This window comes from Aminobacter sp. SR38 (assembly GCF_014843375.1).
In the GTDB taxonomy this organism is placed as follows: Bacteria; Pseudomonadota; Alphaproteobacteria; order Rhizobiales; family Rhizobiaceae; genus Aminobacter; species Aminobacter ciceronei.
In genome coordinates, this window is the sequence record NZ_CP062116.1 from 1 (window position 1) to 55827 (window position 55827).

A 55827-nucleotide genomic window follows, 5' to 3' on the forward strand; every position below is an offset into this window, starting at 1 on the left:
TCGGCCGGCGAGATCGCAAGAAGCGTATCTAGGATCTGATAGGGGTAGCCTTTGATGCCAAGGCGACCCGCGCATTTCTTCAGCGCGCTCGCGACCTGTGCCTTGGTCGCGGGCTTGCTGTCTTCCCTCATGGCAAGGGCAGCACTGGCAAGAATGCCAGGTGTCACCCTTCTGAAACTGGCGATGGTTTGCATCGGATTCCTTTCTGAAATCCGGGCAAAGCTCACCCGTTCGCAAAAGCTGCGCTCGATATTGACAGTGAGGGAAAGGAGCCTTAGATTGAGACTTGAGTTTTTGAGGTCTCTCGGAGCGACGCCAATCGCTTCTAAGATCGTTTCCTTTCCCCCCGATGTAGCTTGCTGCGTCGGGGTTTACTTTTTCCGGGTTGGGGTTTCTCCTCGTTTCAAATCACACACGACTCGCAATCGCGTTAGCCGCAAACGCTAACCGATTTGCTTGATAAAGCAAAATGATTCGGGAAATTTTCCGAGTTACAGCTTCAAGCGAACCGGTCACGACAAGACAAGCGCTTGCTTCGTAAGGTTTTTTTAAACCCGTGGCCTGTGGGATCGCATTGTCGCACAAGCGCAATCGCATCATCGAGGCCGGCATACGCACATTTCCGGCACTCATCATCAATGACTGATTCTCTTGATGCTGGCGAATCCGCGGGCATCGTTTCCCACCGTCCAGGGAGAGGTGGAAGGGTTTGGGAAGGAGGAGGAGGGAACCGTCCCTCCTTCCCATGGGAGGGTGTTTGAGGGAGGGGCGAACCGCCCTGCCCTCATGGGGTGAGATTGAGAGGGGGGCTATGCCCCTTCTTTCATAAGCTGTGGCGATCGGTCGATCCGATCGGCGCAGCACTCCGCGTTTCGACGGAAGGCAGCCAGCGGCTATCTCCGCCTTCTCCGGTTCTTTTTCTGCTTCCTTTTCGCTTTCAGACGGGAGGTTTCCAACTGCAATTCTTCATCGGTTTCTGCCGCTTCGCGAATGTATGTGTTTCCATCAACCGCAAGCTTCGCTGCTCTCTTTATCACCTCGCCAAGATGGCGTCACGACACGAAAGTGTTGGACCTGTCCGACTTTTGAGAACGTATGGTGATCACGCTGCGAGGATAGATGTTTCGCGCCGCAATGGCCTGAGATCAACGCCGTCTGTTGGGGTCCAGATGTAATCGCCGGTGAGACTGATGTGCTGCCAGCCGAGTGGGGTAATGTGTTTGATGATGTCAAGCGGCGTGGGAATGCCATCTCGGTTGAGCTCGGCGAACGCCGGTTCGAGATAGAGTGTGTTCCAGTAGACGATGGCGTTGATTAGCAGGTTCAGTCCAGATGCTCGGTAGAACTGGCTCTCGAAAGTCCGGTCGCGCAATTCTCCGAGGCGATTGAAGAACAGTGCGCGGGCCAAGGTGTTCTGGGATTCGCTCTTGTTGAGGCCGACCGTCGCGTTCCTGCGCATTTCGGGGTTCTGCCACCACTGGGGCAGAAAGATGGACCGATTGATGCGACCGAGATCGCGTAGCGCCAACGCCAGTCCGTTCTGGCGTGGGAATGCGGACAGCTTTGCCAACACCGTCGAAGGCCGAACCTGCCCGGAACGGATCGTCGTGACCAGCCGCAGGATGTCGTTCCAGTTTGCCTTGATCCGCTCGACGTTGATGTGCTCGCCAACGAGCGGCGCCAGGTTTTCGGGAGGCGCGTCGCCCGGGAAGAGATAGAGCTTGCGATCCTTGAGACCGCGCAGCCGAGGCACAATCTGGAAACCAACGAGATGGCAAAGGGCGAAGCTCATATCGCTTACCCCGCCGGTATCGACATAGTGGGTTTCGATGGCGAGATCGCTGCCATGATAGAGCAGTCCATCGAGGACATAGATGGCTTCGCTCGCATTGGCATTCATGGCGATGATGTAGAAAGCGCCGTACTGGTCAGAGGTGAACCGGTAGAATTTGGCGCCGGGGTTGGGACCATAGCGGCCGTTGAGGTCGCCGATCGCCTCGGCGTGTCCGCCCGCCGGAAAATACTGGCCATCGGAGGATGACGTTGTTCCATCGCCCCACAAGCTTGCCAGAGGCAATTGCCTCTGGGCGTTGACGAGAATGGCGTGCGCGGCCGTGTAACCTTCCTCGCGAATATGCCAGTCGTGCGCCCAGGCGAGTTGGCGCATCGTAATGCCGGGGGAAACGTCCGCCATTCTCGTGAGACCGAGATTGATGCCGTCCGCCAGGATGGCGGTGAGGAGCGCAAGCTTGTTGTCGGCCGTCCGACCGCTGCGCAAATGGGTAAAGGCGTTCGAAAATTCCGTTCGGGCGTCAACCTCGAGCAAAAGGTCAGTGATGCGGATCGCAGGCAGACGGCTTTCCACCTTTAGCTTCAGCGACTTGGCGATGTCCGGAAACATAGCCTTGTGCGGCGTGACGCTAAACCCCGCCCCGGTCAGTTCTACATCGTCGAGCTCGCCGGCTGCGGCCAGACGCGAGAGGTCAGCCAGTCCATCGTTCAGCAGCTGGCGCTGTTGGCGAAGATACGTCTCGACATCGGTATCAACGGCGATTGGAAGCGGTCCTTCCTCACGCATCAGCTCGAATGTCGGCGTGGGAATGAGAAAGCTTTCGAAAGACTGGAAGCGTTTGGCTCCTTCCACCCAGACATCGCCCGCATCGAGCCGGCGCTTCAATTCGCTGAACAGGCAAAGCTCATAAGCCCTGCGATCAATCTTTCCATCTTTGAGTATGAGAGGCATCCAGCCCTTCGGCGCAAAGGAGATCGGTGCCTTGTCGGGTATGGTCCTTTTGCCCGTACGATATAGACCCGCGACCACGGATAGCGCCCGCAAGAGGTTCGCCGCCACTGCGTGACCGCGAAACACGAGAGTGGAGAGAAACTGTGGCGCCAGTTTCCTGATCGTCGGATAGCGCTGGAGCATTTCGATTTTACCGTCGATAACATCCGGCGCGATCAGCGTATCAACCGCCTGGACACTGGTTGTAAAAGCTGGCCATTGGATGACCAGATCAAGCGCTTTGGCCATGTCCTCACCCTTCTCTCTAGCCTTGATGATCGCATGGCAGACTTTTGAAACGTCCTTCAACGGCGTCTGCACTTCCCGAACGGATCGGGTGACGCGAGCAGCCGCCTGGTTATTGGCTCGCCGCGTCAGGATGCCCATGAGTTTCTTGAACATGTCGATCGCGCAATCGGTGAGATGGCGGGAAAGGTGGAGCACTGTTGCAGCCAGGACAGCATGTCGGCGTTCGGTGTTAAGGTCGCGCAGATGCTGCGCGCTCATTCGCGTCCCCTCTGCAGCAAATTCGTCAAAGACCTTGGCCGGAATTCGATCCATCAACGTCGTCGGCAGGTTCAGAGACCGGAGAAAGCGAATGCGCTCGGCAATTCTGTCGAGGTTGACGGCGGCTGGCGACAATGCCGGCGTTCTCGCCCAGGCAAGAATGGTCACGCTTGTCCCCTCACGCGGATCGAGAAGCTTGTCCAGATGGCGCAGTCGGCCCGAAGCTGCGATTTTGGCCAACTCAAAGAACAGGTAGAGAACTCGTGATCAGATAGAGACTGACGGTGAACCTTGGCCCTCCAAGGCGCGGTAGACAGTCATTCTGGAAATGCTCAGTTGACGAGCAACGGCGGCTTTCGTTGCGCCAGCCGCAATCCGCCTGCGGATTTCTGCGTCATCGACATTCTTCTTCCTGCCCGTGTAGATGCCTTCAGCTTTTGCCGCTTCGATGCCCGCCCGTTGCCTGTCTTTGATGAACTTGAGTTCCATGTCGGCGACCATGCCGAGGATGGTGATGACCATTCGCCCCATGCTTCCGGCTGTCGTGACTTCGGGCTCAAGAATGCGGAGTGACGCGCCCTTTTCGTCAAGCTCATGAACGAGATTGAGAACGTCGCGGGTGGAACGGCCGAGCCGATCAAGCCGCAGAACCACAAGTTCGTCGCCCGCGTGCAAAAACTGCATTATGGTTTCCAGCTCCGACCGCCCCTTTCGGGACGCTCCTGATCCGGTTTCCGAGCGAATGATTTCGCAACCAGCAGCCTTCAGACGCTCGTTCTGAATATCGAGGTCCTGATCTGTAGTGCTGACGCGAGCGTATCCGATGCGGGCCATGGCGATTCTGTAACATTAGGGTAGTTTCGATTGTGTAACGTCACTTTGATCGAAAATCCACCCTTTTGTTACATATACCGCACGTCACATTTGACTGTCACTCCAGGGTGTACCCAAAAGTGATGCGGGGGCAGAACGCTGTCGCAAAAGTCACCCGCTTCAGGCGGACTTTTACGACCGACATTTGCGAGTGCGCCGGGAGACCGGCAAGGAGTATATGGTGAAAGTCCATTTTGGTGAAGGATTAGCGACCCACACCGGCCCCGAGCCGTGCGTCGGCGTCCGTGAGGACGTCGGCGAAGCGTCGGCAGGGGAATGCATAGGCCAGCCATCGAGCCGCGAAATAGTCATGGTTCCGGGTGCCGACGTTGTTCGCAAGACGGAAGGCAATACGCACGAGCACGCTATCGCAAGTGCTCGGACGACCCGGCGTGGTCGCAGACCCTGGCATGTGCAGACGCTCCTTGCATGGGAACCGGGAGATCTCATGCCCGACCGAACATGGCTGATGCCACGTGCGGTCCGCATCGGGAAGGCGAGGAGCCGTAGCCGATGATGAACGGACATGAGAAGTCAGACTCGGCCATAGTAGCTGTGAACCCGACGAACAACACCGGAGAGCCGGTGGCGGAGCCGGGGGAGCCAAGGGCCGGGACCAAGGGGAACGCGAACGAGCAAAGCACGCGCCGGGCTCAGGACCGGGAAAGTGTGTCACAGGCGCTCGAACGCGTACGGAATGCCGCAAGGCAAAGGAAGACGGAGCGGTTCACCGCCCTGTATCACCACATCACCCCAGAATTGCTTCGGATGTCCTTCTACGCCTTAAGGCGCGGCGCGGCGGCCGGTGCGGATGGAGTGACGTGGCAAGACTACGAGGCAGACCTTGATACCAACATCAAGGCACTGCACGAACGGGTCCATAGGGGCACGTACCGGGCTCAGCCGTCTCGGCGGCGGTTCATACCCAAGGCAGATGGGCGACTACGCCCGCTTGCGATTGCTGCCATCGAGGACAAGATCGTCCAAAGGGCAACAATTGCGGTGCTCAACGGGATTTACGAGGAAGACTTCCTTGGCTTCTCGTATGGGTTCCGCCCTGAGCGCGGCCAGCACGATGCGCTGGACGCTCTCATGGTTGGGCTGAACGACCGGAAGGTGAACTACATACTGGACGCCGATATCCAAGCGTTCTTCGATGCGGTCGACCAAAACTGGCTGGTCCGCTTCCTGAACCATCGGATTGGCGACCAGCGTATCATCCGCCTGATCCAGAAATGGCTGAAGGCGGGAATTCTGGAAGATGGGGTGGTAACGGTTAGTGAGACGGGGACTGGACAGGGCTCGGTGGCATCGCCGCTCCTGGCCAACATCTACCTGCACTACGTGTTCGACCTGTGGGCTGCCCGCTGGAGACGGCAGAAGGCCAAGGGCGACATGATCATCATACGGTACGCCGACGACATTGTGGTCGGATTCCAGTATGAGAACGATGCCTGCCGCTTCCAGGATGAGATGCGAAAGCGACTGCAAGAGTTTGCGCTGTCGTTGCATCCGGAAAAGACCCGTCTCATCGAGTTTGGCCGCTTCGCGGCGGCCCAGCGAGGTAAAGTCGGGCTCGGCAAACCGGCAACCTTCAACTTTCTCGGCTTCACCTTCATCTGCAGCAAATCCCGCCGGGGTAAATTCGTCGTCAAGCGACGAACCAGACGGGACCGCATGCAGGCAAGACTGAAGGAGATAAAAGAGGAGTTGAGACGGCGACTGCACCAGCCTATTCCTGAACAAGGGAAATGGCTGAGGCAGGTCGTTACCGGTTTCTTCAACTATCACGCCGTGCCGGACAATGGCGCGGCGCTGGCGGCATTCCGGCACTATGTCACTGATCTGTGGAGGCGGTCGCTCCGACGACGCAGCCAAAAAGATAAGATGACATGGGTGCGGATGAAGAAGCTGGCTGACGACTGGCTCCCAAAACCGCTCATCCGTCATCCTCGGCCCGGCGATCGCTTCGCCGTCAAACACCGGAGGTAGGAGCCGTATGCGGGAATTCCGCACGTACGGATCTGTGCGGGGGGCGCTCAGCAATGGGCGTCCCTACCGCGTTTACGAATTTGAGCGCGATTTCAGCTCGCAATTTTTCCAGTGAAAAGTCAGGACTTATGCGACACTACCTGGTCGTGATCACGTCGGCTATCTCGCTGAAACGCCGATAGCAGTCGCCATGGCTGTTGTGTCACATATCCTTGATATCGTCTCTCAAACTGGTTCTGGATAGCCACCGGGGATGGAATGAGCGCGACATTTAGAGAGCTGAGCGACCGAGTTGGTCAGGTTGGAGAACTCTATGCCCGAATGCATAATATTGAGCGGAACGCCGACTGGTATCTTTTGAAGCTAGCCGAAGAACTCGGCGAACTGACGGCGGAGCATCTTCTTCTCGCTGGCAGAGCTAAGCCCAACTCGGACGGTTCCGGCGGTACTCGTGAGGCATTGGAGAGCGAGGCCGCCGATTTGTTTGGGCAGTTCGTTCTATATTTGCGGGCTAACGAAATCGACATTGAAGCCGCTATCGAGCGGAAATGGCTCCGGCACCTTGATAAGTATGTCGGCCTCGATGCTGAAGAGACGGCAAGCGGCATATGATTGCCTTGCTAACCCCAGTCTAAAGGCCCCATTTCGGTCCATCGGCTGTCAGAACAATTTCAACCGGATCGCCGCACACTTCGACCGAAGGGGGCTCCGTGGGCATTTCTACATTAATACACGCTAAGGGAATTTGAAGTTGTTTGGATTGAAGCGGTTAGCCCGGATTGGCCTGAAGCGTTCGAGGGGTCGGTCAATTTCGTTCCAGAGGTAGTCGCCTGTGAGCGCGATATGCGCCCATGGTAGTGGTGCGACCTGGGAGAGCAGCTCGTCCGGAATGATAATACCCTGACTGCTGATATAATCGACAGCACGGCTGAGATAGACAGTGTTCCACAGGATGATGGCGTTGACGACGAGGTTAAGACCGGACGCGCGGTAAGCCATGGTTTCGGCGACGCGGTTGCGCAATTCGCCGAGCTGGTGGAGGAAGATGGCGCGTGCGAGAGCATGACGGCTTTCACCCTTGTTGAGGATCGCATGCGATCTGCGGCGCAGTTTCGTATCGAGCAGCCAGTCGCAGATGAAGATCGAGCGTTCTATCCGGCCCATTTCGCGCAGGGCCTGGTTCAGCCGGTTTTGTCGCGGCGACGCTGCCAGCTTCTTGAGGATGACGGAAGGCGGCACCAAACCTGCAGCGATCGAAGCCTTCAGCCGCAAGACCTCATCCCAGTGGTGCTCGACGACATCCATGTTGACGGTTCCAGCGATCAGCGCGTCGAGCGGTTCGTAAGCCGGATCGCGATCAATGACAAAGAGCCTGCGATTGCCGAGATTGCGGATACGGGGAATGAGCCTGTAGCCAAAGGCGTGGAACATGGAGAACGTCGTTTCGGTGGCGCCAGCGGTATCGGTTGCGTGCTCATAGATTTCGACGGAGCTTTCGTTGTGAAGGAGGCCGTCGAGAACGTAGGGGGCTTCGCCCTCGGATGCCTGGATCATGCGGGAGAAGAAGGAAGCAAAACGGTTGGACAGGAAGCCATAGATCGACGCCCCCGGTCGCTTGCCGTATTTTGCATTGTAGTCGAGGCTGGCTTCGCCACGCCCGCCAGCCGGAAAGAACTGTCCGTCCGAGGAGGAGATATGGCCGTCACCCCAGATCGCGGCAAAGGGATGGGCCTGCTGCGCATCGACCAGCACGGCGGTCGCCGTGGCGTAGGTTTCCGATCGCATATGCCTGTCCACCATCAGCATCATCTGGTGGATCGTGACGCCGCGTGAGCTTTCCGCCATACGTTCGGCTCCGGCATTGGTGGCGTCGGCAAGGATCGCTGCCATCAGCGCTGCCTCGTCGTTTGCCGTCTCACCGGTACGATAATGCGTGAAGCTGTCGAGGAATTTGGTCCAGCTTTGCACCTCGGCAAGCAGGCTGGTGATCCTGATCCGTGGCACCAGAACATATAGTCGGCGGCTGAGCGCGACGATGCTGTCGCGCTCCTCCTCGCGGATCGGCGAGATCGACAGGCCCTTGTCGGAAATCGCTGCATCCGGAATAGCATTGGCAGCCGCCGCCTTTGCCAGCTCTTTCAGCTTCGCATCGAGCGTGGCGGTCCGTTCTGCTCGCCATTCGGCAAAGCTGTCGGGGAGTGCGAGCCCGAGCCGCCCCTCGGCGCGCATCAGCTCGAAGATCGGCCGAGGCAGAAGATAATCCTCGAAACTGCGCCATGCCCGGCTGCCTTCGACCCAGATGTCACCGGCCCTCAGACGCTCTCGCAGGTGAACGAGGACCGCCACTTCCCAGGCGCGCAGGTCGATATCGGCACTGTTCGGGCGCACGCAGCGTCGCCATTTGCGGGTCAGAAAGGCGAGCGGCACCTGCGCCGGCAATTTCCGGCCGCCATAGAGCGCGCGCAGATGGTCCACTGCTACAAGGATCGGATCATCAGCACGAAACGACCGGAACGAGAACGTGCGGAACATCAGTCTGCCCAGCTTGCGCAACGATTTGTGCCGCTTGATGAGCTCGTCGAATTCGTTACTGCGATCAGGGTGGACGACAGATCTGGCTGCCGCCATGCTGGCGACCAATCCGTCCCAGCCGAGGGAGGCTGCGATCGCCGATGCAAGATCGGTTTTGCTCGCACGAGCGGCCAGAAGCGCCTCGCCGAGCTTGAGATGCTCAAGCGCCACCCCATCAAGAACCTCGGCCTCTTTTAGCCGGCGTTCCGTGCGGCTGATCTCGGCCTTGCGGCGGTTGCTCCCAATCATTTTGCAGAACATGTCGATCGTCAGGTCGGTGATCGACGCCTGTCTCTCGATGACGAAGGCGGCCAGCGTGGCGTAGCGACGTTCGGATGTCAGGCGTCGTATCTCCCGGGCATGCAGAATGCGTGCATCCCTGGCGATGATGCCGTAGCGATTGGCATGGATCGTCTTGCGACGGTCGTCGGGAATGGCGGCTGAGCGCAATACCTCGAGGCGGGCGATCAAGCCTTTGAGGTTCTTCAGCTTCGCCCCTTCAGGTGCTTCCGCAATCCAGCCAAGGTGGCTCCGATCGCCGGCCCGCTCAGCGAGGAGCTGATCAAGCGCCTCGATCGAAGGCTGCTCCAGATCCCGGATCAATTCGCGATAGGCTTGTCGACGCGCCGCCGCCCGGCCGGCCAGTGCCAGACGGATCAGCAGCTCCGGCATAGGAACGAGCAACTTTCGTTCCTTCAAGGCTTCGATCACGGCCTTGGCGATCGGCGCACCTTGTTCAGTGGCCGCCGCCTCGCGTGCCGCCGCCGTTATCAACTCGCGATAGTCACTCGTCCGGACAGGCTGAAGCTCCAGTGCAGAGACGATCTCGCGCGCGTGTTCCCGGCGCGTTTCGTCGCGCTGGGCGTAGAACTCGAACACTGCAGGGTCGATGCCCAGCTGGTCGGCGACAACAGAGACAACCGCCTGAGGTGGAACTTCGCCTATTCGCAGCAGACGGCCCAGATCACGCACCAGTGCGAGTTGGATCGCAAAGCCAAGCCGATTATGCGACCGGCGATGTTCCTTGACGAAGACAATATCCTCGGAAGTCAGTGCATAGCGCGCTTGCGCATCTTCATAAGCTTCGGGTGGTTCGAATAAAACGGCACGCGATTGCTCATCGAGAAACGCCATCAGCCACGGTCACTCGTCAAACTACGGTTTCGGGCGTGCCGGTCTTGCCGGGGCCTGTCCATCCAGTCCGCTTCAACGTGTCGATCAAGGTCGAGCGCGCCACCTTGAACGTCCGGCACACGGACGCCTTGCTGGCGCCAGCTTCCAAAGCAGCTAGAACCTGCTCGACCTTTTCCGCATCGATCGTTGGAGGTCTCCCGCCCTTACGGCCACGTCGGCGAGCCGCCGCCAGGCCGGCATTGACCCGCTCGGTGATCAGCACTCTCTCGTATTCTGCAAGCGAGCCGAACAGGTTGAACAGAAACGCGCCGTGCGAATTCGTGGTGTCGATCGCCTCCGTGAGAGATCGGAAGGCGACACCACGTTCCTTCAAATCCTCGACGATACGGATCAAGTGGGAGAGTGACCGGCCTAACCGATCTATCTTCCAGACGACCAGGACATCGCCTTCGCGCAATTCGCCGAGGCATGCCTTCAGACCCGGCCGGTCATCACGCGCTCCGGAAGCGCGATCCTGATGGAGATGGCGCTCATCGACCCCGGCCGCGAGCAGGGCATCGCGCTGCAAGGCAACCGACTGGCGCTCGTCACTACTCGATACCCGCATGTAACCGATCAACATGTGCGACAAACCTCAAATCAGGTGTTGCCGCACAGCCTAACATTCCGACAGGGTTTGTCGCGCAAAAAATGGCCCTATTGCGTGGCCAGTTTGCCCCGCGATCACGGTGAGCGGAAATCATGTGTTTCCCGTCACCTGCAAAATGCCCTTAGCGTGTATTAATGTAGAAATGACCACAGAGCCCCGAGATGGCGGGCACTGTCATAGTTGAGCCTTCCCGGCATGAACTTTTTCTTGTCCAGGACGGCGGCAAGGCGCTCGCCTACCCCGTTGGCGTCGGTAAAGCAGGCCATAGTTTCAGCGGTCGGGCCACGGTCGGCCGCAAAGAAGAATGGCCGAAGTGGACACCGACGGCGAACATGATTGCCGCCGATCCTGACGGTAAGGGCCGACTGGCGGGCGGTGTTCAAGGGGGAGCAGCGAATCCGCTTGGCGCTCGCGCGCTCTATCTATTCCAGGGCGGCCGGGACACGCTCTATCGCATCCACGGCACGAATGATCCAAGCTCGATCGGCAAATCCGTTTCGAGTGGATGCATTCGCATGTTTGACCGTGATGTGATCGACCTGTATGAGCGCGTGCCGATCGGAGCGCCGGTGATCGTCAGGGCGTGATTTCATGCCCTGACGGGGCCATTGCCATTGGATCAGAGGCGCGGCTTGGCAACCTTGTCCATATCGACGCCCTGCTTCAGCTTCGCCTCGATCGCAGCATCAAGGGCAGTCTGATGGCCGTAGGCCCGCTTGACATCTACAAGCATGATCTCCGCCGAATTCAGTTCCGTCTGAAGGTTCTGCATACTGACCCGCATGATACCGTCGCACCGATCGTCTTTGACGATCGTCAAGCGTTCCTGTGGGGTGTAGGTTCCCATATATTGCCATTGGCTGCGAAGATAGGCCGCGCATGGCCGTTGAGCAGTCTCGACCGCAAGGCTTTGCGATGTCGGTGATGTCATTTTCGAGTCGTCGCAAACATCGTTTTGGCACCGATTTCCACGACGCGGAGCATCTTTAGGAGAAATCAGCCTGCCATCAGCATATAGATAGAACAGTTGCAAACTATTTGCGTCGTTATCGTCTACGATTGAAGGCGTGCCGTATTTTTCTTCAATCTGCTTACGGAAGACATCGCGCGTGGTGAAGGTATCAAAGCCCAAGATGCGGCGGATAGAGAGCGCTCTGTTGTCGTAGACCTGCGAGGAGATACCCACATAGATTTGGTTTCGGCCGTCGGTAGACGACAACGAAATCTCGTTGACGAAATCGAGATCGACTTGAGCACCGTCGGGCGTCGCGATCTTCCCCTTCAGCCGTTGCTCCCTCGGCTCGCCGGCGTCAGGGAATTCGGCTTTCAGCTTCGATTTCACGTCTTCGATGGTATCGCCAGGGCGAAATCCGAGTGTGTCGAAATTGGCCGATTTCTCGAACCGATCTCCGGCCGGGCTCTTATCGACGGTCTCGAAGGTCTGCGCGATCGCCGTCGGGGCGGTCAGCGCCGTGATGGTGGCTGCGATGATAAGGCAGGTTTTCATGTCCCCTCTCCCCTCCTTAGCGCCAAACGAGATTAGGCTTGGGATAGACCATCGACGTGTCGGGCTTGCTGCATGTTTTGCCCTTGTAGGTCGTTCCCTCGGAAACCGCCTTACCCGTATCGGTCAGGCAAACGGCCGCCAGATCATGAGCGGCATTGCTGGATTGAACGGCACTGGTCGTCGTGGTGTCGGACGTGGTGCAGCCCGACACGACAAGGAGGGCGGCGGCCGCAATAGCGAAAATTTTCATGCGCAGAGACCTCGTTATAGCTGACTGGAATGATCGATACTTAGCAAACTGCCGCATAAAGCATCAACCGTGTCTGCTACATCTCGAAGGTCTTGCCTCTTTCATGGCCCTGCTGGTGGCCTTGTGCCACCTGCAGGGTGTTCGCCTGGGCGAAGGATTCGGCGCGTGAATTGATGAACTGCGCACGCGAAAAGCCCGCCGTGAACGCCTCAAGGCGTTCCGGCGAGGCATTCGGGATAGCCTGCGTCAGACGGTTCCGGTCAAGCTCAAGCGAACCGGGAACGCCGAAGCGCTCACGAACATTGGCGATGAAGCCGCGCAATTCGCTCAAGGCCTGCCCGTGGTTGCCAGATCCAAGCACTGCACCCAACTCATGAGCGGGCGTTTTCTCGATCCGGCCCACCAGCTCGCGGGCGGCCGGCGACAGATCGTTGACCGGCTCCCGCATAAGAGTGCGAAAGCGCTCTTCGTCGCGGGTAAGGTCGGCGGTCAGGGAGCCGCGCACCTGTCCGTAATCGTGGAGCGCAGCGACCGCGAGCGGAACGGCGGCAAGCGCCTTTTCTCGGGCCGCGTCGTCGCGGCCGAAAAGGCTGCGGTTGCCGTGGAGCGAGCCGAAAGCCTCCGGGTTGGCGCGCAAGTCCTGCGCAAATTCGGATACGGGCCGACGTTCGACATCGATACGGTTGCGCAGCTCGGCAAGGACCGCTTGCGGGTCCTGCCATACCGCATGAACAGCCGCCTCCAGGCGGCTGTTTGCGGCCTGCAACGTGGGTCGGGTCGAGATTCGGGCCTCAACCGCTTCCTGTACGCTCTGCGGCCACTCCTTTACGGCGGCAATGAGTGGCGCTTGCGCCTGCTCATGCGCCGGTTGGAGTTGGCGCGGATCGGAAGAGGTGAAGGAGATCCGCGCACCGGATTCCGGACGCGGCTCCGGCAGATCGATGACATTGCCGATAATGATCGCGCCGTCATCCCTCTGCATCATGAAATTGGGACCGGCTGCGCCGCTGAAAACGCCGCTATAGTCCTGCCCCGGTTCGGTCGTCGCCATATAGATACCATCCCATGCCGTGACGTGCGGGGCCTGCACAGGGCGGAAGCGCTCAATGGCCTGCTGCGCGACCTCGAGCGCGTTCACGCGCTCGGGGTCGGTGATTTCCGCGAACATGCGACGCATGGGCGCCAGGTCGCCGCGCTCATGGGCGGCGACTGAGACGAACGTCATGCGTTCGTCGGAAATCACGCCGAATTCGAGCGGATGCCCTGCCCTTTCGGCAAGGGCCGCGAAGAATTCACGCTGAGTCCGGCCGTTGCCTTCGCGAAAAGGATGGATGGAATTCATCCGGGCGAAGGCGTCGGCCGCTTCCGTTGCGAAGGTTTCACGATCGAGGCCGCGCAAGAAGTTGCGGGATTCGAGATCCGACATGAGGCTATTCAAGCCTCTGTCGATCTCGTTGCCGATTGCGAAGTCCTTACCGCCAATCTTGTGCATGGCCGGCATGGAAGCCTGCGAGCCGTCAGCGAACGTGAACGTTTCGTGCCTGAGATGACCGGCCCATTCGAAAACATCCTGAAACAGGTGCTTGTGAAGCGCCTGAAGATGGGCCGTGTCGAAAGTGGGTTCGGGGCCGAGACCGCTTCGCAGTTCGAGCAGCCGGATCGCAAGAACCGGGTGCTCGGCCGCTTCTAGCGCCTCGTGTGTCTCGGCCCCTATCTTGTTTCGAAGGGTCTCGCCATCGGCGAGCGTAAACGACATGCCTACTGGATGCCGAGAATGGACTTAACGCGCGGCATCATCTCGTCCAGCTCGATCTCGCCGGCAATGAATGCGTCAAATACCGGCTGGCAAGCCGCGTTCGGGCGAAGACCTTCCATAGCGTTCGACCGGAAGGCGCTGCGAACCATCTTGCGACGGCGCTCCATTTCATCGGCGGTGATGGCCGGGGCCTTCTGCTTGAGGGCTAGTGCCATGGCTTTTCTCCTCTCGTATTTGCTTCGGTGCTACCGGCTTACCTGCCAGTCAGGCTGCGGAAAGCGCCCGCTCTACTGCTTCCGGTTCCTTCTCGATGATGGTGAGAAGGATACGGGACGGCGCATCGATATTGGAACGGCCCTGCTCCCAATCGCGGACACGGCCAAAGGAAAATCCGTACCGGGCCGCGAACGCCTTTTGGGACAATCCTGTTTTCTGACGAATGGCGCGGACGTCCACCTGTGGCGGGATATGGATGCCATATTCCGCCTGATCGGCCTCGCCCTTGGCAAAAGCAAGAGCTTCCCGTGCGCCCTGCAAAATTCGCGATCCTGCCTTGCTCATTTTCGCCTCCTGAGTTTCTTCACCTGTTCACTGACGCTTTCCCTCCATATTTGCGGAAGGACTGTCAGAATTTTGCGCAGCTCGTTTTGATCTGCCTTCGATAGGTTTGCCTGCGTGTCCTTGCTGTAGATATCGAGCAAGAACACCGGAATATCCTCGTCGGCATAGAAGGTGATGATCCGATAGCCGCCGCTCTTTCCTTTGCCGCGACCGCCAAAACGCACCTTTCGCGCTCCACCTGTGCCGGCCATGATATCGCCCGCGTCCGGATTCGACGCGAGGAAGGACACAATCGCGTTGCGCTCCTCCTCACTCACATTTTCATCCTTGGCGGATGACAGATAGGCGGGTGTTTCAATGACCGTGTGCATGGGGATTAAGTACAGAATTTCCGCACATTTGTCAAGCAATATGTGCGGAATTTCCGCACTTATATTTTCACCACATATTGGCGAGCTGGCGGCGGGATATCCCCCTGTGCATTGACCCAGCAAGGCGAGACGGGAATCCTCCGTCCATCGGCGAGGGTACGAATGGTCGGCCTGCGCCAGTGGGGCTTAACCTTCCACCCGCCGCCTCCGCCTGATCCGGATCTCATCATTTCGCTCTGGCGGACATCGATGACGATCCGCGATGCAATCGGCGGCCTTCCCTTCTTCTCCCGATGTTTGTTGAGCTTGACCGGTTCGGCTTCTACACGCCTCACGGCTTGCGGGGTGGCAAGCGCTCCCAGGAGCGCGGCAACCACGCCGAAGCCGTTATCTGTCATGAGAGCGGCAGAATCGGAATCTGCTCCGCTGATCAGGACGCGCTTATGATCGCCAGTGATCTTATAGCCTGTCTGGTTGACGAAACCCATGCCGGTACGGGGCTTGTTCTCAAACATCACATTGACGGCAAGAGCATTGAAATTGCCGTCTATCTCGCTGTTCACCCGCTCACAGAAGGCGGCGAACTGGATCACCTCGCCCAATATCTTCTGTGTCCACGATACCCAAAAAAAATCATGGGGTATCGGCGCGATATTCTCGTCCCAAAGCATGTTGGAAAAGTCGATGAATACCTGAAGGGTCTCGTCCGATTTGTCTGGATCAAGGAAGCTGAAGGAAAATTCGGCGGTCTGCGGCGAGTGATGGTCGATGAACCGCGCAAGCTTATCGACTTCGCCCTCTGCCCACTTCTCCAATGAATGAAACTTCCCGGCCCTGATATATTCCAATGCTGTATGCAACCGCATTTACAAACTGCTTCTCGTCATCTGGCCGGCTATCGCTCGCCGGCTACCTCACCCTCGGTTTCCATGACTTTTCCATCGTTGCCCGAAAGCCGCTTATAAGCCTCATAGGCGGCGCTCTGATTGGGGCTGATCGTCACTGCATGCCCGGTCGATGCCGCGCGTATAACCGGCCCTCGCTCCGGCTTATGATCAGGCTTTCCCATGAAATTCACCTCCGTTTCAAAATTTGCTGTTCCGCCGCAAATCCTGCTGCCGCTGCTCCAACAGGCCGCGAGCGGCTTCCAGCTCGTCCCGACGGCCCATTTCATAAGCTTTCTGGCAAAGCCGCTGCATCTCGTCTGCCAGAACAAGCGGGTCTTTCTCGAACCCTTTCGGAAGGGTCATGAGGGCGATTTCGCCCCCACCAATCTGCTCGATCCTGATTTCGTAAGCCATTGCCCAACTCCTATGCTGCGATGGCTGGTCTATCTGATCAGGCCCAAGCGTTCGCCTACGCTCGGATCGGATTTCTGCCCTGCTTCTTCGAGCATTGACACGATGGCCGAATGCTTCAGGCCGCGAATCTCGCAACCCTGCCTGCGGGCTTCCTCGACAAGCGATTCCAGCGTCGGGAATTCCTCAAGGAAGGCTCCAAGCCAGATTTCCGGCTCCTCAAGGTCCGAATCCTCGGGAATGAACCCGTGCAGGAAGAATGTCCGCAAGGGCTTGTCGTAGCCGATAACGGCTTCCTTGTCGGTGCGCCCTTTATTATCCAGCTCAATACAATAACGGCTCATGCTGTTTCCTCAACTCCTGATTTTAGTCCGATAGTAAGTCTAATTGCTCTGGTGGTTGATCTTCCTCCGGCCCCTGCCAGATGATGCGATTACCTTGCCAGATCGTGACGAAAGCACCGCCGCGCTTTGGCGCTTCCCGTTGTTTCACCTCGAAATTCCCACATCGATAATCGCCGCTCGTCGCCGAAAATGAAACCTTGCCGCTGATCAACACGCGGTCGCATGTCCCGCTCGGCCGCTTCACACGCCGGCCTTTGCCGGTCATCTTGAAGAGCCGATATTCCCTCTCCCAGGACTCGGACGGCGCGCACCAATGCCGACACATACGGCATTTCCCGTCGATTGCGGGCCGCTTGCTATCGAGCAGCGGCCCGCCATTGTGCCCCATACCGCTCATATCTGAGCCCTCAGAACCGAAACGCGATGCAAAGGGCCTGATTGGCTCGATGGCACGCAAGCGCATAGGCGACGATCTGTGCGATTAAATCGGGATCGGCTGCGCCTGCCCCTTCTGCCCTGCTCCGAAACTCGGCGGAAAGCTCGTTATCATCGGTTCCAACATGGCGATTTCCGACAAGCCAACGAATTTGACCGGTAGGGACTTCGGCGCGGGCGGTAACGGGCAACGCTGACACGCGGCCCTTGCGCCCACTGGCGGCGGCTCCCGCCTCCTGAGCCTCGGCCTCGGTCGGGAAATAGGCTTTGACCAACTCGCGGCGCTGCGCCTCGTGGCTGGCGACAAAGGTAAGTCCGCCGTCTTCTTGATGGTACAGGCACCAATCGGCGGCGTTCCCGCCGAAGAATGGATCGCCGGTCCCGAAAAACTCCATCGCCTGAAAAATCGTGATGCTGCTCATTGTGGGTTCCTCGCTCAAGGCTTGCGCAAGCGCATGACGCGCTGATTGGTGAGAAGATCGCGGCGGGTCTGGAACGTGTATCCGTCCCAATCCTTCCAAGGCTCCCAACCGCTCGGCGTTGCGCGCCCATACCAGACGCGCACCTCGACCGTTTCCGCGTCGGTCTCGCTCGTAATCGAGACGGTGAAACTTCCCCCTAGATTTGAGGGGGTATCGAAAACCGTAACGCTGTCGCCCTTACGCATGGCCCTGCCCTCCCCCGATCCGTATCATGACTTTGCTGCGCCGGATTTCGAGGCGTCCGAAGTCGTTCCATTCCTTTCGCTCGATGACGATGCGGGCGGTATCTCCTTCCCTTTCGGTTATGGAATAACGACGGTGACGGGTGACGCCTTCGCTCCATCCGCGCCGGAGGATTTCCGCGATATGGCGCTTGTCGGTCGCTGTGATGTGATAGCCTTCCAGAAGGCTGATACGGATTTTCGACATTGCCCGCCCTCCCCTACAGCAAGGCCAGTTGCTCGGCCTGCCGCATCATGGGCGGCATGGGGCGGGCGGCGATCCGGTCTCGTTCTGCCTCCATGCGTTCGCGGCATTCGGCAAATTCAACGCAAACGATCTCGCAAATCGGGGCAACGTCCTTCCAGCTATCGCGGTAAAAAGCCGTATCGATCCCGACGCCGCCCACCATTTCAAGGCCGGTCTGGCGCTCAAAATCGACACCGCGCCCCTTCTCAAGACGTTGGTAGAGCTGCGTACCGGAATAGCGGAAGCTGGCGGACTGCTGCGGCACGATGAAAGCGCCATAGTCGGCAAGCTCGGCGGCAATGTCGATGACGTGAAGTTCAAAATCCTGACCGCGATAACGCGGGCCGGTCCCCTGCCGCTTCACACGCCCGAAAGGCGGATTGCCAATGGCGCAATCATACCGGCCTAGATCAAGCTCGCGCCAATCGAAAACATCGGCATTGATCCAACGGGCTTCCGGCAACAGCTTGCGGCCTATCTCCACATAGCGCGGGTTAATTTCAACGCATGTGATATCGGCTCCCTTCCCGCCGCCCCAAAGGCTGCGGTGATGAACGAAATAGCTCAACATGCCGATGCCAGCGCAAAGGTCGATAACGCGCCCGCTGCGGGTATCGATCTGGAAATCTGCGGCCAAGTCCCACGGCGTGAAGAATGCCCCGGCTGCACCTGTTTCGAAGTTCGCGCCCTCGTGCCAGTTCTGGAAAACAAAGTCCCTTTCATCCTCGGTGAGGCGGTCCTTTGTCAGGATAGCCTCTGCCTCGGCATGGGCCTTGCGCTGTGCTTTGCTGAGTTTTGCCATGGTGTTTATCTCTCCTGATCCGCGAAGCGGTCTACCTGTCCCGGTGAGGGGCAGGAGCCCGGCTCCTGCTCCCGAGCAGTCGGCGATCCGACCGGAGAGAGGGGGGCAACAGGCAAAACCGGAGGGGGATCACCCGCCCGGAGGGACAGGTTGCGAGGATCCGCGCGGGACGCGCAAAATCCGCGCACCTGGTCCTGCACAAGGGGGAGTTCGCCGGCGGCGCCGGCGAGCTCGCCCGCGGAAGGACGGGGAGACCGGTTTTGCCTGTTGCGGGGGAGAGACCGGCGGCCGATCTCTCCCCCTCGAGACAAACAATGAGGAGCCGCAACGCGGCTCTCCGTTTCTGATTATTTGGGCGATCTTGGCGGGGCTGGCGGCGGCAGAACAGGCGATTGTTCTGTCGATTCCTCGGGGTAGGACTGCCGGGAGTCCGAAATATCGGTCTCTCGTTCCTGTTGTGGGCGTCCGGTCCGGTCCGGCTCTTCAGCGAAAGCGAACGAGCCAAGGACCAAGACGCCGGATATCGCCAGTTGAACAAGCCTTCTCATATGCATGATGAGCATCCTTTTTCGCGTTGACGCGAATAGGACGGCCTACGGCCGGCTTTTATTCTGCGATGGCATGAGCGAAGCGACGGCATCGCCGCGTCAGTCCGGTCGTCACCCGCATGGGCCGAAACGGACGTGCCGGGAGCCTTGACGAAGCAGGCAAGAGACGGGCTTGCGGAGCAAAAGACCGGAAACGCCGTTGCTGAGGCTGGCGAGCGGTGCGGATGGTTCGGTGAGCCGGTGAAACCGGCGAATAGGGCGGCGGTGCCATTGGCAGACGCACAAAAGCCCATACCAAGTAAGTCAAGCGAACTGGCTATTCACTTCACAATCGCGAAAAGATCATAGAATTTTCAAGGCTCTAAGAGCCCTGCGCGAAGCGTCTCAAGCAGCAAAGAATTCCAGCCAAAGGCCCTCACCAAGCATCGTAGCAAGTGCGCTCACCAAGACGATACTGGACGCATCCTGAAATCTCAACCGATCGACCAGATGAGGCGCGCGGACCAACAAGGCCGCGACGATCGCCACACCCATAAGAGCAAACCAGCTCAAAAATGGCTTTGAATATCCAAGCGAAGCTGCGCCCAGGAAGGCTGAAGCGGTCGCATACCCACCGATTTGTAGCAACTGACGATCCAATATCAGCATTTGGCACTCTGTATTGAAATTAGATATCGCTGTTCGTAGATGCATGATCTAATTCCCACTCGACGAGGTCAACACCTAGTTCATTCAAACGAGAAATTCGTTCATCGAAAGTGACGTATTGCCGATGTTCTATTCCTAGCAGGAGGCCAAGCGCATCTGCTCCTGTAGTTTCGTCGTAATACTCAAACCCGTGACAAAAGAATGATTGCAATTGATGATCATAGCCGATTATCGCATTTCGATCGGTTCTTTTTCCAATAGCTGTATCAACAGACAGAGTTGCCCACCACCTTGCATCGCTAGCGGGAATTGGGACGCTCATGCTAACTCTCCTTCGACTTTCCGTCGGCTCTACGGCGGATCAGGACGACGATTTAAGGAATTGTACTGTCGAAACAACGAGCATGATCGGCGCCAGGACGGGAGAGATAGCAAAGGTCAGCGGAAAGACGATCCAATGACCGCTTCTGGACGTGTAGAACCTATTTCGCGACCATATGGCGATTATCTCCGCCAAAGGACCGGTAAACAGGGCTGCAAAGCACAGGCCTATGATAATGACCGGAATTGTCATGGCTGTCCCGATATGTCCCTGCAGGAGGAGTAAGAACAGCGTCGCGGCGATCAGGAGCCCGGCGAGCGCAGAGCGCCGGGCATAGATCCGCCGCGAAAGCATGGGGCTGCTTACAGCGTTCGCAAACGCCTGCCAGCCCTCCCCTACACGGCCTCGGGACATCAGCCCTTGGCGGCCGCCTGCTCGGCCGCGCGAGTACGAGGGTCAATGCCCTCGTCAATTTCCTTTTGGAGCGCGCCAAGGGCAAGCTCCAGCACCTCGGCAATCGCATTGCATTCGAGGCGGTCGGCAAACTCATAAATTTGGTTGTTCGTCTCGACCTTCAGTTTGACGGCGAACGGGGTATTGCGGTTGGTCGTGCGCTTTCGGCCGCGACGACGCGCCTCGCCCTCACCTTCTGGTGCGGATGGCGGGATCGGCGCGGTTATAGCGGGTTGGACGGCCTTAACTGGCTCTCTCTTCGGAGATTCCGGAGCATGGCGCGTGTTGAAGCCACTCTCTACGGCAATCTTTTCGACAGATGCCTTTGCAGCGGGATCAGCTTTCTTTGCCTCCGGTTTGAATTCGTCCAGATCGAGGCGAATGTTGTGTGTGCTCATTTGCGTATCTCCTTCAGCAAGGAAATGATCTCGCTTGTGAACGAGGCTGCATTCGCACGAGCCTTATCGAGCGATGGCACCTGATCATTGGTCAGGTTCTCAAGCGTTCTGCCGTAATTGAAGATGCCTGTGTAAGCATCTCTATGGATCAAACTGGTTTCAAGGAAATTGATTCCGGCTTCTTCGAACTGACTACCGATGTCGCGCGCGCTACGGGTAACGTAAGCCGCTGGAACGCGGGCCCAAAAGACGCGCGCCGGTATGCTCTTTCCAACACTTTTTCCCTGTCTGAGTATGAATTTCAGGGTCTTGGCAGCTTCGTTGGCATCCAGTTTTGACGGCTGCAACGGGATCAGTATTAGATCGCTTTGGGTCAGCGCGTAGCCGGTCGATAGGTTTGCCGATCCTTCGAGATCGACAACCACAAACTGGTTTTTCTCTGATTGTTCCTCGATCGTTTCGATGATGTTGTCTTCATTGACGTCACCGATAACCGTCAACGTCTCTGGACAAACGGCATCTGCGGACCATGCAACAAGGGGCTGATTAGGATCGGCGTCGATCATGCAGACAGAAGCCCCCTGCTCTGCGAGCACACTGGCGAAGAGCGTCGCGCTTGTGGTTTTGCCACCGCCGCCTTTGGTGGTCATGAAGGAAACGACAGCCATACGATCATCTTCCGTATCTGGTTACTATTCGGATAGTGGACGCATCCAAAATAATGCGGATGCTATCACCATCCGTTTTATCATCGGATTGTGAACGGATGGTAAATGACACTCCTACGTTTCGCAAACGTTTAATTATGGTATACCTATTTAAAACTTATCGGAAACGTTTCTCATATTTATACCAGTCGAATGCGATAAGGAAATTGCGGGCAAAAAAATAGCCGCTTATTCAGCGGCTAGGGGCAGTCTGCCCGTCTGTCCGTCATCGACAGGTTCGTGCTCCGGAACGGGGGGAGCCTTCTTCACGGGTATCGGGGGAGGGGAGGGGGAGCGCCGATACTCGAACCCATAGTCAACGGCTTCTCGGTATCGACGCTGATAGAACGCCGGTCGGCGCTGTCCTGCAAATGTGGCCCGGATTGTGCGAAGCGCACTTGGAAACCGGTATCCGGCCCTTTCCACTAGCCAGAAGACCAGCATAGCAGCAAGAAGGAGAATGGCTGTCCATAGCGCTAGATGGACCGCAAGAAGCAGAAAGAAGAAAACGAGACGGGCGTCAAAGATCATAAGGCGCGGTTCACGCATGGAATCGCGCCAATGGACCTTCTTCTTGAAGCGGTTGCCGTCCTCGTTTTCGTGATCGCTCATCGCCGGGCTACCGAGTTCAGCGTGGCTTGCACATTGGGAACGCCCTGCATGAACAGGACGCCAATAGTGTAACCGCTCCCAAGTTTCACAAGAGGACCGCTTGGGGCCATGTCCTCAATCTCACTGGCGAGTTGATCGCCAACGCGGCCAGCGCCAGCATAAAGCGCATCCTTTAGCTCGGTTTCGCGATCAACGACAGTTGTCGAGTTGTTGCCGATTATGACTTCCTGGCTCGGGCGAGACATGGTTTCGCCTAGCCCTGATATGAAGGCACCGGCAAGGCGCGGCCCATATCGAGCAAGCCAGCGATGATCGACATCGGATTTGACGGCAATGGAGCCTTTGGCACCATCAACGGCATAAGCAGAAATCGGCACCTCTGTCCCGTCAGCCATCACAAGCCGGCTGAATTCGACAATCAAAGCATTCGTATTCCGGTTTTGCTGAAATGATCCGAGCATGCGCGCATGATATAGCGGCCCTTTTTGAAAGATTTCAGCGACGACGGGGCCGGGGGTGTCGGAATCCGATGCATTGACCGTGCGGGCGAAAAGGATCTGGCCGGCCTTGATCAACATGTTTGTGCCATCAACCACACCGCCCGTTCCGGAAAGAGCCGCTTGTCGTGCCGCCTCAGCCTCGGCCTGTCGCTGTTCCGGCGACTTATAGAGCGTCTGATTAAGAACGATCGTATTGACCGAGCCTTTCGGCGACCACTGTGACGCGAGGCTCGCAGCCTGCGCCGCCATGGCTCCGGCCAGCGTGTTGATATCGCTATAGTCGTCGGGCGTCATCGCTCGCTGACGATCAGGAGTGAAGTTATCGACCCTCTGTGTCGGCTGCTCATTGGCAGGTGCAACGGGCCTCTGGCGAGGGTAGGGCTCTTTGGTGACATCGCGAACATCGTCCACGTTGCGCAAGGGCTCGTCAGGTGTGGCGAGGAAGCTGCCGCCGCTCTGATCGGCCGTCTGCGCTCCCTGCTGGTTAACCGAATCGAGATTCTGCTGATAGCGCTCAGAATCGGCCTGCTGCTGACCGGCCGGCGTTGAATCGACGTTCGGCCCGCGTGAAATTCGAGACGGCGCTAGATCGTTCTGCTTGAGCATGGAATAGCCGACATATCCAACGGCGGATGCCAGCAAGCCTACAACGACGTAGGTCTGAATGCGTGATCCGCGTTTGCGGCTCGATCGGTTGACGGTCGCTGCGCCGGCCAGTTCCGGGGCTGCATCTTCCCGCTCTGTCGAAGGATTTTTGGCGTTTTCGTCGTTTGCGTCGCTCATTGGGAAATCCTCACTCTGGAAATCGTGCCGTTGCGAGAGATCAGCACGACAGGGGAGGGCTTGATCTTCACGGCATGAACGCCTCCCGGCCCTGTCAGCATTTCTTGCGGGGAAGGGGAGGTGTAGGTATCGGTAGTCCGAAGATAATATGCACCTTCAAGCGACCAGGCTTCGACGTTATTGTCGGAAGTCCGCAACTTGACGGCCGCCGATGGAAGATCCGCGCCTTGCGCGAAAGCCATCATCGTCCCGTTCGAAGGAGGCACCTTGACGGAAACCTCTGTCGGCGAGATCGCGGCGTTCGGGCCATAGCCTTCGACCGTGATGTCACGGCGGAAATGCGTCTTGCTATCGCTTGTCTCGAGGTTGATGACGATAGGGCGATCTTCTTCGACAAGCGAGATAATCAGATTTGAATAGCCGTGCGTTACAAGCGGTGTGACGGCGATTTGGTTCGATCCTTCCTGAAGGGCATATACTTGGAAGGAATCGGCCCGACCGACAACAAAGCTGGCAATCGGCCATGCTTTGCCGGTGCGGTCATAAAATGCCATGACCGACACGGTGTTTGGCGTCGTAAACAGGGTTTGGAGCTTCTGATTGGACTTGAGTGACATGCGAACGGAATCCGATATCGGCTTGGCTCTGAAGCCGCTAGGCGGCATGGCGGCCGCCTTCTGGCTTTCATCGACGCGCCGGCGATAATCTCGAATGATCTCGGGAGACATGGGCATCAACGACTGAACGGTGGCGCCGTAGGCGGTCACTTCTTCTGGCGTCAAAGGGCGGTCCAGCTCGGATAGGGACTGCATGAGGCGGCGTGCACCGATGATTGGCACATTGGGGGCCTGTCGCGGCTGACGCTGCGCGGCCTGGCCGGGAACAGCTTCGCCATATTTTGAGTATGCGGGCTGTCCCTGTCCTTGAACTTCCTGTTCATCGGCGGGCTGCGCCACCTGCTCTTGTGGCTGAGGTTGTTGAGCGGGGAGTTCGGCGGAAGTCTCCGGCTGCGGTGGCGTATAAGCTGGTGCAGGCTGTGCAGCCTGTTGAGCGAGGGCAGACCCGCTCAAGGCAAGGAGAAAAGCGATATTGCCGGCGAACAATCTCATCAAGCACCTCCGGGGGCCGCGAGGAAGCGGGAGATAGCCGCACCGCGCGGGTGTTCATAGCTTTGCAAGCGCTGCAGGGTGATCGTAACCATCAGATTTTGGCCGGTCACTTCCGATGCAGACTGATAGGTCACGCGCACCGGCATCTGGACAATCCACTCGTAGACACCGTTGGCACTGACGCCTTCTCGCACGATAACTGCGCGCTGCGCGATCGCAGTTGTATTGAGACGGCGGTTTTTCACAAGATCGAGCGTTCCTGATTTCTGGACCGCATCAACGAATGAATTCCAGCCTTGCGGCTTGGTGAAATATTGCTGCGCGTCCTGAAAATCCTGCTGGTACGTCGCGAATGAATAGGTGAAGGACCGCGTGACGGCCTCGGCCGCATATGTCGCGATCTCGGCAGCGCTGAGATGCGGCTGATCAAGCGGTATGAGCGGCTGGATACGCCCATCGGCCGTTGTCGCGAAATATCGCGGCTCCGGCCTTGTCAAAGCGAGGCTCACCGCCGCCAGCACGGCTATGACCGCGACGACGAGCAAGGCAAGCGCAATGATGCTCATGCGACGATAGGCGGTCCGATAAACGTCCGCCCGCATGAGAATGGTTTCGATCTGGCCGTAATCGGCGTTCTGGCTCATTGGGCGGCGGCTCCGGCGTTATTAGCGGTCGCCGCTGGCTGCGCATCCGGAAGGGCGGTCCCTAGCTGAGCGTCGTTGAGGGCTCCGAAAGCGAACTGAGCGCCTTCCTTGGTACGATAGAGATAGAAGGGGGTTCCAGGCACGCCATTCAGGCGCATCCAATCGACATTGCGCTGCATCGCCGCGACAACCGCTTTGTCGAAGTTTTTCGGATCGACCTTCGGAGCAGGCTTGCCGGACCCGATCACCGATGCGAGCTGGTCACGCAAGGTTGTCGGAATGTCCTCCTGATGCATGATCGAAGCGGCGATTTGTGCTGCCTCGGCCGAAAGGATCGGGGCCATGATGATACGGAGATCGATGGTGCTGTCATCGATCCGCGGCTTCAAATGCTCAAAGGACCATGCGCAATGAGGGCAGGTCGGATCGACAAAGACATAAACGAGGGGAGAGCCGGGTTTTGGCTTATTCGCCGGAAACCACATGGCGAAGTCCTGAGCCTGCTGCATAAGCTGGTCGATGCTAGCGGCCTTTGGAACATCTGGCACGGTTTGCGACCCGATAGACGCCATCTGTTGCGGCGGATTGGCTGCTTGCGCCTGCTGCTGCGGCTGAGCACCAACTAGCGGCGGTGTCGAACCTGCGGCAGGGGCGGGTTGAGTGGGCTGTATTACGGGTGCCTGAGCCTGTTTCGATTCAGTCGCGCTATCGGCTGCTTGCGTATCTGCGGGCTTTTTAACCGGAGCGGCCTGTTCTTGAGCCGGGGCAGGGGAGGGCTGCGCCGTTGGCGGTGCTGCCTGAACTGTCGGAGAGGCGGCGATCTGTGCAGCGGCTCCATCGCCGGGAACGGTTCGGGTTATATTGGCGGGAGCCTGAGTGCTCGTCGTTGACGTGGTGACGGGAGATTGCGGATCAAACGGGGATGGCTCTGGTGTGACGGTCGGTCTGGTTGCCAGCAGTGCAGCGGAAATGTCTTCGCCCTGCGGTCCGACGATCCGGCCATAAATCGTAAGACCGTCTGGCGTAGTGAGTGCGATTTGCTGGCCTCCGTCGGCCGTTGGGACCGCCCATGCGTTCATGCCGGAGATCTGCATGAGCGGGCGAACCTTCGCGGCGTCCTTGAACAGGACCTGCGTCGTATAGGGCGATGAAGAGACCGAGCAGCCCACAAAATTTTGCTGCCAGAGATTCAATTCTGCCTGTGCCGGCAGAGCTGTAGCGAAAATGGCACATGACGCGAGGAGGATTTTGTAGGCATTCATTCCCGCATTTTCCTTTTGCTTTATATTGCAATATCGTCTGAATATGCCATAAAGAGTCTCATTGTCACCCCCAAAAGGCCACAATCGAAAATTGTTCGATTCGTGTTGTCGAAAGCACACGCAGAGCAAACATATGAGTATAGCCAGGCATGATGACAATCTATCTCGACTACCTACGGAAGATAGCAACAGAGGGATGCTATTCCGGGTAATTTTGATAGTCGCTGTTTGTGCAATTGCTGGTGGTGGCTTTTATGTTGCTGCCGGAAGTGCCCATAGCGAAAAAGCCGATCCGGTCAAAGTGGAAAAAACATCTACGCCAACCCCAATAGAGCGTGAAATCATTGCGTTGAAGCGTCAGGTCGCTTCTTTGCGTGCGGACAACGATTCGTTGCGTGCAGAAGTTACGGCGCTCACATCACAAAACGGTGTTGTAGACACGATCATCGCGCACCTGAGGGAACTGAAGGCACAGGATCAGGCAATCATCGGCCTGATCCAGCCGGGCGGAAACGGTGATTCCGGGCAGGCTGGTGTTGAGGGGGAGGCTCCTGCGGATGAGGCCGTTGTTGGAAACGCCAGACTTCAGATCGTAACCCCCAAAGCGAAAGCTCCGCCTGTTCCGTCTCCGAAGCCTGAGAAGGTTGCGGAGGCGAGCGCCACCGAGGTTGAACCGAAGAAGGAAGCTGCGGCAACGCAGTGATGAGAGGTGAAGCATGGGCGGAAACGGTGAAGCACTGAATGGCTTGGTGGGACTGGTCCAGCGTCTCGCGGACCTGATCCCGCCGGCGCAGGCGCTTGTAGCTGCCACATGCTTTATCATGGGCATCGCCCTGGCAATCGCCTCTATCAACAGCTTTGTTAGGGCGAGCGAAAGAGCCGCTTCCGGTCAGTTTTTCGGTCGAGAGGACTACGGCAGATGGGTAGGGACAGTCGGCTTGATCACCGCCGTCATGCTGATCTCACTGTCGTCGATCATATCGGCGTTTCTGATGTCCTTTTTCCAAGTGGACCAGACAGTCGCGGCATCAGAGATCTTTGCATACGCCCCTGAAATGCTCGCGCCGCTCGACCATGAACAGGCCCGCTCAGTCATTATCGCCCTTTTGCGCGTCGTCCAATTTCTCGGCCTTCTCGGTTTCATTCGCGGTCTCATGCTGCTGAATCAGTCCGTGAAATGGCCCGGTCCCGGTCTGGTTGGCTATGGCGTCGCACACCTAATCGGCGGAACGTTCGCGATGAATATCGTGATGTTCGTCGGCTATATCGAAGAACTTGTGCTCGGCTAAGAAAGGAAAGCACTGATGAAGAAGGCATGGATACAGACGGCGGCGCTCTTTGCCGGGACGTTTGCTCACCAGACCATGGCGCTCGCTCAATCGAGCGGCGGCCTTGGCGAAGTTCTCACGAATGTCCGCAACGATACGCTTGGCCCCGCCGGCGACTTCCTCGGTGCGGCCTCGTTCATCATCGGCGTTGTGTTCGCCATGCTGGCGATCAACAAGCTCGTGCAGAACCACCGCAATCCTCACGATCCGTCGGCCAAGCCTGCAACGGCGATATGGTTCGGCGTTGCTGCAGCCCTGTTCATTGCCGTTCCGGAATTCCTCGGAATGGGCGTGACGACCTTCTTCGGCTCTGGTGCAGATACCACGTCCGTTGACGGAACATTGCGGTCGATCAACTGATGATGGGAGGGATCGGAATTCTTGACACGCTGGCGGCCGCCATCGGCCGGTCGGCGCTGCGGAAGTCATTAGATGGCTATTGCCGTCTCGTGACCTCTGAAGGCGAAAACATGCTCGTTGCCGACGACGGTTCGTTGGTGACGGTGTTTCGGCTTGAAGGTTTCCGGTCCATGCCGGGCGAAAAAGAAATCAGCAAGGCGGTGACGGATCTCCGCCTTGCGTTCAGCTCACAATTGGGGACTGCCGGCTATACGCTGCAATTCTGGTTCGGACATACACCGGAGCTTGGTGCAGCAGATATCAATCGCGCGCTTGCGGTAACTGAAGGCGTTGCGGCCGATACTGGCCTTGATATTCACGATCTCATTGACGAGCGGCGGCGATTGCTGCCGCAACGTCTGACTGGGGAGCGCTGTTTCTTGGCGCTCTGGTCGCGGCCTACCTTGCTGACGCGCCAAGAACTTAAAACAAGTTCTGAAAAGGCGCGCAAAGATATGCAGGATGCGCCGCAAATGCGGCATGCACAGTGGCCGGCGCTCGCGATCGACGCCTTGGTTACAAGGCATCGCTCCTTCTGCGAGGCCATGGTGCGAGAAGCCAATATTGTCGGTATCGAAATCGAGCCGTTGGAAGTGCATGAGGCCCTGTCGCAGATCAAAGGCGTCCTCAATCCGGAATACCTGATTGCCGGGGATAGCTGGAAGGCATCCCTTCCCGGCGACTATGCGCGGGCTCGCATGCCAAAGTCCGTTAAGGAGTTGAAAAAAAGCGAGGTTTCAAATCTCCTTTGGCCGTTGCTTTCTCGGCAGCTCATCAATGAGCATGGTGAGATTATCGACCAAACGACGGTGCAGCTTGGCGAAACCATCTTCTCCGGATTCGACATATCGCTCGGACCGGAGGTCGTCGTTCAATTCAATGACCTGATCCGACGCGTACTCGACAGCAATCAGCGCATTTCCTGGCGGATGTCGATGCTGATCGATTCCGGTGGCTTCCAGGGACAGATGTTCAAGGAAACCTATACGAACATCATGACGTGGACCGCGCCGATCCACAATTCGCGCATTAAGAAGGCATTCGAGAAATTGCGTCTCGATGATGGCGCGGAGGATACGGTTATTCGGTGGCGCTGCTCGTTCGCGGCATGGGCTCCGAAGACCGAAATCGAGACGCTTCAGCGGCACGTCGCGACCCTCCGGCGAACGGTCGAGCGATGGGGCAACTGCCAGACGGATGCACTAGTCGGCGATCCGGTCCAGTGCGTAATGTCGTCCACGCTTGCGCTGAACGCGCAATCGACCGCGCCAGCCGCAGCGGCAAGCCTTGCCGACGCTTTCGCTCTAGCTCCGATCGCGCGTCCTGCGAGCCCATGGCAACAGGGCTCGGTGATGTTCCGCACGAAAGACGGAAAGCTCTGGCCTTACCAGCCCGGTTCCTCGAAGCAGTTGGGTTGGGTTGATCTGACGGTCGGCACACCTGGCTCCGGCAAATCGGTTCTGATGAATTCGATCAATCTCGGGGTGGCGCTGTCACGCCAGTCAGGACGAAGCCGGACGAACGAGGGCCTGCTACCGCGCATTTCGATCATCGACATTGGCCCATCGTCGTCAGGCCTGATCAGCCTCATTCGCGATGCTCTGCCGGTCCAACGCCGGCATGAGGCCGTGTTCCATCGGCTAAAAATGTCAGAGCAATATTCGGTCAACCCACTCGACCTGCAACTGTGCATGCGTCACCCGTTCGAATATGAGCGAGCTTATCTGGTAAACCTGCTCTGCCTCATATGTACGCCGGACGGCGAAGAATCGACCTACGACGGGATCAGCGCTCTTGCCGGCGCGACAATCGACGAAGCCTATAAGTTCTTCAGTGATAGCCGCTCGCCGAAGCGCTATTCCAAATCAGATTCCTTCGAGGTCGATGGGGCTTTGGAGGAGTTCGGCTTCGAGATCGACGCCGCAACGACATGGTACGAGGTCACCGACTTTCTTTTTTCGAAAGGCAGGTATCACGAGGCCGCTTTGGCGCAGCGCTACGCTGTTCCCACGTTGGCCGATCTGGTGAACGTCTCGAATTCTGAGACCGTGCGCGAGCCATTCCGCGACATGAAGGCTCCGACCGGAGAGGACGTGCTGAAGGCCTTCCAGCGCATGTTGACGGCTGCTACCCGCGATTATCCAATCCTTTCCCGGCCGACACGGTTCGATGTCTCGAATGCCCGCATCATCGCTTTCGACCTTGCCGGCGTAACCGCAAAGACAGGTCCGCACGCCAAGCGGCAGACCGCCATCATGTATATGGTCTCGCTTCAAACGCTCACGACTGATTTCTGGATGGATGCCGACGAAATCCGTGCCCGTGACATGGGCGATGACGTTCGCGCCTACCATCTCCAGCGCATTGAGAACAACCGCCAGATGCCTAAGCGTCTTGGTGTCGATGAATATCATTTGACCGGCGGGCTGGACAGCTTCCGGGACCAGATAGTCTATCTCGGCCGCGTTGCTCGTAAGCTTGGCGTCCAAATTACGCTTGCGTCTCAGCTTCTGGAAGATTTCGACACGAGCATCCAGAAGCTCGCGAATAGCTTCTGGTTCTGCAATGTGCCCACGGAAGATTCGATCCGGCAGATTGCTTCGACCTACAACCTCACGCCGTCGATCATGGACATCATGCGCGGTCTTCGCGGCCCGATCGAAGGGGAGGGCGCACCGGTGCTAGCCATGCTGAACCTTCGCTCGGGCACCTATGTCCAGCACGTTTTCAATCAGCTCGGTCCGATTGAAATCTGGGCGCTTTCGACAACGGCTGAAGATACCTCGCTACGTGCGATGCTTTACGAGGACCTGGGTTCGAAAGCAGCCCGGCGCATGCTTGCGCGCCGGTTCCCCTCCGGATCGGCGAAGGACGCGATCGAGCGCCGCCTTGCGGACATGGAAGATCGGGGGGTCGCAGTTGATGACAAGGTTCGGGGAAACGTAATTCGTCAGCTCGCGGACGAACTGATCAGGGAGGCCTCATGATAAAGACAATTACAGCCGCGCTGTTGGCGAGTGCGATCGGAACGGCTGCTCTGGCACAATCGAAGATTGACGATCTGGTGACGGAAACCGTCAGCTTCGACAAGCAGGATGCGGACGCGACGGCGACGGCGCGGAAAATGTTCGGGCGAGATTTCAGGATCGTCCAGGCCAAGCGCGTCTGGCTCGAGGAGCCGACGGATGGCTATGACCAGATGGTGGTTCTGCTCGGCGAAGCACGCGGTTGCGCGACTGGATGTTTTGTGTCCGCCCTCTATTACGACGATAAGCAGTGGCTCGAAGTCTGGCGCGTACCGGGGAAGTCAGTCGGACTTGGCCCTGTTGCTGCGACGGGAATGAAGCCGCTCTATGATGGTCATCGCCTGTGGCAATGGTCGGGCGCGGCTTATATGGCGCAGCCAGTGCCCCAGGAGCGGAAGAACAGGACCCCGACAGAGGAGGAGCTGAAGGCCGCAACCGAGGCGCTGAAAGAACGGTTCAAAGGCGGCTCCGAACCGCTCGAACCGTCAAATGTCCTCGCCCAGGACGTCAATCTGAAGGCCGGCGATGAAACCGCTATTCTGATACGGTCAACCTACTATTGCGGCAACTCGGCCTGCCCCGTGGTTTTTCTCGATGGGAAAAAGCAGCCTATCGATATCCTTGAAGCATGGGGACCGGACTTTTCAGTCATTGACGAACGTGACGGCAATGATCGCCGTCTGATCGAAGTCGCAACGCAGGACGGTATTGCGACCTATTCGCTCGGCGACAAAAATCCGCGCTCCGTCATCACCGCCATGAAGATCACTATTGCGGGGCAAAAGCGATGAAACGTTCGATTATTGCCATTCTCTGCTTGGCCTTGATGCTGCCGTTTGCGGCATGGGCTGACTATAACGAGAACACTTCGAAGCTCGAAGGTGGCAACTCGTACTCGATTTTCAACGGCAATGGCGGCAGCGCCGTCGGCCGGTATCAGATCACTGCCGGCACATGGGAATCTCTCGGCTACTTCAAATATACCGGTAGCGGCTCTACCGGCAATTGGAGCAACTACGTCGCGACCGACAAAGCCCGAGCCGCCGGCGTCAACAGTCTTGACGACCTGCGGTATTCGAGCGCTGGCGCATCTTTACAGGATGCGGCGAATTATGAACTGGCTTCGCGAAATTGGGCATCGATGAGCAGCGAAACGCGCGGCCTCGTCGGGCAGACAATCAACGGCGTCGAAATTACTCAGGATGGGTTGCTCGGCGCTGCGCACTTCCTCGGCGCTGGCGCTCTCAACGATTGGGTTGCCAGCGGTTTCGATCCATCCGTCTTGCCCGCCTCGTATCTGACGGCGAACGGTTTCTCGTCCTATGCGGAACTCCAGGCTCACTTGTTGAAACGCATGGCGGCTATGAACGGCCAATCCTTCGCAGGTCTGGACGGCGGTCTAGGCGGTGAAGCTGGCGGCGGCATGTACGACCAGACCGAAGGGTTCCCCGGAATCGGCACGAAGCGGCCGATTCTCATCCGAGAAATCCCACCATTCCAAGGGGAGAAAGCGACGCTATGAAGATCCTCCGATATCTATCGCTCTGCGCCGTGGGCGGCCTGGCTCTCGCAGCCGCGCCGGCACAAGCGGACCAGATTGAACAGCTTTTCAAGAGTAGCGGCAAAGGCTGCGTTGACACGGTAAAGGTCAACCTTGTCGAGGCCATTCGCGCCGGCATCGACAAGGAAGTGAAGCGTCATGAAGCGGCTTTGCAAAAGCCGCCGGCGCTGGACTCCCTTGGCTGCCTCGACAATCTCATGAAGGTCAATCTCGATTTTGCCATTCAGGTTCCGGACCTGAGCCAGATCTTTAGTCAGGCGTTGTCAAATGCCGAACAGCAGATTTGCTCCTATGCGCAAGAACAGTGGAACAAGGTGACGGAACCGCTTCAGTCCGCGCTTCAACTGCCTTCCTTTGATGCGTTGCAGTTGCCGGGCGGTGTGGGCGGCGGATCGGTCCCCACCCTGAACTACAATTACAAGGGCGGCTCCCTGAATTTGAATTCTCCTTCGACAGAAAATTCCGGCCGTCGCGAGAATGACGGCTCTCTCTTGAACAATCTCTATAACGATCTCTACGGACCGGGAGGCCTGTGATGAAGGCAATAGTCAAATCATTTCTGTTTGCCGGAACCGCTCTTGTGTCGCTTTCGGCGGGTGATGCGGCGCTGGCCGCGTGCTCCTGCGGCGGTGTTCAAAACATCGTCTATCGCGCCCAGGAGAACATCAATTCGCATACGACTGATGTCGGCAATCAGATCGCGCAAACCATTTTGAAGGGTGTTGCGCAGTTGAGCGCCTATCAGAACCGTGCGATCGAAGCCAATTCCCGCACCCAGGACGCCGCACAGATGGCCGAAACCATCCGTGAGCGGCAAAAGGCACGAGCCGCGGCTGAAGGCGGCCGTTACGATCCTGCAACGTCAGCCTGCCTCGACTTGTCCGGCATTTTCAGCATGGGCAAGTCAGGGCAGGGGGTTGCGGGCTATGGCGGTAATGACGTTGCCAACGCTTCGCGTAACTGGTCCTACGGCAATGAGGATATCGGCAAGCCGGTTACGCAAGGCGGCTTGGCCGTCGCAAACGCGATTGTGGCCGATCGTGATGAACTTCGGAACGTCGCCGGCTTTGCCGATCCGACTTCCGACGTTCGCCTTCTTACCGATGCCATCACTCTCGACACCTCGGATGGCAAGGTTTCCAAGGCCTATGTCCGGATGATCAACAACATGGTCGATCCGATTCCGCCCAAGCCAATCACCCAGGAGGAAATGAAATCTCCTGCCGGCAGGGCGCAAGTCGCCGCTCGTCAGATCGATGCGACCCGCCGGTCGGCCGCCCATTCGGTCTATAGCTATCTTGGCGACATTTCGGCGCCGACTGGCGGAAAGGAGCTGGCCGATTGGGCGAAAAAGGCTGTGACGGAATCGTATCCGTATGAAGTCGGAGAGCACGTTTCGGAACTGCAAGCGGTAGACATTTTCGTCCGCTCCCGCTTCTCCAATCCGGAGTGGCATAAGGAGCTGGCAGGTATGTCGCCGGCAGCAGTACAGCGTGAGCAACTGCTGACCCAGGCGCTCAACCTTCACGTCGATTGGATGCGCTTCAATCTCGAACGTCGTGAGGCGGCCGCAATCGCGGCGTTGCTCTCCAATAGTCTGGACGAGCGGGACAGCCGAACGACCGTAACGACGGTGAGTGCCGCAAAATGAGCGACCAAGGCCGCATGCGTCGCTTCGCTAGTTGGAACCTGAAACGGGCTTTCGGGATCAAGGTCTTCTTCAATGCGGCGTCTCATGCTGCTGAAGATGCCGCTGATAACGTCCAGAACACGATCGACGAGTTGCGGCCAAAAGGTCGCCTGAAGGCGAGAAACTTCAGTGATCGCTATTCGGATGGCGGTATCCAGCGCTTCAAAGACCTGAGCCACGATCTCGATGCAAAGGAGATCGAGGCGGCATTGGCAGCATGGGACCGGGATTCCGGCATCTACATGATCGCGGGATGCGTTGCTTTGGCAGCAATTCCTCTGCTGTACATGCTCGGCTATCGGTCCTTCTACCTCCTGATCGGGGGATGCCTCGTTGCCATCATCACCTTTGCTCTGGCGATGAAGGCAGATTTTCGAGCATGGCAGATTCGGCAAGGCCGGGTCGGGTCCGTGCGTGACTATTTCAACGACCGTCTGCCTTCCAATATGCAGATCCTTTCGAAGGACGATTAACCATGAACCGGGTGGGCCTTCTCACGATTTTCTGGATGATATCGGCTAGTGTCGCACATGCCGACGACATCAACATTGCCGATATCATCAAGGGTGAGGGCGACACTCGGTCCAACTCCTTCCTGAACATGATCTTTGGACCGCTTTTTAGCGGCCCTAATGATGAAACTCTCGTTTCGTCGTTAATTGCCAATTTCAACGTTCTATTCTTCGCCGTCGCCGCTATTCTGTTTATCTACAACGTCATTGTGGGAGTGACAGAAACCGCTCATGAGGGTGAAATCCTTGGGAGGCGGCATTCTGCCATGTGGGTTCCGCTGCGGACGATTCTTGCCGTTGGCGCACTTATCCCAATGCCGACCGGATACAATGCCGCTCAACACGGCATTGCCTACATGGTCAACGTGAGCACGGCTACGGCTTCCTTCTTCTGGAATGAAACGGTGGATCTCATCGTTCAACAACGGTTGCCTGTCGTCGGTGGCGACTATGACGCTCTCGACGGTCAATTCCTGCAAGGTCTGTGGCGAGCGGAACTCTGCATGGCCGTCTACAATCTCGAAGTCTCAAAGGGTGGCGACGGTCTTGATGGCGTCTCTCGGGGGCCATGGCAAACGAAGTCGGGCGTACCGCAAATGGCCTATAGCCTGCCGAACTCCTACGGCGCTTGCGGCATCGTCAGCCTGCCTGGGCAGACATCAGGTTTCCAGCGTCTCGCTGAAGCTGCCGGCAAGTCGTACAATAATTATATAACGGACATGCAGAAGGCGGTTGATGACACGGCCAACAATTTCACCGAACCAGCAGCCAAGCTGGCTCAAGCTGTCAGCTCGCGTAATCCACAATTGATGCCCGAATATCGCAATCTGCGCGAGGATCTGAAAGCGTGGCGAGAAAAGCATGCGAAAATTCTCGATGGTTATATCGGGGCGGATAAACTGCAGAAGGCTGGAAAAGACGTCGCCGAAGCGGACGATCCATTGCAGGTAACGCCTGTCGGTGACACACAAAGCCAAGCCCTTGCGGGCAATCTCAAGAACGGCGGTTGGCTGCAAGCGGGGTTCTATTATCAATTGATTGCCCGCCTCTCGGCCGACTCCAACTCCGTCGCAACGGCATTGCCGAAGGTAACGCCTGGCGGTGCGATTGGTGCAGCGTCTAACCCGGCCGGATCGGTCCGCAACGCGATCGCGTCGCAATATGCCGACAATAACTGGTATTTGCTCGGCTCGGCCGACGGCGACGCCAAGAAATTTCTCGATCAGATATCGGCAACCTATAACGGCACGGTCGAATGGTGGAACGAAAGCGTCGCTCGTAGCGGAATCAGGGCTTTCGTCAATGAACGGGTCGCATTTGCAGATAGCGGCGGCGATATTTCAGACTGGATGCCATCGGCCGGCTCGCTTTATCAGGCGCTTGAATTCCTGAACCCTACGCGGGCAACAAATGATCCGATGATCGGTCTCGTGACTTTTGGAACGCAGGTCACGTTCTATACAACGGCGGCAATCATCGCGCTCTCTGTCCTTGCTGTCGTACCTTACGTGGGAACGGGCATTACGGTCCTTTCGAACTTCGTGGGTTGGGTCATCAGTGGCATTGGAGCCATGGGCATGTTCCTCGCCTTCGTATTGCCTATGGTTCCTATGGTGACATGGGTAATTGGAATCGGAGCGTTCTTCCTACTGGTCATGGAAGCCATCTTTGCCGCCCCACTATGGGCGATCGCGCACCTTTCCATGGAAGGAAAAGGTATGGGCGGTAGTCAGGCCCGTCGCGGTTACGTGATGGTTCTCGCGCTAACGTTGACGCCGGTGCTCATGCTGTTCGGTTTGCTTCTCGGCATGATCCTCTTCCGGATTATGGGCGTTCTGATCAATGGCGGGCTCTATTACGCACTAACCTCGGCACAATCCCTTGTCGGAGATAGCTTCGTCAGCTTGGCGTGGTTCCTCGGAATATTCGTCGTTATGTTCTTCATGGCCGCCGTCTATCTGGTCATCATCGAGCGCTCGTTCTCGCTGATCGCGGAGTTTCCGGGCAGGGTGTTCCGTTGGTTCGACCATATCGGCGATGATCTCGATGCTCATTCCGCGATGCGGGCAAATATCGCTGGTGGCCCGGGGGCTGAAGGGCACTCGCCTGGTCATCTCCGACGCTCACGAGGGGCTGAAAAAGGCGATCGCGACGGTACTGACTGGGGCGGGCTGGCAACGCTGTCGAGTGCACTTCATGCGCAACGTGCTCTCGCAGGTCCCTAAGGCCCACCAGCCAGCGATCTCGGCGGCGGTGCGCACGGCCTTTGCCCAGCCGGATCAAGCCGCAGCGACGCGCCAGTGGCGGCAGGTGGCCGACAGCCTGCGTGAGCGTTTCGCCAAGGCGGCGGACTGCATGGATAGCGCCGAGGAGGACGTGCTGGCGTTCATGGCCTTCCCGAAAGATCACTGGCCGAAGTTGGCGTCCACGAACTGCTTGGAGCGGCTGAACAAGGAGATCAAACGGCGCAGCAACGTCGTCGGGATCTTCCCCAACAACGCGTCGGTGACGCGCCTGGTCGGAGCGGTACTGCTGGAGCAGAACGATGAATGGCAAGTCAGCCGCCGGTACCTGAGCCTGGAGAGCCTGGCCCCGGTGCTCAAGGAGCCGACTGAGGCAGGCGCCGAACAATTGATTCACGAGGAGGCGGCGTAACAGTCAGCGAAGGCCGCGGTGGCCTCACCCGCTGTTACACCACTTGACGGGACACTACCTTTCGACATAATATCTGCTTTGCGACGTGTAACACACTATTGGATACATATCATGCAAACGCTCAAAACGCTCAGCATCCAGCACGGTACCCTCGTCACGATGGATCAGTACCGCAGAGTCCTTGGGGATAGCTGGGTTCACGTGCAGGATGGACGGATCGTCGCGCTCGGAGTGCACGCCGAGTCGGTGCCTCCGCCAGCGGATCGGGTGATCGATGCACGCGGCAAGGTCGTGTTACCCGGTTTCATCAATGCCCACACCCATGTGAACCAGATCCTCCTGCGCGGAGGGCCCTCGCACGGGCGTCAATTCTATGACTGGCTGTTCAACGTTTTGTATCCGGGACAAAAGGCGATGAGACCGGAGGACGTAGCGGTGGCGGTGAGGTTGTATTGTGCGGAAGCTGTGCGCAGCGGGATTACGACGATCAACGAAAACGCCGATTCGGCCATCTACCCAGGCAACATCGAGGCCGCGATGGCGGTCTATGGTGAGGTGGGTGTGAGGGTCGTCTACGCCCGCATGTTCTTTGATCGGATGGACGGGCGCATTCAAGGGTATGTGGACACCTTGAAGGCTCGCTCTCCCCAAGTCGAACTGTGCTCGATCATGGAGGAAACGGCTGTGGCCAAAGATCGGATCACAGCCCTGTCAGATCAGTATCATGGCACGGCAGGAGGTCGTATATCAGTTTGGCCCGCTCCTGCCACTACCACGGCGGTGACAGTTGAAGGAATGCGATGGGCACAAGCCTTCGCCCGTGATCGGGCGGTAATGTGGACGCTTCACATGGCGGAGAGCGATCATGATGAGCGGATTCATGGGATGAGTCCCGCCGAGTACATGGAGTGTTACGGACTCTTGGATGAGCGTCTGCAGGTCGCGCATTGCGTGTACTTTGACCGGAAGGATGTTCGGCTGCTGCACCGCCACAATGTGAAGGTCACGTCGCAGGTTGTGAGCAATGCCTACCTCGGCTCAGGGGTGGCCCCCGTGCCAGAGATGGTGGAGCGCGGCATGGCCGTGGGCATTGGAACAGATAACGGGAATAGTAATGACTCCGTAAACATGATCGGAGACATGAAGTTTATGGCCCATATTCACCGCGCGGTGCATCGGGATGCGGACGTGCTGACCCCAGAGAAGATTCTTGAAATGGCGACGATCGATGGGGCGCGTTCGTTGGGAATGGACCACGAGATTGGTTCCATCGAAACCGGCAAGCGCGCGGACCTTATCCTGCTTGACCTGCGTCACCCTCAGACGACTCCTCACCATCATTTGGCGGCCACGATCGTGTTTCAGGCTTACGGCAATGAGGTGGACACTGTCCTGATTGACGGAAACGTTGTGATGGAGAACCGCCGCTTGAGCTTTCTTCCCCCTGAACGTGAGTTGGCGTTCCTTGAGGAAGCGCAGAGCCGCGCCACAGCTATTTTGCAGCGGGCGAACATGGTGGCTAACCCAGCTTGGCGCAGCCTCTAGGAAATGACGCCGTTGCTGCATCCGCCGCCCCTTGAGGAAATCGCTGCCATCTTGGCGCGGCTCGGATTGGGGGGCGGACATGACCTTGATGGATACAGAATTGCCATGAATGCGGCACTTCCGTCCTTCGCTCGTGTGGAATCGTTGGTAGGTGAGGGTCGACTGCGGGCGCCAGCTTCCCGAAGAGGTGAAAGGCCCGAGCCCGGTACGAATCCGACGAACGCGTGGTACCTGAGGACTTCCGTGCGCGAACATCAAAACGGATCCCTGGCAGGAATGCGGATCGCCCTGAAAGACAGCATCGCGCTGGCTGGAATAGGGATGCGCAACGGCTCGTCCCTGCTTGAGGGGTACACTCCCGAATACGATGCCACAGTCGTCCAGCGCCTATTGGGAGCGGGCGCGGAGATCGCCGGTAAAGCAGTCTGCGAGGATCTCTGCATTTCCGGTGCGAGCGAAACTTCCGCCCAGGGGTCGGTGCACAATCCCTATCGCCCCGGGTTTTCCGCCGGTGGCTCGAGCAGCGGATGCGGGTCACTTGTCGCGCTGGGGGAAGTGGAGGCGGCGATCGGGTGTGATCAGGGCGGTTCCATCCGGATACCCGCGGCATGGTGCGGCGTTGTCGGACTCAAGCCCACGTATGGACTGGTTCCTTACACAGGCATAATGCCGATCGAGCGGACTCTCGACCTTCACAATCCGAATTTCAAATGCTTCGCACGTCTGTCTCACCAGCTCTCGCACTCGCTCAGCAACCTCACCGCTGAGCACCTTGTATCGGTACTTAGTCACCCAAACAAAGTGATACTCGATCTGGTAGACCGTATGACTGCCGTATCTGTAATCCATGCGCTTACCCTCCAGCCCCGCATGGTGGCGCTAAAGCTCACCGGCTGAAAGCCGGTGGTTTTAACCTTTCGATGGAAAATAACCTATGGAACACACGAAATTTGAATCAAGCATGCTGCAGATCGCAATCGAGGAGGCGGAAGCAAGTTTCCTAGAGGGAGGCCTTCCCATCGGATCGGTACTCGTCCACCGCGGCAAGCTGGTCTCACGCGGACGCAATCTCCGGGCGCAGACCGGCAGCACTCTCCATCACGCAGAAATGACTGCGCTCGCCAACGCCGGTCGGCAACCGCCGGAATTTTATCGAGAAACTGTGCTCTACACGACGCTTTCGCCCTGTCCAATGTGCACAGGAGCGATGATCCTATATGGTATTCCCAAGGTCGTGATCGGCACCCCAACCGTTCGCGAGTGGGGTGAAGATCGTCTGCGGGAGCTAGGAGTCGAGGTCGTGCACACCCGCAGTGAGGCCTGCGCGGAACTGCTCTCCCGTATGATCACGCAGCAGCGTGAGCTGATCCGGGAAGATGGTGGCAATTTTTTTGGGTAACGTCCCGGGAAGAGGTGTAATTCAGACGGGAGGATGAGGTCACCATGGGCCTTCGATAAAGTTGCAAGTCGCCAAACACGCAACCAACCGAAGGAACCCCACGATGACCAACAAGAGCATGGCACTGACGGAGCTGCTTGAAAAGCGAGCGGTGGCACCGGACTTCCTGCGTGAGACGCTGGCCTTCATGCTCCAGGAGCTGATGGAGCACGAGGTGGCCGAGCTGTGCGGGGCCGATCGCCACGAGCGCTCCGAGGAGCGGGTCAACCGGCGCAATGGCTACCGGGAGCGGCCGTTGGAGACGCGTATGGGCCGAGTGGATCTCAAGGTCCCCAAGCTCCGCCAGGGCAGCTACTTCCCCGGCTTCCTCGAGCCGCGGCGGATGAGCGAGCAAGCGCTCACGGCGGTGGTGCAGGAGGCCTACGTGCAGGGCATCTCCACTCGTAAGGTCGACGAGCTGGTCCAGGCCATGGGGATGACCGGGATCTCCAAGTCGCAGGTCTCCCGACTGTGCGCCTCGATCGATGAGCGCGTCCAAAGCTTCCTGGAGCGGCCGCTGGAGGGGCACTGGCCCTACGTATGGCTCGACGCGACCTATATCAAGAGTCGAGAGCACGGCCCGGTAGCGAGCCAGGCGGTGGTGGTGGCCACGGCGGTGAATCAGGACGGCTACCGTGAGGTGCTGGGCCTCTCCGCAGGTCCGGCTGAGACGGAGGGCTTCTGGACGGCGTTCCTACGCTCGCTGGTGGCCCGGGGGCTGAAGGGCACTCGCCTGGTCATCTCCGACGCTCACGAGGGGCTGAAAAAGGCGATCGCGACGGTACTGACTGGGGCGGGCTGGCAACGCTGTCGAGTGCACTTCATGCGCAACGTGCTCTCGCAGGTCCCTAAGGCCCACCAGCCAGCGATCTCGGCGGCGGTGCGCACGGCCTTTGCCCAGCCGGATCAAGCCGCAGCGACGCGCCAGTGGCGGCAGGTGGCCGACAGCCTGCGTGAGCGTTTCGCCAAGGCGGCGGACTGCATGGATAGCGCCGAGGAGGACGTGCTGGCGTTCATGGCCTTCCCGAAAGATCACTGGCCGAAGTTGGCGTCCACGAACTGCTTGGAGCGGCTGAACAAGGAGATCAAACGGCGCAGCAACGTCGTCGGGATCTTCCCCAACAACGCGTCGGTGACGCGCCTGGTCGGAGCGGTACTGCTGGAGCAGAACGATGAATGGCAAGTCAGCCGCCGGTACCTGAGCCTGGAGAGCCTGGCCCCGGTGCTCAAGGAGCCGACTGAGGCAGGCGCCGAACAATTGATTCACGAGGAGGCGGCGTAACAGTCAGCGAAGGCCGCGGTGGCCTCACCCGCTGTTACACCACTTGACGGGACACTACCGCTTCACCGGCGGCTACACGATCATCAAGGATTATATGCGCGAGCGGGAACAGCGCCGCCAGGAAGTGTTCGTGCCACTGTCGCATCCGGCCGGCCATGCGCAGGCCGACTTCGGTGAGGCGACGGTGGTGATCGGCGGTGTCGAGCAAAAGGCTCGCTTCTTCGTGCTCGATCTGCCGCATAGCGACGGCTGCTATGTGCGGGCCTATCCGGCGGCGGTGGCCGAGGCCTGGGTGGATGGCCACATCCATGCGTTTGCCTTTTTCGGAGCCGTGCCGCAGTCGATCGTCTATGACAACGACCGTTGCCTGGTGGCCAAGATCCTGCCCGACGGCACACGCAAGCGGGCGACGTTGTTCAGCGGCTTCCTGTCCCACTACCTGATCCGGGATCGCTACGGCCGTCCCGGCAAAGGCAACGACAAGGGGAATGTCGAGGGTCTCGTCGGCTATGCCCGGCGTAACTTCATGGTGCCAATCCCGCAGTTTGCGACATGGGATGCGTTCAACGCCTATCTGGAAGAGCAATGCCGCAAACGCCAGCGTGACAAGCTGCGCGGCGAGAACGAGACGATTGGCGAACGGCTGCAGCGCGATCTTGCGGCCATGCGTCCCTTGCCGGCGTCGCCGTTTGATGCCTGCGACCAGGCCAGCGCTGTTGTGACTGCCCAGTCGCTCGTCCGCTACAAGACCAACGACTATTCCGTACCGGTCGCCTACGGCCATCAGGACGTCTGGGTCCGGGGCTATGTCGATCAGGTGGTGATCGGCTGTCGCGGCGAGATCATCGCCCGTTATCCGCGATGCTGGGAACGGGAAGACGTCGTCTTCGATCCCATTCATTACCTGCCGCTGATCGAGCAGAAGATCAACTCCCTGGATCAGGCGGCTCCGTTGCAGGGCTGGGATCTGCCGGACGAGTTCGCGACGCTGCGCCGGCTGATGGAAGGACGCATGGCCAAGCATGGGCGGCGAGAATACGTGCAGGTTCTGCGCCTGCTGGAAAGCTTCGACCTTGCCGATCTACATGCGGCGGTGAAGCAGGCGATACAGCTCGGCGCGATCGGCTTTGATGCGGTCAAGCATCTGATCCTGTGCCGGGTCGAGCGCCGGCCGCCGCGGTTGGACCTGGCGATCTATCCCTACCTGCCGAGGGCGACTGTCGAGAAGACGTCAGCAAAGGCGTATATGCGCCTCCTGTCATCTGATGCGGGAGAAGCGGCATGAGCAGCGACGCGCCAGAGATCCTGCTTGGCCACTATCTCAAAACCCTCAAGCTGCCGACCTTCCAGCGCGAGCACCAGAAGCTGGCCCGGTTATGCGCCACCGAAGGCGTCGATCATGTCGGATACCTGTTCCGGCTTGCCGAACGGGAAATGATCGAACGGGACCGCCGCAAGGTCGAACGTCGGATCAAGGCGGCTAAATTCCCGGTCGTCAAAAGCCTCGACAGCTTCGACTTCACAGCCATCCCCAAGCTGAACAAGATGCAGGTGCTGGAACTGGCCCGCTGTGAATGGATCGAGCGCCGGGAGAACGTCATTGCGCTGGGCCCGAGCGGCACGGGTAAGACGCATGTCGCGCTCGGCCTCGGCCTAGCCGCGTGCCAGAAGGGCCTGTCCGTCGGCTTCACCACGGCCGCCGCCCTGGTCAGCGAGATGATGGAGGCGCGCGACGAGCGGCGCCTGCTCCGGTTCCAGAAGCAGATGGCCGCCTACAAGCTGCTGATCATCGATGAGCTGGGCTTCGTGCCGCTGTCGAAGACCGGCGCGGAACTGCTGTTCGAGCTGATCTCCCAGCGTTACGGGCGCGGCGCCACCTTGATCACCAGCAATCTGCCATTCGACGAATGGACGGAAACCTTGGGATCCGAACGTCTCACCGGGGCGCTGCTCGATCGCATCACCCACCACGTCAACATCCTCGAGATGAACGGGGACAGCTATCGTCTCGCTCAAAGTCGCGCCCGAAAGGCCGGCTGAAACGCTCCCTCAAAAAATCGCCGCGCCGGCCTGAGACCCCCGCTCGGGCTACGCCCTCCCGCCGGTCTCAGGCCGGCGCCACAGTGGCCGACTTTTGCTCCGCCCCGTGGCCGATTTTTACTCCGCCGTTGACACCTTGTCGCTCATCCATGGAATCTCGATCACAGATCAGGCAGCGGCAGACAATGTGGGGGCAGAACACCGGTTACCATCTTTCGGCTAGGCGTGACACTCTACGATCTCTCGCCGGCCAATGAACGCCAGCTTGATTTACTTCTGAATGACGATCGCCAGCGCCGGCGTTGGGAGAATGCCAGCCGGGCAATCGACAACCTTAATGCGCGCTATGCCGGGACCGTCGTCAGCCTTGGCGAATGGCGGCCGCCGGCCGGTGGGCATGTCGGCGGCAAGATAAGCTACACGCGTATACCGTCCGCGGAGGATTTTTGGTGATGGGCTGGAAACAGAGTGTTCGCGTCGGAGACCTGGCTGACAATCAAAAACTGGAAGCCCGTTGCAAGGTATGCGGCCACGTCCACTATCTTACGCGCTCGATCGTCTGCAGCTCGCCCGAGAGGGAATTTCTCTACATCGACGAGCTGGAGCGGGAAACCATCTGTCGGGCGAGGGGATGCCGGGGCGGGATTCGTCTATCAATGGTCCGACTGGACGAGCTGAGCGGCTTTGTTGGCAGCTTGGCATGAAAGACGCTTACCGCCGCTCAAAGAGGCAAACTCACTCCCACTCGATCGTGCCGGGCGGCTTACTGGTCACATCATAGACAACGCGATTAATGCCTCGGACTTCGTTGATTATGCGCGTCGCGGTGCGACCAAGGAAGTTCATATCATAGGGATAAAAATCCGCTGTCATGCCGTCTACCGATGTCACGGCCCGCAATGCGCAGACGAAATCGTAAGTGCGGTAGTCACCCATGACGCCGACAGTCTGGACCGGCAGCAGCACAGCAAAAGCCTGCCAGATCGTGTCATAGAGACCGGCCTTGCGGATCTCGTCCAGGTAGATCGCGTCCGCCTTGCGCAAAATATCAAGCTTCTCGCGCGTGACAACACCAGGGCACCGGATAGCGAGGCCGGGACCGGGGAAGGGGTGACGGCCGATGAAGCTATCCGGCAGGCCAAGTTCGCGGCCGAGTGCGCGAACCTCATCCTTGAAGAGTTCGCGCAGCGGCTCGACAAGTTTCATGTTCATACGTTCAGGAAGGCCACCGACGTTGTGGTGGCTCTTGATCGTGACCGAAGGTCCACCGGAGAAGGACACACTTTCGATCACGTCCGGATAGAGCGTCCCTTGCGCAAGGAATGCCGGCGCACCTTTGCCGTCGGCGGCAATCTTCGCCGCCTCGGATTCGAAAACCTCGATAAAGAGGCGTCCGATCGTCTTGCGCTTGACTTCCGGATCGGAGACGCCTGCCAGTTCCGTTAGGAACAGGTCAGAGGCGTCTACATGCACCAGGGGGATATTATAGTGGTCGCGGAACATGCCGACGACCTGTTCGCTCTCGCCAAGGCGCATCAGGCCGTGATCGACATATACGCAGACCAGTTGGTCGCCGATCGCTTCATGGATCAGGATCGCCGCAACGGATGAGTCGACACCGCCTGAAAGGCCGCACAAGACGCGGCCGTCGCCGACCTGCTCACGAATCTTCCGGATCATCTCGGCGCGATAGGCCGCCATCGTCCAATCCGATTTCAGGCCAACGATCTTATGCACGAAATTGGAAAGCAGCTTTCCGCCATCCGGCGTATGCACCACTTCAGGATGGAACATGGTGGAGTAGTAGCGGCGCTTTTCATCGCCGGCGATGGCGAAGGGCGCATTCTCGGAAGTAGCGATAACCTCGAAACCGTCTGGCAATTGCGTCACCCGGTCACCGTGGCTCATCCAGACGGGATAGCGTTCGCCAGCTTTCCAAAAGCCGTCGAACAGCGGACTTGCCTTTTTGATTTCCACGTCGGCGCGGCCGAACTCGGCAGCGTGACCGCCCTCCACGACGCCCCCGAGCTGAGTGCATAGGGTTTGCTGGCCGTAGCAGATACCAAGGATCGGCACACCTGCGTCAAACACAGCTTGCGGAGCGCGTGGGCTTCCTTCCGTTGTTACCGATGCGGGACCGCCTGAGAGGATCACGCCCTTGGGCTGAAGCTTCTCGAACGCTTCGGCCGCGTTCTGGAACGGATGGATTTCGCAATAGACGCCGGCCTCGCGGATGCGTCGCGCTATGAGCTGCGTCACCTGGCTGCCGAAATCAATGATGAGAATGCTGTCGTTATGAGCGGTCTGGGTCATGGCGAGCCTTTAAAGAAAAGCTCTAATTCTTGCAATGACCGAAATTTAAGGAATCCAAGTTCTTTCGTTCCCGGCGCTCGACGCTTCTTGGTGTTAGACTTGCGTCAATGAATCCGGGCCTCTCGATATCGGCCAAGCAATTGAACAACGGAATCAATTACCTTCTTGGCTTCTTGCCATTTCGGAAGATCTCGCTCGCCAATGCGGGTAGCGATCGCTGCGAGCATCCAGCCGGCACACCCGACATCTTCGGCTGCCTTCAGTCTTTCGTGCTCGATGATACAGGCTTCAATGCCTGGACGAGGAGACGCACCGGGAACGATGATCTCGGCGATGCGCTGAAGGCCGGCATCATATGCCGCACAAATCCGGCCCCTGTCGGCCGCGTCAGATTCCATCACGAGATGCGCCGTAAAGGCGAGTGTTTTGGCTAGTGCGCGTGCCTCATCTGCCATGAATTCCGCCCAATTACATAACAATATCAATAGCTTAGTTCCATAACCTACGTTACGCGACAAGCTATTGATATTGCTGATATATTTCGTTTACCGAGGTGCAAACCCTTTATCCGCAAGCGCTCGCTGAATTTCCCGTCCGGCATCCCACATATGGTTGGCTTCGGTTTTGTCGCCAGCACGGCGTTCAAAATCGTCTGGCAAGACACGCTTCAGAAACTCGGCGAATGCCCAAGCCTGGTCGTCTGAAAGGTTGACCACTATTTCGTTCATTGCCCCACCTATCGTTGCGCCGCATCAACTGGCCTGAATGCCATTTCTTCCCAATCAGCCCATCCATCAATACTGCGATACCGTTGAAGCTCAATCCAAACATGACCCGCGGCATCGGAAAGGTTGGCTATCATACGGGCTGTATGCTTCGTAATTCTGATTGGCTCTTCACCATCAGATGATATGTTAATTGAACCATCTACTTCAAATTTAACGGCCAGTTGTTTTCCTTTGAGGTCGTCCACGAAACCAGCAACAACAGGTTCCCCGATCTCTGACTCGATGACGATTATTTTATTTCTCGGATAGGAAGCACCCATCGTCATATGTGAGAGCCCGATCTTTTCTTATTCGACCGATCGGAACGATGTCCCGCTGTAGCCTCGTCTATCAGCGCGCCGGCCGCACAGTAGATTTCGCCCTGCCGCCCAAATAACCTTTGCGACAAGAACGGCTGCAACTGTAATGATAAAAATCCTCATTTCCTGATCCGACATGTGTTTTGTCTCCTATCAGCCTCATAATCACAGCCATAAAATGCCGGGATCAAACACCCTAATTTTGCGGCGAACGGAGTAGGCAAAACTCTTCGCCCCGGAAACGCAGTGCAACATAGCTACATTGGTTCATATGATCGATCAAACAGGCTTGCTCCGGTGCTGCCATTTCTTCCATCGTACAACGCTCTTCTGCACATGTCTGACTGTAAATCTGACCGGTGGGAACATACGCGACGAAAAGCGAGGACTTCGGCCCCTTCGAGCTGAGCGTTTCATATGCAGCTGTCAACCTCTCGAAAGCCGCACGATCCTCCCCCACAGGGTTAAGGTCGATCCCCATCTCGCCAACTTCGCCGACCATTTTCATGTAACGCAGATGTTCGGATTCTGAACAAACAAGTCGATCAGCCTTCGCGGAGATCGAATAGGTCAAGACTATGGCACTGAAGATAGCCGCCATCTTCCGCATTATTTCCCTTTCCGTCGGCGCTTGAGGGCCGTGTAAAGTTTTTGGTTTCGCTGTCTTTGCCTCAAACCTCAAAAATCCGACAAACGGCCGCAATTAAGGTCGACACCGCCATCATCAGCTTGGACAACCCTGAAAGCGATCACTCCAGTTTGCACGTTGGAACGAACGTCTTGTTATCCCTTAACATGCCGCTGAAGGAAACAGTCTTTCCGGACTGCGGCTTGGCGACAATGATTCCAGTTTTAGATGTAGCCGACATCTGAACGCGTTCTTTTGTCGTCATTGTTCTCTTACTCCCAAGAAGCGCAGCCCTTTGTCGGTCGGATTCAGTGACCGCACACTTCCTTGCGTCATGACAGGATAGGAAATCTCAGCAAGCTCGTGATCGAGGAGCGTACGCAGCCGGCCCCAAGTCAAATCTCGATCCTCGCCGCGTATGATCAGTGTCAGGTCTCCCCGCGCATCTCGTTCCTGGGCCTCGGTCATGGGCCTAACTGCATACCAGTCCTGATCAGCCATCCCGTTTCTCCATTATGCAAGGATCTCGAACATCGACCGCGGAATAAAGCTCCGCGCCTCGCTCATAGTGATCCAGCCTTCGTCGACGAGCTTCATGGTGGATTGCGCGAGCGGTCGTGCAATCACCTTGTCGGACTTCATGCCTTCCTTCAGAAGCTGCCGCACCACAGCGGACCATCCGTCGATCGGCTTATCAAGAAACCGGTCGCGAACATCATCATCGAACACAAGGAACTCGCGGACTGCAAAGCGCCTTGTACCGTCCGACGTACGGATGAGATGCTGCGTGATGAAGATCTGCAACGAGCTGATCAGGTCGAACGCTCGGGCCGCCTGCTCCTCGGCGGGGAACTCCATAGCCATTCGCCGGAGGCCTTCGGCAACCGATCCGGCATGAGTGGTCGTATTGACGATGTGGCCCTGAATGCTGGCCGCGATGCAGCCGCTCATAGAGCCATGATCGCGTGCCTCACCGACATTGATGATCGCTGGCGCTCGCCGAAGGGATGACCAGATTCCGGCCGCGAATGTCGGAAGGTCACGGCCCTCCCCGATTTCTGATTGACCGATCAGGCTCGCGGAATCACCCTGCTCGCTAAGAATGTCGGCAAAGGTGAATTCGATCGGGGCCTGAAAGTCCACGATCTTTCGCGGATTCTCGTGGTTTTCGAGATGGTGACGGGTGATCGCGGCCATGGTTGTAGATTTTCCATGGCCTGTACCGCCAGCGATGACGATAATACCGGATTTCGGATTGAGGAACGGCCTCAACTCTTGTTCAAACTGAACATCGTCCAGGGTCGGCGTGCGCGACGGCAACGATCGCATCGTCAATTCGACGCCGGAACCACCATTTTTCGTGATCGGGGTTGCATTGACGCGGAAGCGATGCCGTTCATGACGACTGACTTGAACTTCATAGGAGAAGTCGAGGCATCGGCCCTGACGTAAGATGCTCGGCGCGTCACTCGATCGCCAGATATACGACAGCAGCAAATCGACCTCTGAGCGAAGCAACATGCGCTTGGTGCCGAAATGCTGGCGAGAATTGATCTGGATGCGTGGCCGTGCTTCCGACTGGATGGTAATGTCTGACGCTCCGCGCTTGCCGGCGCCAACAATAAATGTGTCGAAGATCTCGGGCGATGAATCGAACCGCGTCGGCTCCTCCTTCAGGACCGGTACGAAAGAGTCGGTTGGCTTGAAAGGAGTTTCGTCCAGACGCGTTTCGTCAATCATTTTCCTCGCCTATAGAGCCAATAGCCAGCGACCACGGCAATTATCACTATGACGATGATAAGACCGCCATACCCCCCTTCCTGCTTGCGAAGGCCAAGGGGATCGGCGGGATCAACCGCGGTTGTCTGGCTCGATGTCGAATTTCCGTTCATTTGGAGACCTCGAATCTCCGTGTGATTGGCTTCCAACGTCTCGGGTCGGAAACGAATGTCGCAGCATTCTCGATCTTCACGCGGCGCTGACCGATGAACAGCTCTTCAGGCGTACCCTTCGCGCGAACCTCACTCGAAGACACGACAAGGCTCTTGACCAAGCCGGCGTCTACAAGGCGTCGATATTCCACCATACCGAGATAGTCACGACGCAGAAGATTCATGTTTTCCTTCAGCGCTTCCTCAGCCTGCATGCGGCCTTGCCGCCAACCTTCGGCCATGTAGCGGTCCCAAATCTTCCGTTCCTCCTTTTCGGATGGAAGGAACTGGTCAGAGGGATCAGGCGTCTTATCGACACCCAAGACGAGATAATCCCTCCAGCTCGGTATCACCGCCACGAGGCGGCCCGGTTTCTCAATCCGGTAATATTCATCTGCAGCGACACTCTCGCGGCCGCCATCGGTGATCGTTATTGCTTCCTTGGCCCGGCTGACCACAGGAGGAACGACATATCCCGTTTCCTTCGGAGCTTTGTAGACCACATCATTGAAATTGAACTCCTGCGAGAGCCGTGACGACTGAGCCTCAAGCTCTCTAAGGATTTCCCATGTGCGCCGCTCATAGGCGGCCTGCGCCGAATAGGAGAGTGCTGCGTCACGCAATGCCGAGTAGCGTTCCGCATCAACGGCATTGGCCCCGGTCCCGCTGCGCGTCTTCCGGGCAAATTGCTCGTATGTCATCGGCGCGGCCGTCCCGCTTGTGAGGTTGTCCACCCCACCAAGCGTTGGCGGCGGAGGCGGTTCATCTGGCTTTGATGAACCAGTCGTGGTGCAACCGGCCAACGCGACAGAGACGGACAATGCGGCAAGGAGAGATGAAAACTGCTTCATAGCTTGGTGTCGTCCAGGTGCGGGACCGGGCTCTTTTCGGGCCGGGCGTAGTGAATCGTCATGACGCGTGCGAACTGGTCGATTTCGAGCCACGCACGCCCCTTCCCTTGGCCGAAGGCTTCCCGTAGCAGACCAAGGAGTGTCATGTCAGCCCAATGGACGGAAACCAAAATCGGAGATCCTGAACGCTCTCCCTTTGCCCTGACCGAATAACCCGCCAAGCGCGCCGCTTTCCGAGTTATGTCATCGAGAGTGCCGTTCCAGCGAGCGTCAACCGGCTGCAATAGCTCTTGTCCGGCTGTCTCTGGATGAAGCCTTACAGTATTACTAGCGTGTGGCTCTAATGCTTTCGTATATAGCGAAGCATATCGCTTTTCCTCATTCACGGTAGCCAACGACGAATCGAGATATTTCTTAACCGATAACGTATCGAAATTCTCTTTCTTGTTAGCGCAGGCACTCATCAGGAATGCCAGAGCCACAATTACTGAGTTCCGCATCAAAAGTCGCCTTGTCTCTCTTTATGGACAAGCGATCAAAGGAATGATCACCCTCTCAGATTCAGTCCTACCCAATTTGGCAGATTTTGCAATATACAGCATCACCAAAAGCGGCCATTTCCTACACTCTTAATGCGAAATTCCCTCGCCCCTCTCCCGGCCACGCACCTGCTGCTGCTCATGGGTCATTTCAATCTTTTGCGCCAGTTGAGCCGCCTGCACGGTCGTCGCAAGCTGATCGGCCTTGGCGTAGCCGGTCGCGAATGCCTCGATCCGCTGCTGATCCGCGCCGGGTATCGCCTGGGCGAGACGATCGCGATCCAGCTCGTTAGAACCCGGCACCCCGAAACGGTCGCGAACGGACGCAACGAACCGGCGCAATTCACCCATTGCCTGCTGATCATCCGCCGATCTGATCAACGTCCCCAAACGATCTGCAGGAGTTCTCTCGATACGTCCGACAAGCTCGCGTGCAGCCTGCGAAAGATCGTCGATTGGCTCTCGCATCAGGGAACGGAACCGCTGCTCGTCCTTCGTCAGATCATTCCTCAGATTGCCTCGAACTTGGCCGTAGTCCTGCAAGGCCGAGATCGCCGGCGAGACCGCCGCCAGCGCCTTTTCTCGCGCCCCATCATTACGACCGAACATGCTTCTGCTGCCGTGAAGCTCGCCAACAGATGCCGGATTATCACGAATGGATTGCGCGAAATCGGCGACTGGAACCCGCATGTCATCGACCCGGTTCCGCAGTGCAGAAAACACGACTTCCGGCCGCTGCCAAACAGCTGCAACCGCCGTCTCAAGACGGCGCGTTGCTGACTGCATGACCGGCCGGGTTTCCATCCGTGCCGCAACCGTCGCCTCGACGCTATCGCGCCAATCGGAGATAGCTGCAACAAAGGGTTTTTCTGGTGTCGCAAACATCGCCTGCCTCTTTTCATACTGTTCGACTACCTGCCTCTCTTTCGCTTCGCTGTTGAGCGTCTGCGCGATTTCGAGGCGCGTGAGATCCTGACCGGCTTTCTGCCCGGCATGGATCAATGGCCAGTTGTCGATGAAAGCCTCCCGAACCGACTCCGGTATCAGCAACTGAACTCGATTGCGATCATCGGCGCCGAGATCCGGACCGATGGCAACGACAGTCGCTTGCGGAACAATGGACGCAATTTCCTGATTGAAGCGCTGAAGATCCGTGGCGGCTGAACCATCCCTCAATTCGTATCCGGCACTCGTAAACCAACGCCGACGTGCTCGATCCGTATCGGAGATTTCGGCATGTCCTAGATTATGCTCCAATCGGGAAAGGGCCTGACGAACCGCAGAAGTCATTTCGGGGAATGTGATGTCCGGAACCGTTACGACCTGCCGCTGTGACGGTTGATATTCCGGCCGATGTTCGGCGGCTCTGCCCTGTTGTTGCTCGGGGCGAATGGCGTGGGCGAATTTCGTGCCGATGGCTTCCAGCCGCTCGGCAACCTTCGTGAAGCGCTCTCGCAATGCCGCAAGCTGATGACGGAACATATCCCCGATTTCGCTCAAAGATGGGATGCCGCGCCGCTCAGCAAATTCCTTCACGCTCTGGCGGTAATCGTCAGTCCGTTCATAAGCGAGCGTGGTATCCTTCATGCGATCGCGTGAAAGTGTGTCCACCAACTTATCCAGTGTCCCGAATTCATCGGAACCTGCATAAAGGGTCGCACTGTCTCGATGCCGGCTCATCGCAACATATGTCATGTGCGCGTCCATCGTTGGGCTCGCCAGAACGTGAGCACGATCGACCGTCGCGCCCTGGCTCTTGTGGATCGTCGCTGCATAGCCATAATCGATATTCGCGTAATCGTTCTGTGCGACGGTGACGCTTCGACCGTCAAACAGACCAATCACGAGACGGCCACGACTAGCCTCCTCGACATTACCGAACGAACCGTTCTCGACGCCAAGTTCGCGGCTCTTTTCCAAGAATACGATACGATCCCCAACTGCAAACTGACGCTGGCCGCGATCGGTCCGGAACCCATGTTCCTCCTGAAGCCCGCCTTCCTCTTTGATGACGGTACGGGCAGCCATATTCAAAGCGAGGACATCGACATTGCGATGCGCGAGCATCAACACATCAACGCCGGCCTCCCAATCGCTCCGCCAATTTCCGATCAATGAACTCCGGGCCGATGCGCCGTCGGGTTCGAGCTGGACAAGATCATGTTCGACATAGCGCCCGATCGCGCTCGCAGTATTCCCCTTGCCAAATTCGATGGTCGCATTCTGCATCCATTCTTCGCGCTGGCGGCGGACACCTGTAAGCTCAATATATCCAGCATCATCGGCAATGGCCCGGAAGGCGGCACCAGCTTCAATCGGCTGCAACTGGCGCGCATCACCGAGTAAGATGAGCTTCGCTCCGGCTTCCTCCACCGCAGAAACAAATCGCTGCATCTGCGCTGAACCGACCATGCCTGCCTCATCAAGTACAAACACGTCGCCCGGACCCAACTGGCGAAGGCCGTTCTTCCAAGACGCCTCCCAGGAGGCAAGTGTGCGGGATTCAATGCCCGCACTTTCCTGCAATCCGACAGCAGCTTTACCGGCCAACGCTCCACCTACGACACGTCTCCCCTCTCCCTCGTAAACCGCGCGTACCGCGTTCATCACAGTCGATTTGCCGGCACCTGCGTAACCGACCATGACGGCGATGCCCGCATTTTCAGTCAGTCGGGAAATGACAACCTTTTGCTCGGGGTCGAAATTGAAGCCGGCACGTTTCTCAACATCTGCGACAACCTTTTCAGCGCTCTTCTGATTGACCGCGAAACCGTCCTGACCGACAAGCGACCGTGCGGAAGCGATCATAGTCCGTTCGGTATCGAGCACTTCCGTCGTCGTATATTTTGCGCGTTCGATGATCTTGTCTGTCATCGGATCGAAGATCGGCGATGCGATCATCACCTGATTATCAAGCGCGCCAACGCGGAGGAACAGCGCCTGAAAATCCTCGTAAGAATCGGTGTAGCGATGGACTGTTCGCGCAACGTCGCGCTCATCGAAGACAGACTTTTCAGCGGTAATCAGCTTCAGGATGATGGAAGGATCTGCCATCACCTGCTGACGGCGTGTCGCTTCGATCTCTGCATTGATCTCGATGCGATCCGACTTCACCCCTTTCCGATCCATTCCCTCGGCGGTAGGTCCTCGGTGCATGGTAGGTTCGATGGCAATCCCCTGCTCCGAATAGGAGCGGTGGTCAACACGAATGTCGTAACCGTGTGAGGCGAGATGATGGTTCTGCACATCCGCCCATGCTTCTCTCAGCGTAGGGATGAGTTCCTTGTCACCGGCGAACTGGCGATAGAGCGCATGGCCGTTCTTCGAGAATTTCGGCTCACCATTCTCATCAACCGCGCGAACGTTTTTCGCTCCAAATCCCTCATTTGTCAGAGGCCGCAAGGCGCTCATGATATGAACGTGCGGATTGCCCTTGATCTCGTGATACGCCCAATCCGCCACTATCCCCTTCTTTGAAAAGTTCTCCTCCACGAATTCGCGAACCAGAGCGATGTTCTGTTCTCGCGAAAGCTCAACAGGTAAGGCAAGCGTCATTTCGCGAGCGAACTGCGCGTCCTTCCTGTTCTCGAAAGCCTCGACTTTATTCCAAAAGGCCTCCGATGCCTGAACAGGGGAGAGAGCCGCAAGAGCCTGCGCCCAATCTGGAGCGTTGGTTGGTATCGCGAATTCGCTGTGAACGTTTCCCCTCTTGTTGGAAAAATCATAGGACCGTTCATAGGTCTGATTAGTCATAGCGGCGCAATGGCGGTATGATGCCGCTGCGACCGCGCTTTGCCCGGTCGCCCTGCTCAAAACCTTCGCATGAAGATGAAATATCGCCATGCGAGCACACATAACAAGCAGGTATCGATTTGTCGATACATAAGTGCGCCCTTAGAACAGGAGCGCTGCGCGGCTCCTGACGGGACTGACAATGCGTTGGCTACGCCAACACCTTATTTCTCGGCGGTCTCGCTATCGCTCGACGTCTTTTCGGCTCGTGGCTATCTTGCCGTATAATGCAACTGGCAGTAACAATGCGGCTGTATCCAAAATTTCAACGGAGATAATACGTGGCTCGCACTTCAAAGGTATCGAAGATTCAGGATGAAATCGCACGGCTTCAGCAACAGCTCGACGCCGAACGCGCAAAAGAAGCCGACCGCCTCGGCAACTTGGCCGTTAAAGCTGGCCTCGCGGACCTTGACGTTTCCGACCGCGATTTGCTCAAGGC

56 protein-coding genes and 6 pseudogenes (1 of these 62 only partly in view) are annotated in these 55827 nt (G+C 57.9%); 23 read left to right on the forward strand and 39 right to left on the reverse strand.

Annotated features, from left to right (window positions below):
- From IG197_RS31810 to IG197_RS31820, 3 genes and pseudogenes are all read right to left on the reverse strand, one after another.
- A pseudogene (locus tag IG197_RS31810) lies at positions 1 to 194 on the reverse strand (plasmid replication protein RepCa2); the annotation flags it as partial.
- 908 nt (positions 195 to 1102) lie between these two features.
- Positions 1103 to 3541, reverse strand: coding sequence for a Tn3 family transposase (locus tag IG197_RS31815; protein WP_371746604.1), 2439 nt, complete (start codon positions 3539 to 3541; stop codon positions 1103 to 1105).
- Between the two features lie 15 nt (positions 3542 to 3556).
- The gene (locus IG197_RS31820; RefSeq protein WP_192320993.1) at positions 3557 to 4123 is read right to left on the reverse strand and encodes a recombinase family protein; all 567 of its coding nucleotides are present in this window, start codon (positions 4121 to 4123) and stop codon (positions 3557 to 3559) included.
- A 552-nt stretch (positions 4124 to 4675) separates the two neighbouring features.
- Here IG197_RS31820 and ltrA point away from each other — a divergent pair.
- Entirely contained in the window at positions 4676 to 6154 is a 1479-nt protein-coding gene (gene ltrA, locus IG197_RS31825) for a group II intron reverse transcriptase/maturase (protein WP_192320995.1), read from the forward strand.
- A 258-nt stretch (positions 6155 to 6412) separates the two neighbouring features.
- Positions 6413 to 6766: a hypothetical protein gene (locus IG197_RS31830; protein WP_246765493.1), complete on the forward strand. Its 354-nt coding sequence runs from the start codon at positions 6413 to 6415 to the stop codon at positions 6764 to 6766.
- Between the two features lie 123 nt (positions 6767 to 6889).
- On the opposite strand, the gene IG197_RS31835 is transcribed toward IG197_RS31830, so the two are convergent.
- Both IG197_RS31835 and IG197_RS31840 read right to left on the reverse strand, forming a co-directional pair.
- A complete protein-coding gene (locus IG197_RS31835; RefSeq protein WP_003501156.1) occupies positions 6890 to 9859 on the reverse strand; it encodes a Tn3 family transposase in 2970 nt (989 codons plus the stop codon).
- A gap of 16 nt (positions 9860 to 9875) precedes the next feature.
- Positions 9876 to 10481 (reverse strand): recombinase family protein, encoded by a 606-nt coding sequence (locus IG197_RS31840; protein ID WP_003501158.1) that lies wholly within the window; start codon positions 10479 to 10481, stop codon positions 9876 to 9878.
- Between the two features lie 188 nt (positions 10482 to 10669).
- Here IG197_RS31840 and IG197_RS31845 point away from each other — a divergent pair, with 188 nt between their 5' ends.
- Positions 10670 to 11095, forward strand: a complete 426-nt coding sequence (locus IG197_RS31845) for a L,D-transpeptidase (protein WP_192320997.1) — start codon at positions 10670 to 10672, stop codon at positions 11093 to 11095.
- A gap of 32 nt (positions 11096 to 11127) precedes the next feature.
- Here IG197_RS31845 and IG197_RS31850 read toward each other — a convergent pair whose 3' ends face one another.
- The 23 genes from IG197_RS31850 to IG197_RS31955 all read right to left on the reverse strand — a co-directional run bounded on the left by IG197_RS31850 (position 11128) and on the right by IG197_RS31955 (position 26768).
- Positions 11128 to 12015 carry a hypothetical protein gene (locus tag IG197_RS31850; protein WP_192320999.1) on the reverse strand — a complete coding sequence of 296 codons (888 nt, stop codon included), beginning with the start codon at positions 12013 to 12015 and terminating at the stop codon, positions 11128 to 11130.
- A gap of 16 nt (positions 12016 to 12031) precedes the next feature.
- Complete coding sequence (locus tag IG197_RS31855) at positions 12032 to 12265, reverse strand: hypothetical protein (protein WP_192321001.1); 234 nt, start codon at positions 12263 to 12265, stop codon at positions 12032 to 12034.
- 76 nt (positions 12266 to 12341) lie between these two features.
- Complete coding sequence (locus IG197_RS31860) at positions 12342 to 14021, reverse strand: Fic family protein (protein WP_192321003.1); 1680 nt, start codon at positions 14019 to 14021, stop codon at positions 12342 to 12344.
- A 2-nt stretch (positions 14022 to 14023) separates the two neighbouring features.
- Positions 14024 to 14236: a hypothetical protein gene (locus tag IG197_RS31865; protein WP_192321005.1), complete on the reverse strand. Its 213-nt coding sequence runs from the start codon at positions 14234 to 14236 to the stop codon at positions 14024 to 14026.
- Positions 14237 to 14285: 49 nt separating this feature from the next.
- Positions 14286 to 14582 (reverse strand): DNA-binding transcriptional regulator, encoded by a 297-nt coding sequence (locus IG197_RS31870; RefSeq protein WP_192321006.1) that lies wholly within the window; start codon positions 14580 to 14582, stop codon positions 14286 to 14288.
- The gene (locus IG197_RS31875) at positions 14579 to 14953 is read right to left on the reverse strand and encodes a type II toxin-antitoxin system RelE/ParE family toxin (RefSeq protein WP_192321089.1); all 375 of its coding nucleotides are present in this window, start codon (positions 14951 to 14953) and stop codon (positions 14579 to 14581) included. The genes IG197_RS31870 and IG197_RS31875 overlap by 4 nt, the downstream gene beginning before the upstream one ends.
- 59 nt (positions 14954 to 15012) lie before the next feature.
- Positions 15013 to 15819, reverse strand: a complete 807-nt coding sequence (locus tag IG197_RS31880) for a hypothetical protein (protein WP_192321008.1) — start codon at positions 15817 to 15819, stop codon at positions 15013 to 15015.
- A gap of 219 nt (positions 15820 to 16038) precedes the next feature.
- Positions 16039 to 16254 carry a hypothetical protein gene (locus tag IG197_RS31885; RefSeq protein ID WP_192321010.1) on the reverse strand — a complete coding sequence of 72 codons (216 nt, stop codon included), beginning with the start codon at positions 16252 to 16254 and terminating at the stop codon, positions 16039 to 16041.
- 29 nt (positions 16255 to 16283) lie between these two features.
- Positions 16284 to 16595, reverse strand: a complete 312-nt coding sequence (locus IG197_RS31890) for a hypothetical protein (protein WP_192321012.1) — start codon at positions 16593 to 16595, stop codon at positions 16284 to 16286.
- A gap of 22 nt (positions 16596 to 16617) precedes the next feature.
- Positions 16618 to 16860 (reverse strand): hypothetical protein, encoded by a 243-nt coding sequence (locus tag IG197_RS36975; protein WP_371746602.1) that lies wholly within the window; start codon positions 16858 to 16860, stop codon positions 16618 to 16620.
- Positions 16861 to 17002: 142 nt separating this feature from the next.
- Entirely contained in the window at positions 17003 to 17452 is a 450-nt protein-coding gene (locus IG197_RS31900; RefSeq protein ID WP_246765494.1) for a hypothetical protein, read from the reverse strand.
- A gap of 14 nt (positions 17453 to 17466) precedes the next feature.
- Positions 17467 to 17697, reverse strand: coding sequence for a hypothetical protein (locus IG197_RS31905; RefSeq protein WP_192321015.1), 231 nt, complete (start codon positions 17695 to 17697; stop codon positions 17467 to 17469).
- Positions 17690 to 17941 (reverse strand): hypothetical protein, encoded by a 252-nt coding sequence (locus IG197_RS31910; protein WP_192321017.1) that lies wholly within the window; start codon positions 17939 to 17941, stop codon positions 17690 to 17692. Before IG197_RS31910 ends, IG197_RS31905 begins: the two co-directional genes overlap by 8 nt.
- A 13-nt stretch (positions 17942 to 17954) precedes the next feature.
- Entirely contained in the window at positions 17955 to 18782 is an 828-nt protein-coding gene (locus tag IG197_RS31915) for a methyltransferase (RefSeq protein ID WP_192321019.1), read from the reverse strand.
- Between the two features lie 932 nt (positions 18783 to 19714).
- On the reverse strand, positions 19715 to 19978 hold the full coding sequence (locus tag IG197_RS31920) for a hypothetical protein (protein ID WP_192321021.1): 264 nt from the start codon (positions 19976 to 19978) through the stop codon (positions 19715 to 19717).
- A gap of 19 nt (positions 19979 to 19997) precedes the next feature.
- Positions 19998 to 20300 (reverse strand): hypothetical protein, encoded by a 303-nt coding sequence (locus IG197_RS31925; protein ID WP_192321022.1) that lies wholly within the window; start codon positions 20298 to 20300, stop codon positions 19998 to 20000.
- Between the two features lie 413 nt (positions 20301 to 20713).
- On the reverse strand, positions 20714 to 21151 hold the full coding sequence (locus IG197_RS31930) for a hypothetical protein (protein WP_192321024.1): 438 nt from the start codon (positions 21149 to 21151) through the stop codon (positions 20714 to 20716).
- Positions 21148 to 21819 (reverse strand): ParA family protein, encoded by a 672-nt coding sequence (locus IG197_RS31935; RefSeq protein WP_192321026.1) that lies wholly within the window; start codon positions 21817 to 21819, stop codon positions 21148 to 21150. Before IG197_RS31935 ends, IG197_RS31930 begins: the two co-directional genes overlap by 4 nt.
- Positions 21820 to 22047: 228 nt before the next feature.
- Positions 22048 to 22470, reverse strand: coding sequence for an IcmT/TraK family protein (gene icmT / locus IG197_RS36110; protein ID WP_210346935.1), 423 nt, complete (start codon positions 22468 to 22470; stop codon positions 22048 to 22050).
- Positions 22467 to 23753 (reverse strand): DotG/IcmE/VirB10 family protein, encoded by a 1287-nt coding sequence (locus IG197_RS31940; protein ID WP_192321028.1) that lies wholly within the window; start codon positions 23751 to 23753, stop codon positions 22467 to 22469. Before IG197_RS31940 ends, icmT begins: the two co-directional genes overlap by 4 nt.
- The gene (locus tag IG197_RS31945) at positions 23750 to 24862 is read right to left on the reverse strand and encodes a DotH/IcmK family type IV secretion protein (RefSeq protein WP_246765495.1); all 1113 of its coding nucleotides are present in this window, start codon (positions 24860 to 24862) and stop codon (positions 23750 to 23752) included. The genes IG197_RS31940 and IG197_RS31945 overlap by 4 nt, the downstream gene beginning before the upstream one ends.
- On the reverse strand, positions 24862 to 25506 hold the full coding sequence (locus IG197_RS31950) for a type IVB secretion system apparatus protein IcmL/DotI (RefSeq protein WP_192321030.1): 645 nt from the start codon (positions 25504 to 25506) through the stop codon (positions 24862 to 24864). The genes IG197_RS31945 and IG197_RS31950 overlap by 1 nt, the downstream gene beginning before the upstream one ends.
- Positions 25503 to 26768 carry a thioredoxin fold domain-containing protein gene (locus tag IG197_RS31955; RefSeq protein ID WP_192321032.1) on the reverse strand — a complete coding sequence of 422 codons (1266 nt, stop codon included), beginning with the start codon at positions 26766 to 26768 and terminating at the stop codon, positions 25503 to 25505. Before IG197_RS31955 ends, IG197_RS31950 begins: the two co-directional genes overlap by 4 nt.
- A gap of 133 nt (positions 26769 to 26901) precedes the next feature.
- On the opposite strand from IG197_RS31955, the gene IG197_RS31960 reads away from it, so the two are divergent.
- The 13 genes and pseudogenes from IG197_RS31960 to IG197_RS32020 all read left to right on the forward strand — a co-directional run.
- A complete protein-coding gene (locus IG197_RS31960; protein WP_192321034.1) occupies positions 26902 to 27471 on the forward strand; it encodes a hypothetical protein in 570 nt (189 codons plus the stop codon).
- A 13-nt stretch (positions 27472 to 27484) separates the two neighbouring features.
- A complete protein-coding gene (locus tag IG197_RS31965; RefSeq protein ID WP_192321035.1) occupies positions 27485 to 28057 on the forward strand; it encodes a hypothetical protein in 573 nt (190 codons plus the stop codon).
- A gap of 15 nt (positions 28058 to 28072) precedes the next feature.
- Positions 28073 to 28456, forward strand: coding sequence for a hypothetical protein (locus IG197_RS31970; RefSeq protein WP_192321037.1), 384 nt, complete (start codon positions 28073 to 28075; stop codon positions 28454 to 28456).
- Positions 28456 to 31482 carry a hypothetical protein gene (locus IG197_RS31975; RefSeq protein ID WP_192321039.1) on the forward strand — a complete coding sequence of 1009 codons (3027 nt, stop codon included), beginning with the start codon at positions 28456 to 28458 and terminating at the stop codon, positions 31480 to 31482. The genes IG197_RS31970 and IG197_RS31975 overlap by 1 nt, the downstream gene beginning before the upstream one ends.
- Positions 31479 to 32312 (forward strand): hypothetical protein, encoded by an 834-nt coding sequence (locus tag IG197_RS31980; protein WP_192321040.1) that lies wholly within the window; start codon positions 31479 to 31481, stop codon positions 32310 to 32312. Before IG197_RS31975 ends, IG197_RS31980 begins: the two co-directional genes overlap by 4 nt.
- Positions 32309 to 33043 (forward strand): hypothetical protein, encoded by a 735-nt coding sequence (locus tag IG197_RS31985; protein WP_192321041.1) that lies wholly within the window; start codon positions 32309 to 32311, stop codon positions 33041 to 33043. The genes IG197_RS31980 and IG197_RS31985 overlap by 4 nt, the downstream gene beginning before the upstream one ends.
- On the forward strand, positions 33040 to 33618 hold the full coding sequence (locus IG197_RS31990; RefSeq protein ID WP_192321043.1) for a hypothetical protein: 579 nt from the start codon (positions 33040 to 33042) through the stop codon (positions 33616 to 33618). Before IG197_RS31985 ends, IG197_RS31990 begins: the two co-directional genes overlap by 4 nt.
- Entirely contained in the window at positions 33618 to 34733 is a 1116-nt protein-coding gene (locus IG197_RS31995; protein WP_246765496.1) for a hypothetical protein, read from the forward strand. The genes IG197_RS31990 and IG197_RS31995 overlap by 1 nt, the downstream gene beginning before the upstream one ends.
- Positions 34730 to 35245, forward strand: a complete 516-nt coding sequence (locus IG197_RS32000; RefSeq protein WP_192321044.1) for a hypothetical protein — start codon at positions 34730 to 34732, stop codon at positions 35243 to 35245. Before IG197_RS31995 ends, IG197_RS32000 begins: the two co-directional genes overlap by 4 nt.
- 35 nt (positions 35246 to 35280) lie before the next feature.
- Positions 35281 to 37293 (forward strand): annotated as a pseudogene (locus IG197_RS32005) (DotA/TraY family protein); the annotation flags it as partial.
- Between the two features lie 67 nt (positions 37294 to 37360).
- A pseudogene (locus IG197_RS32010) lies at positions 37361 to 37939 on the forward strand (transposase); the annotation flags it as partial.
- A gap of 111 nt (positions 37940 to 38050) precedes the next feature.
- Positions 38051 to 39484, forward strand: a complete 1434-nt coding sequence (locus IG197_RS32015; protein WP_192321048.1) for an amidohydrolase — start codon at positions 38051 to 38053, stop codon at positions 39482 to 39484.
- A 276-nt stretch (positions 39485 to 39760) separates the two neighbouring features.
- A pseudogene (locus IG197_RS32020) lies at positions 39761 to 40120 on the forward strand (amidase family protein); the annotation flags it as partial.
- A 54-nt stretch (positions 40121 to 40174) separates the two neighbouring features.
- On the opposite strand, the pseudogene tnpA reads toward IG197_RS32020, so the two are convergent.
- A pseudogene (gene tnpA / locus IG197_RS32025) lies at positions 40175 to 40333 on the reverse strand (IS200/IS605 family transposase); the annotation flags it as partial.
- An 85-nt stretch (positions 40334 to 40418) separates the two neighbouring features.
- Between tnpA and IG197_RS32030 the strand changes: the two are divergent.
- The 6 genes and pseudogenes from IG197_RS32030 to IG197_RS32055 all read left to right on the forward strand — a co-directional run bounded on the left by IG197_RS32030 (position 40419) and on the right by IG197_RS32055 (position 44948).
- Positions 40419 to 40883 carry a nucleoside deaminase gene (locus IG197_RS32030; RefSeq protein ID WP_192321050.1) on the forward strand — a complete coding sequence of 155 codons (465 nt, stop codon included), beginning with the start codon at positions 40419 to 40421 and terminating at the stop codon, positions 40881 to 40883.
- A gap of 103 nt (positions 40884 to 40986) precedes the next feature.
- Complete coding sequence (locus tag IG197_RS32035; RefSeq protein WP_110068839.1) at positions 40987 to 42204, forward strand: IS256 family transposase; 1218 nt, start codon at positions 40987 to 40989, stop codon at positions 42202 to 42204.
- 58 nt (positions 42205 to 42262) lie between these two features.
- Positions 42263 to 43489, forward strand: a pseudogene (gene istA, locus IG197_RS32040) (IS21 family transposase); the annotation flags it as partial.
- The gene (gene istB / locus IG197_RS32045; protein ID WP_192321052.1) at positions 43486 to 44244 is read left to right on the forward strand and encodes an IS21-like element helper ATPase IstB; all 759 of its coding nucleotides are present in this window, start codon (positions 43486 to 43488) and stop codon (positions 44242 to 44244) included. The pseudogene istA and the gene istB, both read left to right, overlap by 4 nt.
- 225 nt (positions 44245 to 44469) lie before the next feature.
- Positions 44470 to 44697 carry a hypothetical protein gene (locus tag IG197_RS32050; RefSeq protein WP_192321054.1) on the forward strand — a complete coding sequence of 76 codons (228 nt, stop codon included), beginning with the start codon at positions 44470 to 44472 and terminating at the stop codon, positions 44695 to 44697.
- On the forward strand, positions 44697 to 44948 hold the full coding sequence (locus tag IG197_RS32055) for a hypothetical protein (RefSeq protein ID WP_192321056.1): 252 nt from the start codon (positions 44697 to 44699) through the stop codon (positions 44946 to 44948). The genes IG197_RS32050 and IG197_RS32055 overlap by 1 nt, the downstream gene beginning before the upstream one ends.
- A 31-nt stretch (positions 44949 to 44979) precedes the next feature.
- Here IG197_RS32055 and guaA read toward each other — a convergent pair whose 3' ends face one another.
- The 10 genes from guaA to traA all read right to left on the reverse strand — a co-directional run bounded on the left by guaA (position 44980) and on the right by traA (position 55436).
- On the reverse strand, positions 44980 to 46557 hold the full coding sequence (guaA, locus tag IG197_RS32060; protein ID WP_192321058.1) for a glutamine-hydrolyzing GMP synthase: 1578 nt from the start codon (positions 46555 to 46557) through the stop codon (positions 44980 to 44982).
- A 104-nt stretch (positions 46558 to 46661) separates the two neighbouring features.
- Positions 46662 to 47012: a hypothetical protein gene (locus IG197_RS32065; RefSeq protein ID WP_192321060.1), complete on the reverse strand. Its 351-nt coding sequence runs from the start codon at positions 47010 to 47012 to the stop codon at positions 46662 to 46664.
- A 90-nt stretch (positions 47013 to 47102) separates the two neighbouring features.
- Complete coding sequence (locus IG197_RS32070; RefSeq protein ID WP_192321061.1) at positions 47103 to 47285, reverse strand: hypothetical protein; 183 nt, start codon at positions 47283 to 47285, stop codon at positions 47103 to 47105.
- 8 nt (positions 47286 to 47293) lie between these two features.
- A complete protein-coding gene (locus tag IG197_RS32075; RefSeq protein ID WP_192321063.1) occupies positions 47294 to 47611 on the reverse strand; it encodes a hypothetical protein in 318 nt (105 codons plus the stop codon).
- Positions 47612 to 47840: 229 nt separating this feature from the next.
- Positions 47841 to 48245 carry a hypothetical protein gene (locus IG197_RS32080; protein ID WP_210346936.1) on the reverse strand — a complete coding sequence of 135 codons (405 nt, stop codon included), beginning with the start codon at positions 48243 to 48245 and terminating at the stop codon, positions 47841 to 47843.
- A 288-nt stretch (positions 48246 to 48533) separates the two neighbouring features.
- On the reverse strand, positions 48534 to 48773 hold the full coding sequence (locus tag IG197_RS32085; RefSeq protein WP_192321067.1) for a hypothetical protein: 240 nt from the start codon (positions 48771 to 48773) through the stop codon (positions 48534 to 48536).
- 12 nt (positions 48774 to 48785) lie between these two features.
- On the reverse strand, positions 48786 to 50012 hold the full coding sequence (locus IG197_RS32090; protein WP_192321069.1) for a type IV pilus twitching motility protein PilT: 1227 nt from the start codon (positions 50010 to 50012) through the stop codon (positions 48786 to 48788).
- Between the two features lie 148 nt (positions 50013 to 50160).
- Entirely contained in the window at positions 50161 to 51054 is an 894-nt protein-coding gene (locus tag IG197_RS32095) for a type IV secretory system conjugative DNA transfer family protein (protein ID WP_192321070.1), read from the reverse strand.
- The gene (locus tag IG197_RS32100; protein WP_192321072.1) at positions 51051 to 51554 is read right to left on the reverse strand and encodes a DotD/TraH family lipoprotein; all 504 of its coding nucleotides are present in this window, start codon (positions 51552 to 51554) and stop codon (positions 51051 to 51053) included. The genes IG197_RS32095 and IG197_RS32100 overlap by 4 nt, the downstream gene beginning before the upstream one ends.
- Before the next feature lie 129 nt (positions 51555 to 51683).
- A complete protein-coding gene (gene traA / locus IG197_RS32105) occupies positions 51684 to 55436 on the reverse strand; it encodes a Ti-type conjugative transfer relaxase TraA (protein WP_192321074.1) in 3753 nt (1250 codons plus the stop codon).
- 230 nt (positions 55437 to 55666) lie between these two features.
- Here traA and IG197_RS32110 point away from each other — a divergent pair, with 230 nt between their 5' ends.
- Positions 55667 to 55827: the 5' portion of a TraC family protein gene (locus IG197_RS32110; RefSeq protein ID WP_192321075.1), read on the forward strand. 46 nt of this gene lie beyond the right edge of the window; the window shows 161 of its 207 coding nt (coding positions 1-161); the start codon lies at positions 55667 to 55669; the stop codon falls past the right edge of the window.

What these genes read in the sequence shown, in the direction of transcription:
- IG197_RS32055 (WP_192321056.1), top strand. Translation starts at nt 44,697, where the DNA reads ATGGGCTGGAAACAGAGTGTTCGCGTCGGAGACCTGGCTGACAATCAA.
- IG197_RS31970 (WP_192321037.1), top strand. Translation starts at nt 28,073, where the DNA reads ATGAAGAAGGCATGGATACAGACGGCGGCGCTCTTTGCCGGGACGTTT.
- IG197_RS31920 (WP_192321021.1), bottom strand. Translation starts at nt 19,978, where the DNA reads ATGCTGATATTGGATCGTCAGTTGCTACAAATCGGTGGGTATGCGACC.
- IG197_RS32095 (WP_192321070.1), bottom strand. Translation starts at nt 51,054, where the DNA reads ATGAAGCAGTTTTCATCTCTCCTTGCCGCATTGTCCGTCTCTGTCGCG.
- IG197_RS32070 (WP_192321061.1), bottom strand. Translation starts at nt 47,285, where the DNA reads ATGAACGAAATAGTGGTCAACCTTTCAGACGACCAGGCTTGGGCATTC.
- IG197_RS31900 (WP_246765494.1), bottom strand. Translation starts at nt 17,452, where the DNA reads ATGAGCAGCATCACGATTTTTCAGGCGATGGAGTTTTTCGGGACCGGC.
- IG197_RS32035 (WP_110068839.1), top strand. Translation starts at nt 40,987, where the DNA reads ATGACCAACAAGAGCATGGCACTGACGGAGCTGCTTGAAAAGCGAGCG.
- IG197_RS31880 (WP_192321008.1), bottom strand. Translation starts at nt 15,819, where the DNA reads ATGCGGTTGCATACAGCATTGGAATATATCAGGGCCGGGAAGTTTCAT.
- ltrA (WP_192320995.1), top strand. Translation starts at nt 4,676, where the DNA reads ATGATGAACGGACATGAGAAGTCAGACTCGGCCATAGTAGCTGTGAAC.
- IG197_RS31940 (WP_192321028.1), bottom strand. Translation starts at nt 23,753, where the DNA reads ATGAGCGACGCAAACGACGAAAACGCCAAAAATCCTTCGACAGAGCGG.
- IG197_RS31960 (WP_192321034.1), top strand. Translation starts at nt 26,902, where the DNA reads ATGAGTATAGCCAGGCATGATGACAATCTATCTCGACTACCTACGGAA.
- IG197_RS31890 (WP_192321012.1), bottom strand. Translation starts at nt 16,595, where the DNA reads ATGAGCCGTTATTGTATTGAGCTGGATAATAAAGGGCGCACCGACAAG.
- IG197_RS31955 (WP_192321032.1), bottom strand. Translation starts at nt 26,768, where the DNA reads ATGAATGCCTACAAAATCCTCCTCGCGTCATGTGCCATTTTCGCTACA.
- IG197_RS32030 (WP_192321050.1), top strand. Translation starts at nt 40,419, where the DNA reads ATGGAACACACGAAATTTGAATCAAGCATGCTGCAGATCGCAATCGAG.
- IG197_RS31830 (WP_246765493.1), top strand. Translation starts at nt 6,413, where the DNA reads ATGAGCGCGACATTTAGAGAGCTGAGCGACCGAGTTGGTCAGGTTGGA.
- IG197_RS31980 (WP_192321040.1), top strand. Translation starts at nt 31,479, where the DNA reads ATGATAAAGACAATTACAGCCGCGCTGTTGGCGAGTGCGATCGGAACG.
- IG197_RS31865 (WP_192321005.1), bottom strand. Translation starts at nt 14,236, where the DNA reads ATGGCACTAGCCCTCAAGCAGAAGGCCCCGGCCATCACCGCCGATGAA.
- IG197_RS32100 (WP_192321072.1), bottom strand. Translation starts at nt 51,554, where the DNA reads ATGCGGAACTCAGTAATTGTGGCTCTGGCATTCCTGATGAGTGCCTGC.
- IG197_RS32085 (WP_192321067.1), bottom strand. Translation starts at nt 48,773, where the DNA reads ATGGCTGATCAGGACTGGTATGCAGTTAGGCCCATGACCGAGGCCCAG.
- IG197_RS32075 (WP_192321063.1), bottom strand. Translation starts at nt 47,611, where the DNA reads ATGACGATGGGTGCTTCCTATCCGAGAAATAAAATAATCGTCATCGAG.
- IG197_RS31945 (WP_246765495.1), bottom strand. Translation starts at nt 24,862, where the DNA reads ATGAGATTGTTCGCCGGCAATATCGCTTTTCTCCTTGCCTTGAGCGGG.
- IG197_RS31935 (WP_192321026.1), bottom strand. Translation starts at nt 21,819, where the DNA reads ATGGCTGTCGTTTCCTTCATGACCACCAAAGGCGGCGGTGGCAAAACC.
- IG197_RS32065 (WP_192321060.1), bottom strand. Translation starts at nt 47,012, where the DNA reads ATGGCAGATGAGGCACGCGCACTAGCCAAAACACTCGCCTTTACGGCG.
- IG197_RS31850 (WP_192320999.1), bottom strand. Translation starts at nt 12,015, where the DNA reads ATGAAAACCTGCCTTATCATCGCAGCCACCATCACGGCGCTGACCGCC.
- IG197_RS32080 (WP_210346936.1), bottom strand. Translation starts at nt 48,245, where the DNA reads ATGGCGGCTATCTTCAGTGCCATAGTCTTGACCTATTCGATCTCCGCG.
- IG197_RS31820 (WP_192320993.1), bottom strand. Translation starts at nt 4,123, where the DNA reads ATGGCCCGCATCGGATACGCTCGCGTCAGCACTACAGATCAGGACCTC.
- IG197_RS31835 (WP_003501156.1), bottom strand. Translation starts at nt 9,859, where the DNA reads ATGGCGTTTCTCGATGAGCAATCGCGTGCCGTTTTATTCGAACCACCC.
- IG197_RS31925 (WP_192321022.1), bottom strand. Translation starts at nt 20,300, where the DNA reads ATGAGCGTCCCAATTCCCGCTAGCGATGCAAGGTGGTGGGCAACTCTG.
- IG197_RS31845 (WP_192320997.1), top strand. Translation starts at nt 10,670, where the DNA reads ATGGCGGGCACTGTCATAGTTGAGCCTTCCCGGCATGAACTTTTTCTT.
- IG197_RS36975 (WP_371746602.1), bottom strand. Translation starts at nt 16,860, where the DNA reads ATGACCGGCAAAGGCCGGCGTGTGAAGCGGCCGAGCGGGACATGCGAC.
- IG197_RS31870 (WP_192321006.1), bottom strand. Translation starts at nt 14,582, where the DNA reads ATGAGCAAGGCAGGATCGCGAATTTTGCAGGGCGCACGGGAAGCTCTT.
- traA (WP_192321074.1), bottom strand. Translation starts at nt 55,436, where the DNA reads ATGGCGATATTTCATCTTCATGCGAAGGTTTTGAGCAGGGCGACCGGG.
- IG197_RS31985 (WP_192321041.1), top strand. Translation starts at nt 32,309, where the DNA reads ATGAAACGTTCGATTATTGCCATTCTCTGCTTGGCCTTGATGCTGCCG.
- istB (WP_192321052.1), top strand. Translation starts at nt 43,486, where the DNA reads ATGAGCAGCGACGCGCCAGAGATCCTGCTTGGCCACTATCTCAAAACC.
- IG197_RS31975 (WP_192321039.1), top strand. Translation starts at nt 28,456, where the DNA reads ATGATGGGAGGGATCGGAATTCTTGACACGCTGGCGGCCGCCATCGGC.
- IG197_RS31910 (WP_192321017.1), bottom strand. Translation starts at nt 17,941, where the DNA reads ATGTCGAAAATCCGTATCAGCCTTCTGGAAGGCTATCACATCACAGCG.
- IG197_RS32015 (WP_192321048.1), top strand. Translation starts at nt 38,051, where the DNA reads ATGCAAACGCTCAAAACGCTCAGCATCCAGCACGGTACCCTCGTCACG.
- IG197_RS32000 (WP_192321044.1), top strand. Translation starts at nt 34,730, where the DNA reads ATGAGCGACCAAGGCCGCATGCGTCGCTTCGCTAGTTGGAACCTGAAA.
- IG197_RS32090 (WP_192321069.1), bottom strand. Translation starts at nt 50,012, where the DNA reads ATGATTGACGAAACGCGTCTGGACGAAACTCCTTTCAAGCCAACCGAC.
- IG197_RS31860 (WP_192321003.1), bottom strand. Translation starts at nt 14,021, where the DNA reads ATGTCGTTTACGCTCGCCGATGGCGAGACCCTTCGAAACAAGATAGGG.
- IG197_RS31855 (WP_192321001.1), bottom strand. Translation starts at nt 12,265, where the DNA reads ATGAAAATTTTCGCTATTGCGGCCGCCGCCCTCCTTGTCGTGTCGGGC.
- IG197_RS31965 (WP_192321035.1), top strand. Translation starts at nt 27,485, where the DNA reads ATGGGCGGAAACGGTGAAGCACTGAATGGCTTGGTGGGACTGGTCCAG.
- IG197_RS31950 (WP_192321030.1), bottom strand. Translation starts at nt 25,506, where the DNA reads ATGAGCCAGAACGCCGATTACGGCCAGATCGAAACCATTCTCATGCGG.
- IG197_RS31930 (WP_192321024.1), bottom strand. Translation starts at nt 21,151, where the DNA reads ATGAGCACACACAACATTCGCCTCGATCTGGACGAATTCAAACCGGAG.
- IG197_RS31840 (WP_003501158.1), bottom strand. Translation starts at nt 10,481, where the DNA reads ATGTTGATCGGTTACATGCGGGTATCGAGTAGTGACGAGCGCCAGTCG.
- IG197_RS31995 (WP_246765496.1), top strand. Translation starts at nt 33,618, where the DNA reads ATGAAGGCAATAGTCAAATCATTTCTGTTTGCCGGAACCGCTCTTGTG.
- guaA (WP_192321058.1), bottom strand. Translation starts at nt 46,557, where the DNA reads ATGACCCAGACCGCTCATAACGACAGCATTCTCATCATTGATTTCGGC.
- IG197_RS31990 (WP_192321043.1), top strand. Translation starts at nt 33,040, where the DNA reads ATGAAGATCCTCCGATATCTATCGCTCTGCGCCGTGGGCGGCCTGGCT.
- IG197_RS31875 (WP_192321089.1), bottom strand. Translation starts at nt 14,953, where the DNA reads ATGCACACGGTCATTGAAACACCCGCCTATCTGTCATCCGCCAAGGAT.
- IG197_RS31915 (WP_192321019.1), bottom strand. Translation starts at nt 18,782, where the DNA reads ATGGCAAAACTCAGCAAAGCACAGCGCAAGGCCCATGCCGAGGCAGAG.
- IG197_RS31905 (WP_192321015.1), bottom strand. Translation starts at nt 17,697, where the DNA reads ATGCGTAAGGGCGACAGCGTTACGGTTTTCGATACCCCCTCAAATCTA.
- icmT (WP_210346935.1), bottom strand. Translation starts at nt 22,470, where the DNA reads ATGAGCGATCACGAAAACGAGGACGGCAACCGCTTCAAGAAGAAGGTC.
- IG197_RS31885 (WP_192321010.1), bottom strand. Translation starts at nt 16,254, where the DNA reads ATGGCTTACGAAATCAGGATCGAGCAGATTGGTGGGGGCGAAATCGCC.